41 protein-coding genes and 2 tRNA genes are annotated in these 43,412 nt (G+C 71.6%); 32 read left to right on the forward strand and 11 right to left on the reverse strand.

The genetic code is table 11. The features are described from left to right. The first annotated feature begins 139 nt into the window (after window positions 1-139). The 3 genes from ABZZ04_RS28355 to ABZZ04_RS28365 all read left to right on the forward strand — a co-directional run bounded on the left by ABZZ04_RS28355 (window position 140) and on the right by ABZZ04_RS28365 (window position 2,896). Complete coding sequence (locus tag ABZZ04_RS28355; protein WP_356935093.1) at window positions 140-1,174, forward strand: chorismate-binding protein; 1,035 nt, start codon at window positions 140-142, stop codon at window positions 1,172-1,174. Further along, the gene (locus ABZZ04_RS28360) at window positions 1,174-1,995 is read left to right on the forward strand and encodes an aminodeoxychorismate lyase (RefSeq protein ID WP_356935094.1); all 822 of its coding nucleotides are present in this window, start codon (window positions 1,174-1,176) and stop codon (window positions 1,993-1,995) included. Before ABZZ04_RS28355 ends, ABZZ04_RS28360 begins: the two co-directional genes overlap by 1 nt. A 64-nt stretch (window positions 1,996-2,059) precedes the next feature. Further along, window positions 2,060-2,896, forward strand: a complete 837-nt coding sequence (locus ABZZ04_RS28365) for a GNAT family N-acetyltransferase (protein WP_356935054.1) — start codon at window positions 2,060-2,062, stop codon at window positions 2,894-2,896. Between the two features lie 22 nt (window positions 2,897-2,918). On the opposite strand, the gene ABZZ04_RS28370 is transcribed toward ABZZ04_RS28365, so the two are convergent. Next, a complete protein-coding gene (locus ABZZ04_RS28370; protein WP_356935055.1) occupies window positions 2,919-3,434 on the reverse strand; it encodes a DsbA family protein in 516 nt (171 codons plus the stop codon). 194 nt (window positions 3,435-3,628) lie between these two features. Here ABZZ04_RS28370 and ABZZ04_RS28375 point away from each other — a divergent pair, with 194 nt between their 5' ends. The 3 genes from ABZZ04_RS28375 to ABZZ04_RS28385 all read left to right on the forward strand — a co-directional run bounded on the left by ABZZ04_RS28375 (window position 3,629) and on the right by ABZZ04_RS28385 (window position 5,535). After that, window positions 3,629-4,078, forward strand: a complete 450-nt coding sequence (locus ABZZ04_RS28375) for a hypothetical protein (protein ID WP_356935056.1) — start codon at window positions 3,629-3,631, stop codon at window positions 4,076-4,078. 100 nt (window positions 4,079-4,178) lie between these two features. After that, the gene (locus tag ABZZ04_RS28380) at window positions 4,179-5,267 is read left to right on the forward strand and encodes a LacI family DNA-binding transcriptional regulator (RefSeq protein ID WP_356935057.1); all 1,089 of its coding nucleotides are present in this window, start codon (window positions 4,179-4,181) and stop codon (window positions 5,265-5,267) included. A 112-nt stretch (window positions 5,268-5,379) separates the two neighbouring features. Continuing rightward, window positions 5,380-5,535 carry a hypothetical protein gene (locus ABZZ04_RS28385; RefSeq protein ID WP_187438460.1) on the forward strand — a complete coding sequence of 52 codons (156 nt, stop codon included), beginning with the start codon at window positions 5,380-5,382 and terminating at the stop codon, window positions 5,533-5,535. Window positions 5,536-5,539: 4 nt separating this feature from the next. Here ABZZ04_RS28385 and ABZZ04_RS28390 read toward each other — a convergent pair whose 3' ends face one another. Together ABZZ04_RS28390 and ABZZ04_RS28395 are read right to left on the reverse strand one after the other, a co-directional pair. Beyond that, window positions 5,540-6,130 (reverse strand): CGNR zinc finger domain-containing protein, encoded by a 591-nt coding sequence (locus ABZZ04_RS28390; RefSeq protein WP_356935058.1) that lies wholly within the window; start codon window positions 6,128-6,130, stop codon window positions 5,540-5,542. A gap of 345 nt (window positions 6,131-6,475) precedes the next feature. Then, the gene (locus ABZZ04_RS28395) at window positions 6,476-6,889 is read right to left on the reverse strand and encodes an SsgA family sporulation/cell division regulator (RefSeq protein ID WP_003959770.1); all 414 of its coding nucleotides are present in this window, start codon (window positions 6,887-6,889) and stop codon (window positions 6,476-6,478) included. 190 nt (window positions 6,890-7,079) lie between these two features. Between ABZZ04_RS28395 and ABZZ04_RS28400 the strand changes: the two genes are divergently transcribed. Next, window positions 7,080-7,571 carry a TIGR02611 family protein gene (locus tag ABZZ04_RS28400; RefSeq protein ID WP_356935059.1) on the forward strand — a complete coding sequence of 164 codons (492 nt, stop codon included), beginning with the start codon at window positions 7,080-7,082 and terminating at the stop codon, window positions 7,569-7,571. Between the two features lie 77 nt (window positions 7,572-7,648). Further along, window positions 7,649-7,720: transfer RNA gene (locus ABZZ04_RS28405), tRNA-Val, on the forward strand. Between the two features lie 439 nt (window positions 7,721-8,159). On the opposite strand, the gene ABZZ04_RS28410 is transcribed toward ABZZ04_RS28405, so the two are convergent. Further along, the gene (locus ABZZ04_RS28410; protein WP_356935060.1) at window positions 8,160-10,688 is read right to left on the reverse strand and encodes a hypothetical protein; all 2,529 of its coding nucleotides are present in this window, start codon (window positions 10,686-10,688) and stop codon (window positions 8,160-8,162) included. Window positions 10,689-10,771: 83 nt separating this feature from the next. Between ABZZ04_RS28410 and ABZZ04_RS28415 the strand changes: the two genes are divergently transcribed. Beyond that, a complete protein-coding gene (locus ABZZ04_RS28415) occupies window positions 10,772-11,218 on the forward strand; it encodes an SRPBCC family protein (RefSeq protein ID WP_356935061.1) in 447 nt (148 codons plus the stop codon). Between the two features lie 39 nt (window positions 11,219-11,257). Next, a tRNA-Val gene (locus tag ABZZ04_RS28420) sits at window positions 11,258-11,329 on the forward strand. 119 nt (window positions 11,330-11,448) lie between these two features. On the opposite strand, the gene ABZZ04_RS28425 is transcribed toward ABZZ04_RS28420, so the two are convergent. After that, entirely contained in the window at window positions 11,449-12,174 is a 726-nt protein-coding gene (locus tag ABZZ04_RS28425) for a 3'-5' exonuclease (RefSeq protein WP_356935062.1), read from the reverse strand. Window positions 12,175-12,367: 193 nt separating this feature from the next. Between ABZZ04_RS28425 and ABZZ04_RS28430 the strand changes: the two genes are divergently transcribed. From ABZZ04_RS28430 to thrS, 3 genes are all read left to right on the forward strand, one after another. After that, window positions 12,368-12,934 (forward strand): DUF4365 domain-containing protein, encoded by a 567-nt coding sequence (locus tag ABZZ04_RS28430; RefSeq protein ID WP_356935063.1) that lies wholly within the window; start codon window positions 12,368-12,370, stop codon window positions 12,932-12,934. Then, a complete protein-coding gene (locus tag ABZZ04_RS28435) occupies window positions 12,934-14,208 on the forward strand; it encodes a hypothetical protein (RefSeq protein ID WP_356935064.1) in 1,275 nt (424 codons plus the stop codon). Before ABZZ04_RS28430 ends, ABZZ04_RS28435 begins: the two co-directional genes overlap by 1 nt. 139 nt (window positions 14,209-14,347) lie before the next feature. Beyond that, the gene (gene thrS / locus ABZZ04_RS28440; RefSeq protein ID WP_356935066.1) at window positions 14,348-16,324 is read left to right on the forward strand and encodes a threonine--tRNA ligase; all 1,977 of its coding nucleotides are present in this window, start codon (window positions 14,348-14,350) and stop codon (window positions 16,322-16,324) included. Between the two features lie 29 nt (window positions 16,325-16,353). On the opposite strand, the gene ABZZ04_RS28445 is transcribed toward thrS, so the two are convergent. Beyond that, window positions 16,354-17,031: a potassium channel family protein gene (locus ABZZ04_RS28445; protein ID WP_356935067.1), complete on the reverse strand. Its 678-nt coding sequence runs from the start codon at window positions 17,029-17,031 to the stop codon at window positions 16,354-16,356. A 66-nt stretch (window positions 17,032-17,097) separates the two neighbouring features. Here ABZZ04_RS28445 and ABZZ04_RS28450 point away from each other — a divergent pair, with 66 nt between their 5' ends. Next, entirely contained in the window at window positions 17,098-17,658 is a 561-nt protein-coding gene (locus ABZZ04_RS28450) for an HIT domain-containing protein (RefSeq protein WP_283850680.1), read from the forward strand. Window positions 17,659-17,736: 78 nt separating this feature from the next. Here the strand turns inward: ABZZ04_RS28450 and ABZZ04_RS28455 are convergent, their stop codons facing one another. Beyond that, window positions 17,737-19,407 (reverse strand): hypothetical protein, encoded by a 1,671-nt coding sequence (locus ABZZ04_RS28455; RefSeq protein ID WP_356935068.1) that lies wholly within the window; start codon window positions 19,405-19,407, stop codon window positions 17,737-17,739. A 146-nt stretch (window positions 19,408-19,553) separates the two neighbouring features. After that, window positions 19,554-21,779 (reverse strand): elongation factor G-like protein EF-G2, encoded by a 2,226-nt coding sequence (locus ABZZ04_RS28460; protein ID WP_356935069.1) that lies wholly within the window; start codon window positions 21,777-21,779, stop codon window positions 19,554-19,556. Between the two features lie 251 nt (window positions 21,780-22,030). Between ABZZ04_RS28460 and pgsA the strand changes: the two genes are divergently transcribed. The 16 genes from pgsA (at window position 22,031) to ABZZ04_RS28540 (ending at window position 38,150) form a co-directional block, all read left to right on the forward strand. Next, window positions 22,031-22,702 (forward strand): phosphatidylinositol phosphate synthase, encoded by a 672-nt coding sequence (gene pgsA / locus ABZZ04_RS28465; RefSeq protein WP_356935070.1) that lies wholly within the window; start codon window positions 22,031-22,033, stop codon window positions 22,700-22,702. Continuing rightward, a complete protein-coding gene (locus ABZZ04_RS28470) occupies window positions 22,699-23,634 on the forward strand; it encodes a phosphatidylinositol mannoside acyltransferase (protein WP_356935071.1) in 936 nt (311 codons plus the stop codon). The genes pgsA and ABZZ04_RS28470 overlap by 4 nt, the downstream gene beginning before the upstream one ends. Then, window positions 23,631-24,791 carry a glycosyltransferase family 4 protein gene (locus ABZZ04_RS28475; protein WP_356935072.1) on the forward strand — a complete coding sequence of 387 codons (1,161 nt, stop codon included), beginning with the start codon at window positions 23,631-23,633 and terminating at the stop codon, window positions 24,789-24,791. The genes ABZZ04_RS28470 and ABZZ04_RS28475 overlap by 4 nt, the downstream gene beginning before the upstream one ends. A 253-nt stretch (window positions 24,792-25,044) precedes the next feature. Next, window positions 25,045-25,542: a hypothetical protein gene (locus ABZZ04_RS28480; RefSeq protein WP_148835561.1), complete on the forward strand. Its 498-nt coding sequence runs from the start codon at window positions 25,045-25,047 to the stop codon at window positions 25,540-25,542. A 171-nt stretch (window positions 25,543-25,713) separates the two neighbouring features. Continuing rightward, window positions 25,714-26,634 carry a pyridoxal 5'-phosphate synthase lyase subunit PdxS gene (pdxS, locus tag ABZZ04_RS28485; protein WP_356328062.1) on the forward strand — a complete coding sequence of 307 codons (921 nt, stop codon included), beginning with the start codon at window positions 25,714-25,716 and terminating at the stop codon, window positions 26,632-26,634. 6 nt (window positions 26,635-26,640) lie between these two features. Next, complete coding sequence (pdxT, locus tag ABZZ04_RS28490; protein ID WP_356935073.1) at window positions 26,641-27,234, forward strand: pyridoxal 5'-phosphate synthase glutaminase subunit PdxT; 594 nt, start codon at window positions 26,641-26,643, stop codon at window positions 27,232-27,234. Between the two features lie 60 nt (window positions 27,235-27,294). After that, window positions 27,295-28,047 carry a YebC/PmpR family DNA-binding transcriptional regulator gene (locus ABZZ04_RS28495; protein WP_356935074.1) on the forward strand — a complete coding sequence of 251 codons (753 nt, stop codon included), beginning with the start codon at window positions 27,295-27,297 and terminating at the stop codon, window positions 28,045-28,047. A 129-nt stretch (window positions 28,048-28,176) separates the two neighbouring features. Then, window positions 28,177-28,737, forward strand: coding sequence for a crossover junction endodeoxyribonuclease RuvC (ruvC, locus tag ABZZ04_RS28500; RefSeq protein WP_356935075.1), 561 nt, complete (start codon window positions 28,177-28,179; stop codon window positions 28,735-28,737). After that, window positions 28,734-29,360, forward strand: a complete 627-nt coding sequence (gene ruvA, locus ABZZ04_RS28505) for a Holliday junction branch migration protein RuvA (protein ID WP_356935076.1) — start codon at window positions 28,734-28,736, stop codon at window positions 29,358-29,360. Before ruvC ends, ruvA begins: the two co-directional genes overlap by 4 nt. Before the next feature lie 83 nt (window positions 29,361-29,443). Further along, window positions 29,444-30,517, forward strand: a complete 1,074-nt coding sequence (gene ruvB, locus ABZZ04_RS28510) for a Holliday junction branch migration DNA helicase RuvB (protein WP_356935077.1) — start codon at window positions 29,444-29,446, stop codon at window positions 30,515-30,517. A 166-nt stretch (window positions 30,518-30,683) separates the two neighbouring features. Next, window positions 30,684-31,142, forward strand: coding sequence for a preprotein translocase subunit YajC (gene yajC / locus ABZZ04_RS28515; RefSeq protein WP_356935078.1), 459 nt, complete (start codon window positions 30,684-30,686; stop codon window positions 31,140-31,142). Between the two features lie 147 nt (window positions 31,143-31,289). Next, window positions 31,290-33,068, forward strand: a complete 1,779-nt coding sequence (secD, locus tag ABZZ04_RS28520; protein ID WP_356935079.1) for a protein translocase subunit SecD — start codon at window positions 31,290-31,292, stop codon at window positions 33,066-33,068. Between the two features lies 1 nt (window position 33,069). Continuing rightward, window positions 33,070-34,167, forward strand: coding sequence for a protein translocase subunit SecF (gene secF / locus ABZZ04_RS28525; RefSeq protein WP_356935080.1), 1,098 nt, complete (start codon window positions 33,070-33,072; stop codon window positions 34,165-34,167). A gap of 1 nt (window position 34,168) precedes the next feature. Further along, on the forward strand, window positions 34,169-34,720 hold the full coding sequence (locus tag ABZZ04_RS28530; RefSeq protein WP_356935081.1) for an adenine phosphoribosyltransferase: 552 nt from the start codon (window positions 34,169-34,171) through the stop codon (window positions 34,718-34,720). A 216-nt stretch (window positions 34,721-34,936) separates the two neighbouring features. Next, window positions 34,937-35,302 carry a hypothetical protein gene (locus ABZZ04_RS28535; protein ID WP_356935082.1) on the forward strand — a complete coding sequence of 122 codons (366 nt, stop codon included), beginning with the start codon at window positions 34,937-34,939 and terminating at the stop codon, window positions 35,300-35,302. 280 nt (window positions 35,303-35,582) lie between these two features. Further along, window positions 35,583-38,150, forward strand: a complete 2,568-nt coding sequence (locus ABZZ04_RS28540; protein ID WP_356935083.1) for a bifunctional (p)ppGpp synthetase/guanosine-3',5'-bis(diphosphate) 3'-pyrophosphohydrolase — start codon at window positions 35,583-35,585, stop codon at window positions 38,148-38,150. A 16-nt stretch (window positions 38,151-38,166) separates the two neighbouring features. Here ABZZ04_RS28540 and ABZZ04_RS28545 read toward each other — a convergent pair whose 3' ends face one another. The 3 genes from ABZZ04_RS28545 to ABZZ04_RS28555 form a co-directional block, all read right to left on the reverse strand. Further along, entirely contained in the window at window positions 38,167-38,772 is a 606-nt protein-coding gene (locus tag ABZZ04_RS28545) for an ALF repeat-containing protein (RefSeq protein WP_356935084.1), read from the reverse strand. 211 nt (window positions 38,773-38,983) lie between these two features. Next, a complete protein-coding gene (locus ABZZ04_RS28550; protein WP_356935085.1) occupies window positions 38,984-40,213 on the reverse strand; it encodes a DUF349 domain-containing protein in 1,230 nt (409 codons plus the stop codon). A gap of 199 nt (window positions 40,214-40,412) precedes the next feature. Then, window positions 40,413-41,201, reverse strand: a complete 789-nt coding sequence (locus tag ABZZ04_RS28555; protein WP_356935086.1) for a peptidylprolyl isomerase — start codon at window positions 41,199-41,201, stop codon at window positions 40,413-40,415. Window positions 41,202-41,351: 150 nt separating this feature from the next. On the opposite strand from ABZZ04_RS28555, the gene ABZZ04_RS28560 reads away from it, so the two are divergent. Together ABZZ04_RS28560 and hisS are read left to right on the forward strand one after the other, a co-directional pair. Next, on the forward strand, window positions 41,352-42,038 hold the full coding sequence (locus ABZZ04_RS28560) for an MBL fold metallo-hydrolase (RefSeq protein WP_148833369.1): 687 nt from the start codon (window positions 41,352-41,354) through the stop codon (window positions 42,036-42,038). A gap of 14 nt (window positions 42,039-42,052) precedes the next feature. Further along, window positions 42,053-43,318: a histidine--tRNA ligase gene (gene hisS / locus ABZZ04_RS28565; RefSeq protein ID WP_356935087.1), complete on the forward strand. Its 1,266-nt coding sequence runs from the start codon at window positions 42,053-42,055 to the stop codon at window positions 43,316-43,318. Window positions 43,319-43,412 lie beyond the last annotated feature (94 nt).

Genomic DNA, 43,412 nt, shown 5'->3' on the forward strand with positions numbered 1-43,412 from the left:
GCGGCGGCGGCCAAAAGCCCTGGTGGCCCCGGTGGGGAAGCGCCGGCCGGGGCGCGGCCGCGGACCCGGACGACCCTCCTGCCGGGCGGGTACCGCCGGTCGCGACACTAGACTCGACCGCGTGCACGACCTTGCTCCAATGGCCCGCTTCGACGGCCTCCTCGCGTCCGACCTGCGGGATGTGACCAGTGATCCCGCGGCCCTCGAATCGACCGGGTTCTGGGCCGTGTCCGCCGATTTCGAGGGCCGCCTCGTCTGCGCGCGCTTCGGCTCCGTACACAGACGGCCGGTGCCCGCCCCGGTGCCCGGCGCCTGGCGCGGCCCCGCGGCCGGCGACTGGACCTCGTCCCTGGACCGGGCCATGTACACCACGGGCGTACGACGGATCCGTGAACACATCGCGACGGGCGAGGTCTACCAGGCCAACCTCTGCCGGGTGCTGACCGCGCCCCTGCCCGACCCGGCCGCCGCGGACGTGGACGCGCTGACCGCGCTGCTGGCCCGGGGCAACCCCGCCCCGTACGCAGGAACGATTCGGCTGCCCGCGCACGGCGTCGAGATCGCCACCGCGTCCCCCGAGCTCTTCCTCCGGCGGGACGGCCGGACCATCGAGTCGGGGCCGATCAAGGGCACCGGCCGGACCGAGAGCGACCTGCTGGAGAAGGACCACGCCGAGAACGTGATGATCGTCGACCTGGTCCGCAACGACCTCGGCCGGGTCTGCGCCACCGGCTCGGTCACCGTCCCCGACCTCTGCGTGGTCGAGAAGCACCCCGGCCTGGTCCATCTCGTCTCCACCGTGCGCGGCGAACTCGCCGAGGGCGCCGGCTGGCCCGAACTCCTCGACGCCGCGTTCCCGCCCGGATCGGTCACCGGGGCGCCCAAGTCCAGCGCCCTGCGGATCATCGGGGAACTGGAGACCGCGCCGCGCGGGCCCTACTGCGGAGGCATCGGCTGGGTCGACGCCGACCGCCGCACCGCCTCGCTCGCCGTCGGCATACGCACCTTCTGGATCGACCGGACCGGAACGGTTCCGGTGCTCCGCTTCGGCACCGGGGCCGGCATCACCTGGGGCTCGGATCCCGAACGCGAATGGGACGAGACCGAACTCAAGGCGTCCCGACTGCTCGCGGTGGCGTCGGGCGAACACGGAACAACAGGAAGGACCGCATGATGAGGATGTGGGTGAACGGCGGCCTGCGGGACGCCGACGACGCCAGGGTGTCCGTGCTCGACCACGGGCTCACCGTGGGGGACGGCGTCTTCGAGACGATCAGGACCACCGACGGCAGGCCCTTCGCCCTCACCCGCCACCTCGACCGGCTGGCCCGGTCGGCCCGCGGTCTCGGCCTTCCCGAGCCCGACCTGGACGAGATACGCCGGGGCTGCGCCGCCGTCATCGACGCCAACCCGATGCCGCTCGGCCGGCTGCGCATCACCTACACCGGCGGACTCTCCCCGCTCGGCTCCGACCGCGGCGACGCGGGCCCCGGGCTCGTCATCGCCCTCGGCGGGGCCGCCCGCCGCCCCGACACCACCGCCGTGATCACCGTCCCCTGGACGCGCAACGAACGCGGTGCGCTCGTCGGACTCAAGACCACGTCGTACGCCGAGAACGTCGTCGCCCTCGCCCGCGCCCACGAGCACGGCGCGTCGGAGGCGCTCTTCGCCAACACGGTCGGACAGCTCTGCGAGGGCACCGGCTCCAACGTCTTCGTCGTGCTCGACGGACAGCTCCACACCCCGCCCGTCGCCTCCGGCTGTCTCGCCGGGATCACCCGCGCGCTGGCCGTGGAATGGACGGGGGCGCAGGAGACCGAGCTGCCGTTCGACGTCCTGGAACGGGCCGAGGAGATCTTCCTGACCTCCACGCTGCGCGATGTGCAGGCCGTCCACCGGGTGGACGACCGGGAGCTGCCCGGCGGACCGGGGCCGGTGACCACGAAGGCGATGCGGATCTTCGAGGAGCGGGCCGGGAACGACCTCGACCCGTAGGACCGGCATCCCGGATCCGTAAAACCGGGTGACGCGGCGGGATCCGGCGGATAGAACAGCACGGATGACCACCACCCTCCGGCCGACCGGGCCGATCCAGCAAGGCGCCGACGGCGCGAAGACCCGCGCGTACGACGTGTGCGACAACGGACGGCCCGTCGGTTCCGTCGAGATCGGCACCGACACGGGCTTCGGCGCGGCGGCCGGCGTGCTGCGCTCCGTGCGCATCGACGAACCGGCCCGGCGGCGCGGGCGCGGCACCATCGCCGCGCTCGCCGCCGAGGAGGTGCTGCGCGGCTGGGGCTGCGCCCAGGTCCGCCTGGAGGCGCCGGCGGACGACGAGGCCGCCCGGGGCCTGGCGGCCGCGCTCGGCTACACCGAGCGCAGCCGCAACATGCTCAAGGAACTCGGCCCCGAGGCCCCCGCGCTCCCGGACGGGGTCGTCGCCAGGCCGATGTCCGCCGAGGAGTTCGACACCTGGCTGAGCACCAGCGTCGAGGGGTACGCGAAGTCCTGGACCGACCGGGGAGTGCCGGCCGAGCAGGCCATGCGCAAGTCCGTGTCCGACCACGAGCGCAACCTGCCGGACGGCCGGGACACCGAGGGCATGCTCATCCACGTGCTGGTGGACCGGGACGCGGTAGTCGGCCACGTGTGGGTGTCGGTGCGCGAGGAGATCGAGGGCGTGGGCGCCGGATTCGTCTTCGACGTCGAGGTGGCCGAGGAGCACCGGGGCCACGGCCACGGGCGCACCCTGATGCTGCAGGCGGAGCGCCTCGTCCTGGCCGCGGGCCCCCGTCGGCTCGGGCTGCACGTGTTCGCCTCCAACACGCCCGCCCTGCGGCTGTACGAGTCGCTCGGCTACCGAACGGTCCAGTACAACCTGGCCAAGACGCTCTGACTCACCCGCCCGGCCTGTCCGCTCAGCCCCGTTCGGCGAGCAGCCGGTCGGCGATCTCCACGATGCGCTCGCGCAGCCCGTCCTGGCTCCTGCCGCCGTCCAGCCGCTCGTCGCCGATCACGTAGGTCGGGGTGCCGGTGACCCCGATCGCCTTGCCCTCGGCCTGGTCGGCGTCGACGATCAGCATGTGCCGTCCGTCGATCAGGGCGGTGTCCATCTCCTCGGTGTCCAGGCCGAGTTCCCGCGCCACCTCGATCAGCAGCGGCTCGCCGACGCGGCCGAGGTCGCCGGTGCGGGCGAGGAGGGCCTCGACGTACGCCCGGTCCTCGCCCTGGGCCGCGGCCTCCTCGGCGGCCTGCGCGGCGGCGTAGGCGTGCTTGTTCTTCTCCAGCGGGAAGTGCCGCAGCCGTACCTCGAGCCGGTCGCCGTACTGGGCCCGCAGGGCCCGCAGGTCGTCGAGGGCCCGGTGGCAGTCGGGGCACTGGAGGTCGCACCAGACGTCGAGGACGACGGGCGCGGCAGGGGTGGAATCGCTCATGGGACCAGTCTCCCAGGGGCCGCCCGCACCTCCCAACCCGCACCCCGCCCCGGTGGCGGCCCCGGCGGGCCCGGTCGGCACCTGGGGAGGATCCCGGCCCTGAAAAGTCCCTGATGTGGTCCCCGATCGTGGCCGCACGCCCGGTCGCCGGTGCAGGATGGAAGGGACGTTTCCCCGTGCGCCTGGAGGCACCGATGCTTGCCGAGACCATCTGCGCCGCGGTGTCCGCCGCGGGCCTGGGCATCGCCGCCGTCACCGCGTACCGCAAGCGCTTCCTCGCCGCCGCCCGGATCGCCGCCTACTCGCTGGTCCCGATCGGGCTGGCGCTGACCGGGATCGTGGACTGGGTGGCCGGGATCGCCTTCAAGCCGAGCATCTGGGCCGGCTTCGGGCTGCTCGCACTGGCCTGGGTGCTGTTCACGACCACGCGCGCGGTCGAACGCCGCAGCGGCGGCACCCGCAAGGAACGCAGGGCCGCGGCCCGGGCGGCGCGGGCGGACGCCGTCGCCCCCGGGGCGTCGGCACCCTCCCTGGGAGCCGGGGCCCAGGCGGCCCCGAAGGCGAAGCCCCGGCAGCAGCAGCCCGCCTCGTCCGCCGACGACTTCAGCGACATCGAGGCCATTTTGAAGAAGCACGGCATCTGACCCCCGCCGCCGGGGACGGCGGGCCGCCCCGGGGCGCCGTCCGTACGATGGGACGACGCCGCGGACGGGCGCGGCCGAGGGCATCGGTGGGGCAGGACGAGTGGCGCGTGTGGCAGGGATCAAGGACGTGGCCCGACGGGCCGAAGTCTCCGTGGGCACGGTCTCCAATGTGATCAACAGGCCCGAGGCGGTGCTGCCGGAGACCCGCGCCCGGGTGCTGGCGGCCATCGAGGAACTCGGTTACGTGCGCAGCGAGTCGGCGCGCCAGCTCAGGGCGGGCCGGAGCCGGATCATGGCACTGCTCGTCCTCGACATGGGCAACCCGTTCTTCGTGGACGTGGCCCGCGGCGCCGAGCGCGCCGCCCGGAAGGCCGGCCTCGGCGTCATGGTCTGCAACAGCGACCAGGACCCGGCGGAGGAGGCCGAGTACCTGGGGCTCTTCGCCGAGCAGCGGGTGTGCGGCGTCCTGGTCACCCCCGCCGACGCGACCGGCCGGAACCTGGCGGCGTTCCACCGCCACCGCATCCCCTTCGTCCTGGTGGACCGGGTGGCGTCCGGCGGGGGGACCTGCTCGGTCTCCGTCGACGACGTCCGCGGCGGCGCCCTGGCCGTCGGCCACCTGGTATCGGCCGGGCATCGCTCGGTGGCGTACGTCAGCGGCCCCGGCGACCTCCAGCAGATCAGGGACCGGCGCGAAGGCGCCCTGGCGGCGCTGGCCGAGGGCGGACTGCCGCCCGGGGCGCTCGTCGAGATTTCCTCCGAGCGCCTGGACGTGGCGGCCGGCCGCGACGCCGGGGCCCGGCTGCTCGGCCTCGTGCCCCGGCCGACCGCGGTGTTCTGCGCCAACGACCTGCTCGCCCTCGGCGTGCTGCAGGCGCTGTACGCGGCGGGCGTCCGGGTGCCGCACGACATGGCCATCGTCGGGTACGACGACATCGAGTTCGCCGCCGCCGCGGCCGTGCCGCTCACCTCGGTCCGCCGGCCCGCGGCCGTGATGGGGCGGATGGCGGCGGAGCTGCTGCTGGAGGAGTCGGACGACGAGGACGGCACCCACGAACACCGCGACGTGGTGCTCCGGCCGGAACTCGTGGTGCGGGCCTCCAGCACGATGCCGGATGGAGGGCGCGCGGGCGGGGCGGCGTCGGCCCCGGCGGGTCCCGGGGCCCCGGGAGCACTGCCGAACACGTGACGGCGGATCGGCCGCCGGAGCGAATCACGGACGACCCGGTACGAGTGAACTCCCGTCGTGATGAGGGCTATTGGCGTTCGGCGGGTCCGGAGTGCGTCATGATCGTCCCGAGATGGTGGACACCTCCCGGGGCGATGCCCCCGCACCCCCTGCCGAAGAGCCGCGCGGCTGCCTCTTCGCGCTTTCCCAGCCCCCGTTGATGATCTTCCTCGGGGTGATCGGCAGCCTGCTGCTGATGGCCGCGCTGCACGATCTGTTCATGCTGTGAACGGTCAGCCGGCCGCTTCCTTGCGGCGTGCCCGGTACGCGGCCACGTGCAGACGGTTGCCGCACGTGCGGCTGGAGCAGTAGCGGCGGGAGCGGTTGCGGGACAGGTCGACGAAGGCGTGCCGGCAGTCCGGCGCCTCGCACCTGCGCAGCCGTTCGAGCTCGCCCGCCACCACGATGAAGGCCAGCGCCATGCCGCAGTCGGCCGCGAGATGGTCGGCGATCGAGGCGTCCGGCGCGAAGTAGTGCACATGCCAGTCGTAGCCGTCGTGATTGCTGAGCTGCGGCGTCGTGCCGGCGGCCGCGACGAGCGTGTTGACGAGCGAGGCGGCGAGCTGGAGGTCGTCCGTCGCGAAGATCTCCGCGAAACGGGTCCGTACGTCCCGCACCGCCCGCAGGTCCTTCTCGTCGAGCGTGCCGACGCCGCTGATGCGATGGCGTCGCGCGAAGTCGTACAGCGTCTCGACGCCGGCGAGACCGTCGCCCAGTCCGTCCCCCGGCCGCGCCCCGCCCGACGGCGGTTCGCTCTCCGGTGCGGTGTTGAGCAGATCGACCACTGTGTCGAGGGCGATCCGGGTGTCGTGTGGGATCAGCACGCTTTCGCTCCCTGCCTCCGGCGGGCGGGTGCCCGCCGATGCCGGCTGACTCTACTGGCTCGGCGGCGGGGCGCAGAGGGCCGAGAGGGCCCGTGCGGGGTGCGGTGAGCGCATACCGGCCACGGGCCGGTCCCGGAGGGGCCGGTGGGCGGTCGCGGGCCCCGTACGGGCGCGTTCCGGCCCGGCGCGGGGGCGGGCTGGCCGGGCGGGGCCGTACGGCGGACGCGTACCGGCGCCGTGACCACGGTGGATCGTGTGGTCACGGCGCCGGTACCGGCCGTATGAGGTTGTCCGCGCGACGCCGTCTCCCCGAGTCGGACGGCGCCGCGCGGCTCTCCGCCTGGCTCAGCTCTCGGCCAGGATGTGAGAGAGCTCCGTATCGAGGTCGAAGTGGCGATGCTCGGTGCCTGGTGGGACCGCGGCGTCGGTCCGCTTCAGGAACGACTCCAGGGCCCGCGCCGGGGCTTCGAGCAGGGCCTCGCCCTCCGGGGAGCTCAGCGCGATGCAGACGACGCCCTGGCCGTGACTACGGGATGGCCAGACGCGGACGTCTCCGGTGCCGGTGGGGCGGTGCAGCCCCTCGGCGAGGAGGTCGCGGGCGAATACCCATTCGACCGTCTCCTCCGCTCCGGTGTGGAAGGTGGCGTGCACGGCATACGGATCGGCCGTGTCATACCGCAGGCCCGCGGGGACAGGCAGTGAGGACTCGCTCGACACAACGAGGCGCAGGTGCAGCTCGCAGCTGACCGTGGTGTTCATAAGCGCCAGGGCCTTTCGCTCAGTGTGCGCTCGGGGATTCGCACGTCGGCGAAATCGACATGCCACCTACGGTGGCGTTGTAAACCCCTCTGACCTTTTTGTGTTCCTTCGGATAGCTCGTACGGCGGTGTGTAACTTTCGGTTATGCGGCCATTCCGGTGACGAAGACCGTTCCGGTAGGTTGTCTTCCATGAATGCGGAGCGTGACGAGCGGGGCGGGAGCGCCGGACGGGCAGCCCCCGGGCCCGCCGCGGGGGATGGGGCGGACGGCGTGACGGGGGAGGTCGCCCAGGAGGTGGCGAAGGAGGACCGGGAGCTCGGATCCAGGGCGCCCGGCTTCATCAAGGCGTCCAGGACGCTGCACCTGAGCTGGCAGGTCGGCGTCTTCGTGGTCGGTCTGGCCGTGGTCGTGGCGGGGATCATCATGCTGCCGCTGCCCGGCCCCGGCTGGTTGGTGATCTTCGGCGGCATGGCGATCTGGGCGACCGAGTTCGTCTGGGCCCAGCTGGTGCTCCGCTGGACGAGGCGGAAGGTCACCGAGGCCGCCCAGCGGGCGCTCGACCCCAAGGTCCGGCGGCGCAACATCATCCTCACCGTGACCGGGCTGGTGATCGTCGCGGTGCTGGTGGGGATCTACGTCTGGAAGTTCGGCATCGTCATGCCGTGGAAGATCAACGAGTGACCCCGGGGCGGGTGCGGGGCTGATCCGGGGGTGGTCACGGGGCACCGCTGACATGGGGTAATGTTTGGTCCGCACCCGGGCGATTAGCTCAGTGGGAGAGCGCTTCGTTCACACCGAAGAGGTCACTGGTTCGAACCCAGTATCGCCCACCCCGGACGGAGGGCCCGTGAGACGCAGAGTCTCACGGGCCCTCCGTGTTTCCCGTTCCGCGTTCCTCCGGATCCGGTGCGCGGCCTTCCGGTACGGGACGTGAGCGCTTTCGTGAATGATTCGGTCCGGGCGGCGGAGGCCGGAGCGTGATCCGCTAATCGACAAGCCGTATCCGGATATCGCGTACGGGCAGGCCGCCGGGGCCGGCTGGAATTCCCGGAAAGAGTTCGCCGTGCCGCTCCGTGGGCAATGCCGCAGGCCATTCGAGAACTGCGTCGCAATTGCATTGCGCCGGTGGAGGGTGCGAACTGCTCCATTTCACGGGCGAGTTCGCGGCACTCGCTTCCCCGCCCGGCGGGCGACCGTCGCCGGACGGACGGCCGACGGCCGGTCCGGAGCCCCCGCGAAGGCACCCCGGACCGGCCGTGCGACGCCCCGTCAGCGCATCCTGCCCAGGGTCTCCTTCAACCGCCGCGCGTCGCGCAGCCGCTGCTCGTACGTCGCCCCGACGACCACCAGGAGCAGCCCGGCCAGCGCGGGCGGCAGCCAGCGCGGCAGCGCGCCGACGACCTGGACCACGTACGGCGCCAGTTCGTGCAGGGCGTCCAGCGCGAGCACCGCACCGCCGAGCAGCAGCAGCGCCTGCAGCCGCAGCCGCGCACCGGCCAGCGTGATCACGAGCGCCGCCGCGCCGAGCAACAGGGGCCGCAGCCAGTGCGGATCGACCCAGGCCGCGAAGAGGCTCGGCACCAGCGTCGCCGCGAGCCCCGGCCCGTAGGCCGTCCACGACGACGCCTCCGGGTCCCGGCGCCGGCGCAGCGCGCCGACCACCAGGGCGGGCACCGTCACCGGCAGCGTGTACGCCTCCGGGTCCGACACCCCCGAGGCCGACAGCCGAACCCAGGCGGCCAGGACGAACAGCGCCACCGCCAGGTACCCGGCGACCGGCCGCCGTTCGGCCCGTACGGCCGTACCCGCCGCCAGTACGCCGCACAGCGCCAGCACCAGGGCCAGGAACGGCCGGTCCGGCAGGGCCATGCAGATCGCCACCGCCGCGGCCGAGGCCCCGGCCAGTTCCACCGGGAGCGCGCTCGGACGGCTCCCCAGCCGGGCCCCGAGCAGCACCGTCGCCACGGGGACGACCAGCAGGACCGGCGCCGCCTGATGGACGGGCAGCCCCCACGACGCCCCGAGCGCACGGGCGAGCACCGTCGCACAGAGCACGGCCCCGCACGCGGTCACCGTCTGCGCGATCCACGGCAACCGGACGGAGGGCACCGCCGGGGCGGCGGGGGACTGCGCCACCGGTCCCGCGGCACCGTCGAGCAGTACGGCGGCCGCCGCGCACACCACCAGCAGGACCGCGAACACCGCGTACGTCGCACCCTGCGCGGCGAGCGAGAGGAGCCCCGTGCTCACCGCACCGGCCAGGGCGCACACCAGCGCGGTCGTCCCCAAAACGCCCGCGCCCCGGCGCAACCCCGCCACCGCCACCGCGAACGCCCCTGCGGTCAGCACCGACTGCACCGCCACCGCCGCCGGGTACGGGAACCCCAGCACCGCGGGCGACACGACGAGCCCCGCCCAGCCGAGCCCCAGCGCCACGGCCCCCGACGCACCCCGCCAGGAAGCGCCCGGCGACACCACCGGCCCCGCCACCCGGACCAGCCGGTCCCACGACCGGTGCGCCAGTGCCGCCGGACCGGCCACCGCCAGCAGCACCACCGGAGTCGCGGTCATGTGGGACCACGCCGGACCACCGGCCCCCAGCGCGCCCCGCACACCGTCGTCGGGCACCCCGGACCACACCTCTCCCAGCCGCGACACCGGCCCCAGCAACGACACCCCGACCGCGGGCAGCGCGTCCAGCACGGCGGCCACGACCACCGCGGCCGAGGCCCACAGCACTCCCTGCCCGACCGGTCGCGGCAACGGGGCGCGCACGGCCACCAGCAGCACCACCCCGCACAGCAGGTACACCGGGACCGACCAGTCCCAGTCCATCCCGGCCCGCAGCACACCGCCCACCGCGGCCACCCCGCAGAGCCCCGCCAGCAGGCCGCCGGCCACCGCGAACCCCGTCGGCGCACGCCACGCCCCGGCCAGCGCGATCGCCGCACCCGTGAGCAGCAGCGCGGCCGGAGCCAGCGCGGCCGGGGCGGACCCGGCCGAGACGGACTGCCCCAGGGCCACCAGCAGCCCCAGCAGCCCCGTCGTCCAGCAGCCGACACAGGCGGTCACCCGCACCGGAAGCCGCGTGACCCGCACGGCGATCGCGCAGTCCAGCGCGGCCGTCAGCAGCAGTGCCCAGCCGAACACCGTGGCACCGGCCCCCGCCGACCACGCCCACAGCAGCAGCGGCAACTGCGCGCTCACCACCGCCAGGGGCAGCGGCAGCCGCAGCCGGTCCAGCAGCAGCCCGTACGCGCACCACAGCACCGCGAGCACCGCCGAGGCGGCCGCGGCGAAGCCGGCCCCGCCGGCCTCCGGAACCGCCACCCGGTGCAGGGCGTACGCGTCCAGGACCATCAGCACCGACGCCAGGGCGGCGAGCGACTCGGCCGTCGAGGACAGTCCGCGGCGCAGCAGCACGGCGGGGGCGGCGAGCGCGGCGAGCGTCACCACGGCGAGCACCGCCGAACGGCCGCCGATCCCCATGTGGCCCCAACTGACCAGGGTGAAGGCGATCGCGGCGATCGCCAGCAGCAGACCGCCCAGGGTGAGCAGCACGTTCTGCGCGCTGCGCTGCTCGGCCCGCGCGGCCGGGGGAGGCCCGAACGCGGCCGGGCCGGCCGGGGGAGGCCCGAACGAACCGGCGAACTGCGGTGGGGCCGGCGCCGCGGGCGGCGTCAGCACACTCACCAGCCAGGCACGGCGAACCAGCAGCTGGGACCGGCGGGCGTCCAGTCGGGCCAGTTCGCGATCGAGGAGCGCCAATTCCTCGGCGGGCGGCGGCACATGTTCCATGCCACGGAGTGTGGTGCGAGCCACAGGTTCAAACATGCGCTCGGATACTCAGTTCCCCGGCTGAGTACGCGCAGACTGGGAGCATGGACTGGAGTCACTACCGCTTCCTGAGCATCTGGGACCTTCCGGGGCCGCCCGACACCGTCTACGAGATCCTCCTGCGCGCCGAGGACTACCCGCGCTGGTGGCCGCAGTTCCGCGAGGTCGCCTCGCTCGACGCCACCACCGGCACCGCCCGGATCCGCTCCGTCCTCCCGTACGACCTCGTCATGACCGTCCGTGAGAGCCGCCGCGATCCGCGGGCCCGGGTCGTCGAGGCGACGCTCGGCGGCGATCTGGAGGGCTGGGCCCGGTGGACGGTCACCCCGCACGGCGACGGCAGCCGGGCCGTCTACGAGCAGGAGGTCGAGGTGCGCAAGCGGCTGATGCGGCTCCTCGCGGTGCCCGGACGCCCGGTGTTCCGCGCCAACCACGCCCTGATGATGCGCGCCGGACGGCGGGGACTGACGGCCCGGCTGGAAGGAGTTTGAACCCGACCCGCCGAGCCCTGTATGGTTCAACCCGTTCCCGGGCGATTAGCTCAGTGGGAGAGCGCTTCGTTCACACCGAAGAGGTCACTGGTTCGAACCCAGTATCGCCCACCCGGAAGAGGCCGGTCCGTCAGCAGCAACGACGGACCGGTCTTCTGTTTCTCCCCGCGGTCTCCCTCCGCGCCCCTCCGTGTGCGCCGCACCGGTACCGGACCGGGCGGCCGGTCACCTCACGCCACGGCGGGAAGCGCCGGGCGCAGCGGCCACGCCGGATCCACCGCCTCCTCGGTGCCGTTCTTCGCGAACCACGCCTGCAGGCCGCGCGCCTGCGCCGCGTGCCACACGGCCTGCAGGGTGTGCAGCTCCGCCGGGGTCAGCCGCTCCAGACGCGACGAGAACCGCCGCGCCACGGCCCGCACCAGCTCCAGCGCGGCCGACGCGTCGGCCGCGGCGTCGTGCGCGCCGTCGAGCGCCACGCCGTACAGCTCGCAGAGGTCGGTGAGGGTGCGCCGTCCCTTGCGGTAGCGGTCCAGATGCTTGTCGAGCACACGTGGATCCAGCACGCACAGCGGCGCGTGCTGGAGGTAGTGGGAGAGCGACGAGGCCCGGTGCCGCTTCAGCTCCCGGTCCAGCAGCGTCAGGTCGAACGGCGCGTTCATCACGACCAGCGGACGTCCGGCCGCGGACTGCTCGGCCAGCGCCCGGCCTATCTCCTCCACCACCGGAGCCGGCCAACGGCCGTTGCGCTGCAGGTGGTCATCGGTCAGACCATGGATCTCGATCGCCCCGGGGGGCACCGGAATGCCCGGATTCACCAGCCAGCGGGTGACACGCATCCGCCCGCCCGTCACGTCCTGGACGACCAGGGCGGCCGAAACGATCCGGTCCCCCTCGACGTCGACTCCTGTTGTCTCGGTGTCAAAAGCGGCCAGCGGCCCCTCGTACCAATGAGTCATCCCCGAACTCCTCGTGTCCGGACGGCAGGCGGTGCGATTCCCCTGCCCGGTTCGGTGATACCCGCGCGCTTTGCCTGGTACGCCGTTTGCGGGCCGCTCCGTGCGGTGACAACACAGGTGACGGGTAAGGAAGTTGTCCGCCGCCCCGCACCGAAGAACCCCGATCGGCACAGCCCGGGAGGCACTCGCAGCCATGGCGCTCGCGCAGCCCGAACCGAGCGGACTGCTGCCTCAGCGGATCGTCCCGCTGCGCGGCACACTCGCCACCACCGCCTGTATGGAGACCCTCCAGGTGGGCTATCTGCATGCGGTCGCGGCCGCGGCCGGATGCTCCCTGTCCCAGCCCTTCCCCGACAACGGCATCGACTGGCACGTCAGCCACGGCGCCCCCGGCCACACCGTGGACGACGAGGTGACCATCAAGGTGCAGCTCAAGTGCACCTACCAGCTGCCGCCCCGGCCGCCGGGACCGGCGTTCTCCTTCACGCTGGACAACGCCCACCTCGTGAAGCTGGCCCGGACCCCGGTGTCGGTGCACAAGATCCTCGTCGTGATGATCGTGCCGCGCAGCCAGGACGACTGGCTGCGCGCCGGGCACGACCGGCTCGACCTGCGGCACTGCTGCTACTGGACCAACCTGGCCGGACACCCGGTGACGGGCCGGCACAGGACCACCGTACGGATCCCCACCTCGCGCATCTTCGACGACCGGGCACTCTGCGAGATCATGACCCGCGTGGGGGCCGGAGGGAGACCCTGATGCACCGGCCGATGGACGAACCCGCCGACGGAGCGATCCCGTCGGCCACCCGCCCGCGCCCCGGCGAGCCCGCCGGGCCGTGGGCCGGCCCCTCCGGGCCGCCGGGGGACATCCCCGACCCGGCCCGCGTAGATCCCGCGGTCCTCGGTGCCCTCCTCGCCCGGCACGGCTGGCGGCGCAGGGGCGGTGCGGCCGGGCGCTACAGCCGCTGGACCCCGCCGGGCCCGCCCGCCCCGCACGGCGGCGTCACCAGCCTGCTCGTCCCCGACACCACCGCCTTCCCCGACAGCGAGGACCTCCTCGGCGAGGCGCTGACCGCGCTCGCCCGCAGTGCCGTGCCCTCCGCCCGCGACGTACTGGTCTCCCTCGCCGTGCCCAGCGACGCGATCCGCTGGTGGCGCGAGGTCCCCGAACCGGCCGCGGGCACGGCGGGAGCGGCCGGCTGGGCCCAGGCCGAGCGGCTGCACACCGCCGCCCGGCAGATCCTGCTGGCCGGAGCCCTCGCCGTACGGGAGCGCACCGGCTACCACGGCGCACGGCACCGCCGGAGGGCCGGGGCGGCGCTGGACGACATCCTCGTCGGGCCCGAGCCCGGCGGCCGGGAGCTGACCGCCTACCTCCCGGTCGAGGCGGGCCGAGCCGTCGTCGTACGGCTCCACCACGCCCTGCACGCCGCCCGCGAGGCGGTGGACTACCAGCGGGCCACCGGCGGCTTCGACGCCTTCGACACGGCGGTCGGGGCGGGCGTCAGCCGGGAGCTCACCGAGGCCCTCGTCGCTCTGGTCCGGGGCTCGGAAGGGGCCGGGATCGCTCTGGAGTGGGCGCCCGCCGCCGGGACCCCCGGGGGCTGCCCGCCCCGGCCCGAGCCGGTGGAGTTCTCCCCGGGCGACCTGCCCGCCCTGCGCCGGGCGGGCGCCCGCTATCTCAGGAACGAACCCGCCGTGACGGTCCGGATCACCGGGACCGTGGTCAGGATGCGCCGCTCGGCACCGTGCGGACCGGGCATCGTGCGACTGCGGGTGCTGGCGGGCGCCGAGGTGCCGCACGTACGGCTGGAGCTGGACGAGGAGGCGTACCGGATCGCCGGACAGGCCCATCTGGTGGGGCTGCCGGTCAGGGTGGAGGGCCGGCTGGAGAGCCGCGGCGGCTTCCGGCGGCTGACCCGCACCACCCAGGTGGTGCCCGTGCAGGTCGACGAGGCGGAGCGGGACCGGCTGATGAAGTCGCTCCAGGAGAACGTCGACCATTTCGAGGAGGCGTGCACCGGCGAATAGGGCCGCGGGGAAGGGAGCGCGGGGGCGGCGGCGGGGCCCGGCGCCCGAACCGTTTCGCAGAGGGGGCCCGCGGCTCGGTACGATTCGTATCGCACGCGCACAGCGAACGCGTGCGTTCCCCCTGAGTCAGGAGAGACCGGTGTCAGACGTCCGTGTGACCATCCAACGCGATTCCGAGCGGGAAGAGCGCGTGGTGACGACGGGCACTACGGCGGCCGAGCTCTTCCCCGGCGAGCGCACCGTCGTCGCGGCCCGGGTCGCCGGCGAGCTGAAGGACCTCGCGTACGTCGTCGCCGACGGCGAGGTCGTCGAGCCCGTCGAGATCTCCTCCGAGGACGGCCTGAACATCCTGCGGCACTCCACCGCGCACGTCATGGCCCAGGCCGTGCAGCAGCTCTTCCCCGAGGCCAAGCTGGGCATCGGCCCGCCGGTCAAGGACGGCTTCTACTACGACTTCGACGTCGAGAAGCCGTTCACCCCCGAGGACCTCAAGGCCATCGAGAAGAAGATGCAGGAGATCCAGAAGCGGGGCCAGCGGTTCTCCCGCCGGGTCGTGACGGACGAGGACGCCCGCGAGGAGCTGTCCGACGAGCCGTACAAGCTGGAGCTCATCGGCATCAAGGGCTCCGCGTCCTCGGACGACGGCGCGGACGTCGAGGTGGGCGGCGGCGAGCTGACCATCTACGACAACCTCGACCCGAAGACCGGCGAGCTGTGCTGGAAGGACCTCTGCCGGGGTCCCCACCTGCCGACCACCCGGTTCATCCCGGCCTTCAAGCTGATGCGCAACGCCGCGGCGTACTGGCGCGGCAGCGAGAAGAACCCGATGCTCCAGCGCATCTACGGCACCGCCTGGCCCACCAAGGACGAGCTCAAGGCGCACCTGGAGTTCCTGGAGGAGGCCGCCAAGCGCGACCACCGCAAGCTCGGCAACGAGCTGGACCTCTTCTCCTTCCCGGACGAGATCGGCCCCGGCCTCGCGGTCTTCCACCCCAAGGGCGGCATCATCCGCCGCGCCATGGAGGACTACTCGCGCCGCCGGCACGAGGAGGAGGGCTACGAGTTCGTCTACTCCCCGCACGCCACCAAGGGCAAGCTCTTCGAGAAGTCCGGCCACCTGGACTGGTACGCCGACGGCATGTACCCGCCCATGCAGCTCGACGACGGGGTGGACTACTACCTCAAGCCGATGAACTGCCCGATGCACAACCTGATCTTCGACGCGCGCGGCCGTTCGTACCGTGAACTCCCGCTGCGCCTCTTCGAGTTCGGCACGGTGTACCGGTACGAGAAGTCCGGCGTGGTGCACGGCCTGACCCGCTCGCGCGGCTTCACGCAGGACGACGCGCACATCTACTGCACCAAGGAGCAGATGGCCGAGGAGCTCGACCGGACGCTCACCTTCGTCCTGAACCTGCTCCGCGACTACGGCCTGACCGACTTCTACCTGGAGCTCTCCACCAAGGACCCGGAGAAGTTCGTCGGCTCGGACGAGATCTGGGAAGAGGCCACCGAGACGCTGCGCCAGGTCGCCGAGAAGCAGGGCCTGCCGCTGGTCCCGGACCCGGGCGGCGCCGCGTTCTACGGCCCGAAGATCTCGGTCCAGTGCAAGGACGCCATCGGCCGCACCTGGCAGATGTCGACCGTGCAGCTCGACTTCAACCTGCCGGAGCGCTTCGACCTGGAGTACACCGGCCCGGACGGCACCAAGCAGCGCCCGGTCATGATCCACCGCGCCCTGTTCGGTTCCATCGAGCGCTTCTTCGCGGTGCTGCTGGAGCACTACGCGGGTGCGTTCCCGGTGTGGCTGGCCCCGGTCCAGGCGGTCGGCATCCCGATCGGCGACGCGCACATCCCCTACCTCCAGGAGTTCGCCGCCAAGGCGCGGAAGAAGGGGCTGCGGGTCGACGTGGACGCCTCGTCCGACCGGATGCAGAAGAAGATCCGCAACCAGCAGAAGGCCAAGGTGCCCTTCATGATCATCGCGGGCGACGAGGACATGGCCAACGGCGCCGTCTCCTTCCGCTACCGCGACGGGTCGCAGGAGAACGGCATCCCCGTCGAGGACGCCATCGCCAAGATCCAGAAGGCCGTCGAGGACCGCGTCCAGGTCTGACGCGCACGGCGTGAGAGGCCCCCGGAGAGCTACCCGCCCTCCGGGGGCCTCTTCTCGTCCTCGCGCCGGAACACCTGCAGCATCCACGACGAGAACGAGCCCGTTACCGCCCCCAGCAGCGCCAGCCCGCAGGCCATCAGGCCCGACGCGACGAACCGGCCGCTCGGCGTGATGGGGACCGCGTCCCCGTACCCCACCGTCGTGAGCGTCTCGCACGCCCACCACACCGAGTCCCCGAAGGTGCGGATCGAGGCCCCCGGCACCGTGTGCTCCTGGTGGTAGACGGCCAGCGCGGCGGAGAAGCCGAGCAGCAGCGCGCTCACCCCGGCATAGGCCATCACACGGGCGTACAGGCTCAGCCGCGGTTGCTGCCGGTGCCGCTGCACCGCGGTGTAGAAGCGGATCAGACGCAGCGGCCGCAGCAGCGGGAGCAGCAGGACCACCGTGTCCAGCCAGTGCACCCGGACGAAACGGAGGCCCAGGCCGCTGAGCCGGAGCCGTACGGCGTAGTCCCCGACGAAGACCAGCCAGGTGGCACAGACCAGGGCGAGGGCGAGGTCGCGCCAGACCCCGGCGTCGTCGGGGGCCAGGACGCGCACCGCGTAGCCGAGCAGGAAGACCAGTGAGACGACGAGGAGTGGTACTTCCGTGCGCTGCTCCCAGCGCCGGAAGGAAGGAGGTGCCGAGTCGGCGGGCCGGTCGCTCATCGCCTCAGCATCGCCGTCCGCGCACGGGGGCGGCCCCGGCGACACGCTCCGCGGGGGTGAAGCAATATGCTGATCGCCATGACGAGTGAGCCGGAGCAGCAGATCGGAGTGGGAACGCCCGACGCGTTCCAGCGCCTGTGGACGCCCCACCGGATGGCGTACATCCAGGGCGAGAACAAGCCGACCGGCCCGGAGGCCGGCGACGGCTGCCCGTTCTGCGGCATCCCGTCGAAATCGGACGAGGACGGACTCGTCATCGCGCGCGGCCGGAACGTCTACGCCGTGCTGAACCTGTACCCGTACAACGGCGGCCATCTGATGGTGGTGCCGTACCGGCACGTCGCGGACTACACGGAGCTGGACGGCCCGGAGACCATGGAGCTGGCCGACTTCACCAAGCGGGCGATGGTGGCCCTGCGGTCGGCGTCGGGCGCGCACGGCTTCAACATCGGCATGAACCAGGGGGCGGTGGCCGGGGCCGGCATCGCGGCCCATCTGCACCAGCACCTGGTGCCGCGCTGGGGCGGTGACACCAACTTCATGCCGGTCGTCGGGCACACGAAGGTGCTGCCGCAGCTGCTCGCCGACACGCGCAAGATGCTGGCCGACGCCTGGCCGGTCGACTGACCGGACCGCCGCCCCGCGCGAAGGCCGCCCCCGCCTCCCGGCCGGGGCGGCCTTCGCCGCATCCGCAGGGGACGGCCCCTACGCGTCGTACAGGTCGGCCTTGCGCGGGGACGGGTCCTGCACCTGACCGCTCAGCGCCATCGAGCGGCTGTCGAAGCGCTCGGTGTCGACGCCGTTCTCCTCCAGGACGCGCAGGGCGGCGCTGTGCACGGCGCGCAGCACGGGGGTCGCGGCACGCATCGCGTCGTCCGCCATGAAGCGGTGCCGCCACGGCTTCTCCGCCCAGGCGTGCCGCAGACCGAACGGCTCGGGCAGGGCGATCTTGCCGCCCAGGTAGTCCAGGATCGGCGGGTACCAGGTGAAGGGCGCGCGCAGGGCGAGGCGGACGACCTCCTCGGGCTCGACCAGGGCGAGGGTGATGTCGCGGGTCTCCCAGAACCGCACGGTCTTGTTGACCGTCTTGGTCTTGGCCGAGGGCTTGCTGGTGAACAGGGAGTGGACCGGGCCGAGCGCATGCCCGGTGACCTCGATGCGCAGGGTCTCGTAGAGGACCGTGACCGTGATCATCATGGTGATGACCAACTGGCCGTCCCAGAGGGTGAACTGGACGCCCAGGTAGTGCCGGTCGCCGCCGCCGAACTGCTGGTGGTTGCAGATCCGCTGTATCTCGTGCGGCTTGACCTGGAAGGTGGCGACGTCCTCGCCCTCGGGCCGGGAGACCGATCCGGCGTTCTCCCCGACGGGGGACACGATCCAGTGGGTGACCGACGGGGTGGGGAACCCTCCGGTGTTCAACGGGCCGCGCTCCAGCAGCTTGAGCTGGTCGTGGATGGCCCGGATCACGTCCCAGCTGCGGAACTGGTGGAACTCCTTGCTGGGCTCCTTGGGGACGAGCTCCTCGGCGAGCTGCCAGCTGCCCCAGCGGGTACCCATGCCGAGGATCCCCTTGGGGCCCGCGTAGAAGACCGAGTTGGACTGCTGCTCGGCGGAGAGCTTCTCCAGCCCCTGGCGCAGCGCCTCGCGGGAGGTCTCGTTGGGGTTCTTCGGCGCGGCCTCGGGGATCCTGGCGGTGACGCCGCCGCCGGACAGGAGCCCCTCCCAACGGGCCCGCATGTCCTTGGCGGAGGACTCGGCGATCCGCTTGGCGATGTACCAGCCGATGACGGGGGCGACGATCACCGCCCGTACGTAGATCGCCGCGAACCCGGTGAGCGGCAGCTTGACCAGGAAGAACAGAGCCACGATGCCGATGATCGGGAGCAGGGCGTTGCCCAGGGCGGAGAGGGCCTTGTCCTTGGTGCCGCTCAGCCAGTCGCGCAGCCGGAACGCGATGATCCACATGAGCATGCCGGGCAGGAAGAGGAAGCCGAACAGGGCGGTGACGGCGGTCAGTTTGGCATCCCGGGACCTGCGCAGGCGGGACGCGGACAGGCAGTGCTCGACGACGGTCTGAGGATCGGTCCCGAAGGACTGGATGAGGGCCTTGCGGGCGCCGCCCAGCATCCGTTCCTGGACGGCGCGGGAGAACGCCTCACCGAGATTCGGCTTGAAATAGTCGGCCTTGATGAACTTGGAACGGCCCGCTTTCACTTCGGACTTGTGCCACTCGCTGTTGGCTTCAAGGATCTTCTCCACCGGGCTGTCGCGGTACGCGGCGGAGGCGAGGGCATTCGTCGCCACCGCCTGACCGCCCGAGCCCTGGAGCGGGATCTGCGCTCCAGGAGAGAAATCGAATCCGTCGTTGGCCACTGTCGCCCCCACTCGCCGCCAAGAACCGCTCCTGCGGCTGTTTCCCAACTGCCGTGTCCGGCACACCTTCTGAGCTGGGACCAAAGCGTATCGTCCGGATCGGTACGCCGCTGGCGCCTGTGGACAAAGACGGCCGACAGTCCTGCTCAGGCGTCGTCCGGACGGTTCTCCCGCCGTTCCCCGAGGCGTTCCGCGAGCTGCGGGGGCATCGCTTCGTGCCGGGCGTACGCCCGGTCGAAGCGACCGGCGCCATGGGAGAGGGACCGCAGGTCGACGGCGTACCGGTCGATCTCCAGCTCCGGCACCTCGGCCCGTACGAGGGTGCGTCCGGAGCCGGACTGCTCGGTGCCGATCACCCTGCCGCGGCGCCCGGACAGATCGCTCATCACCGGCCCGACGTAGTCGTCGGGGATCACCACCCGCACCTCGTCGACCGGTTCCAGGAACCGGATGCGGGTGTCCGCGGCGGCCTCGCGCAGGGCCAGCGCGCCCGCGGTCTGGAACGCGGCGTCGGAGGAGTCCACCGAATGGGACTTGCCGTCCCGCAGCGTGACGCGCACGTCGACGAGCGGATGCCCGGCCACGACCCCGCGGGCCGCCTGGGCGCGCACTCCCTTCTCCACGGAGGAGATGAACTGCCGGGGCACCGATCCGCCGACCACCTTGTCGACGAACTCGACGCCCGACCCGGCGGGCAGCGGTTCCACGTCGATCTCGCAGATGGCGTACTGGCCGTGGCCGCCGGACTGCTTCACGTGCCGGCCGCGCCCGGTCGACGGTGCGGCGAAGGTCTCGCGGAGCGCCACCTCGTGCGGCACGGCGTCCACCTGGACGCCGTAGCGGTTGCGCAGCCGGTCCAGCGCCACGTCCTGGTGGGCCTCGCCCAGGCACCACAGCACCACCTGGTGGGTGTCCTGGTTCTGTTCGAGGCGCATGGTCGGGTCCTCGGCGACCAGCCGGGCGAGCCCCTGGGAGAGCTTGTCCTCGTCCGCCTTGCTGTGCGCCTCGATGGCGAGCGGCAGCAGCGGGTCGGGAGTGGTCCAGGGATCCAGCAGCAGGGGCAGGTCCGGGTCGGAGAGGGTGTCCCCGGTCTCGGCGGTGCCCAGCTTGGCGACGCAGGCCAGGTCCCCGGCGGCGCACGCGGTCAGCGGACGCTGCTGTTTGCCGAAGGGGGTGGAGAGCGCGCCGACGCGCACCTCCGCCTCGTGGAAGGGGCGGGCCTCGCGGGCGGGGTCGGTGAGGCCGTGGCCGAACACGTGGACGGTCTCGTCGGGGCGCAGGGTGCCGGAGAAGACGCGCACGAGCGAGACCCGGCCGACGTACGGGTCGGAGGACGTCTTGACCACCTCGGCCACCAGCGGCCCGTCCGGATCGCAGGACAGAACCGGGCGCGACGCCCCGTGCAGCGGGGTGACGCCGGGGATCGGGCGCTCCGACGGGGTCGGGAAGCCACCGGTGACCAGGTCCAGGATCTCGACGGTGCCGACGCCCTGCCGGGCGCCCTCGGCCGCGGGGGCGGCGGCGAGGACGGGATGGAAGGTGCCCCGGGCGACGGCGCGCTCCAGGTCCTCGACGAGGCTCGCGGCATCGATCTCGGCCCCGCCCAGGTAGCGGTCCATCAGGGTCTCGTCCTCGCTCTCGGCGATGATCCCCTCGATGAGCCGGTCGCGGGCCGCCCGGAGCGGTTCCCGCCGGGTGTCGTCGGGCGGCTTCTCCCGCCGCTCGCCCGAGGAGTAGTCGAGGACCTGCCGGGTGAGCAGGCAGGTCAGTCCGGTGAGTGGTGCGTGCCCGTCGGGGCCCTCGGGGCCGTGCACGGGCAGGTGGAGCGGGAGCACGGCGTCGGGGTCGTCACCGCCGAGGACCTCGCCGCAGACCCGGACCATCTCGTCGAACGGGGTGCGCGCCGTGTCGAGGTGCGTGACGACGATCGCGCGCGGCATGCCGACGGCCGCGCACTCCTCCCACACGGCACGGGTGGCACCGGCCACCGCGTCCGCCTCCTGGGCCGCGGAGACGACGAACAGGGCCGCGTCCGCCGCCCGCAGACCGGCCCTGAGCTCCCCGACGAAATCGGCGTAGCCGGGCGTGTCCAGCAGGTTGATCCGGCACCCGGCCCACTCCACGGGGACCAGGGAGAGCTGCACGGAACGCTGCTGCCGGTGTTCGATCCCGTCGTAGTCGGAGAGGGTGGTGCCGTCCTCGACCCGGCCGGCCCGGTTGACCGCCCCCGCGGTCTGCGCCAGGGCCTCGACGAGCGTGGTCTTCCCGGAACCGCTGTGGCCGACGAGCACCACGTTCCGTACGGACGAGGGCCGGCCGGCCGTCGTCGCCCCGCCGGCGGCCCCGGTGTGCGCGTGTGTCCTGTCACCCATGATGTGCCTCCCGGATGGTGGCGCCGGACGCAGGGGCCGGCGCGGGGTGGGGGAGAGAAGTCACGGGCACGGGGAGCCGCCGCGGCGGCCACGACGACACCCGCGGTAATTCGAGCTTTCCACTCGGGCCGGGATGCGTCCATACAACGCCCCCGCCCCGGTGCCCGGACGGTGGAGCCGGGCGGGCGTGACTACGATGGGCCAGCCGGTGGCCGATGGGGCCGCTCGGCCCACCGACCCTCGGGAAGGCCATGCTGAACAAGTACGCGCGTGCATTTTTTACGCGTGTCCTCACACCGTTCGCCGCACTGCTCCTCCGTCTCGGCGTGAGCCCTGACGCGGTCACGCTGATCGGTACGGCCGGAGTGGTGGCGGGTGCGCTGGTCTTCTTCCCGATGGGGGAGTTCTTCTGGGGCACGATCGTCATCACGGTCTTCGTCTTCTCCGACCTCGTCGACGGGAACATGGCCCGCCAGGCCGGCATCTCCAGCCGCTGGGGCGCGTTCCTGGACTCGACGCTGGACCGGGTCGCCGACGGGGCGATCTTCGGCGGTTTCGCGCTCTGGTACGCGGGCCGGGGCGACGACAACGTGCTCTGCGCGGTCGCGATCTTCTGCCTGGCCAGCGGCCAGGTGGTCTCGTACACGAAGGCGCGCGGCGAGTCGATCGGGCTGCCGGTCGCCGTCAACGGGCTCGTGGAGCGCGCCGAGCGACTGGTGGTCTCGCTGGTCGCGGCCGGGCTCGCCGGGCTGCACGAGTTCGGGGTCCCCGGCATCCAGGTGCTGCTGCCGATCGCGCTGTGGATCGTCGCCGTGGGCAGCCTGGTGACGCTCGTGCAGCGGGTCGTCACCGTGCGCCGCGAGTCCGCCGAGGCCGACGCCGCCGAGGCGGCCGCCGCGCGGGGCAGCGGGGCCGCCCAGTGAGCGACGCACCGGGGAGCGGCCGGACCGGTCCGCGCGACCGGCTGACGGACGGGCTGTACGGACTCGGCTGGGCCGCCGTCAAGAAGCTTCCCGAGCCGGTCGCCCGGTCCCTCTTCCGGACCATCGCCGACCAGGCGTGGAAGCGGCGGGGCAAGAGCGTGCTGCGACTGGAGTCGAACCTGGCCCGGGTCGTGCCCGGGGCGTCACCGGCCCGGCTGGCCGAGCTCTCCAGGGCCGGTATGCGCTCGTACATGCGCTACTGGATGGAGTCGTTCCGGCTGCCCACCTGGAGCCCGGAGCGGATCAAGGCGTCCATAGAGGTGGCCGACGCGCACCGGCTGACCGACGGACTGGACGCCGGCCGCGGCGTCGTTCTCGCCCTGCCGCACCTGGCGAACTGGGACCTGGCGGGCGCCTGGGTCACCACCGATCTCAAGGTGCCCTTCACCACGGTCGCCGAGCGGCTGAAACCGGAGACCCTGTACGACCGGTTCGTCGCCTACCGCGAGGGACTCGGCATGGAGGTCCTGCCGCACAGCGGCGGCGCCGCCTTCGGCACCCTGGCCCGGCGGCTGCGCTCGGGCGGACTGGTCTGCCTGGTGGCCGACCGCGACCTGTCGGCCTCCGGGGTCGAGGTGTCCTTCTTCGGCGACACCGCGCGCATGCCCGCGGGCCCGGCGCTGCTCGCCCAGCAGACCGGAGCGCTGCTGCTGCCGGTGACGCTCGGCTACGACGACACACCCGTGATGAAGGCGCGCATCCACCCGCCGGTCGAGGTGCCCGCCACGGGCGACCGCACGGAGCGGACGTCCGCGATGACCCAGGCGCTGGCCGACGCCTTCGCCGCCGGGATCGCCGAGCACCCGGAGGACTGGCACATGCTGCAACGGCTCTGGCTCGCCGACCTGGAGCCCCGGGAGGACCGGCCGTGAAGATCGGCATCGTCTGCCCGTACTCCTGGGACGTGCCCGGGGGCGTGCAGTTCCACATCCGCGACCTGGCCGAGCATCTGATCCGGCTGGGGCACCAGGTGTCGGTGCTGGCGCCCGCGGACGACGAGACCCCGCTGCCGCCGTACGTGGTGTCGGCCGGCCGGGCCGTGCCCGTCCCGTACAACGGCTCCGTGGCCCGGCTGAACTTCGGTTTCCTCTCCGCAGCCCGGGTCCGTCGCTGGCTGCACGACGGCACCTTCGACGTGATCCACATCCACGAACCGACCTCGCCGTCGCTCGGGCTGCTCGCCTGCTGGGCCGCGCAGGGGCCGATCGTCGCCACGTTCCACACCTCCAACCCGCGCTCCCGGGCCATGATCGCGGCGTACCCGATCCTGCAGCCGGCCCTGGAGAAGATCAGCGCGCGGATCGCGGTGAGCGAGTACGCGCGCCGCACCCTGGTCGAGCACCTGGGCGGCGACGCGGTCGTCATCCCGAACGGCGTCGACGTCGACTTCTTCGCCGCGGCCGAGCCCCGGACCGAGTGGCAGGGGGGAACGATCGGCTTCATCGGACGCATCGACGAGCCCCGCAAGGGCCTGCCCGTCCTGATGCGGGCCCTGCCCGCGATCCTCGAGGCGCGCCCGGACGCCAGGCTCCTGGTGGCGGGCCGCGGCGACGAGGAGGAGGCCGTCGCCTCGCTGCCCGCGAAGATGCGCGAGCGCGTCGAGTTCCTGGGCATGGTGAGCGACGAGGACAAGGCCCGGCTGCTGCGCAGCGTCGACGTGTACGTCGCCCCCAACACGGGCGGCGAGAGCTTCGGGATCATCCTGGTCGAGGCCATGTCGGCCGGCGCCCCGGTCCTCGCCAGCGACCTGGACGCGTTCGCGCAGGTCCTGGACCAGGGCGCGGCGGGCGAGCTCTTCGCCAACGAGGACGCGGACGCGCTGGCCGGAGCCGCGATCCGGCTGCTCGGCGACCCGGACCGCCGCACGGAACTGCGCGAGCGGGGAACCGCCCACGTGCGGCGGTTCGACTGGTCGACGGTCGGGGCGGACATCCTCGCGGTGTACGAGACGGTGACGGACGGCGCGGCCTCGGTGGCGGCCGACGAACGCCCGGGACTGCGCGCCCGGCTCGGCCTGGCCCGGGACTAGGCACTTCCGGACCGGCCCGCCGCCGTGCTGTCGTCCGGATCGTGCCGGGCCCGAGCGGTGTGCCTCCGGGCCTCCGTGCCGCGCCGTCCGGACGGGGTTTCGGGGCCTGCCCGGGCCCGGGGCGGCGGTTCCCCGGAGGCAGGTGCCGTCCGCGGCGGCCGGTGGGCGTCACGCCGTGTGCGCACCGGCGGTAGCCTTGCCGCCCGTGATCGAAACCCTCATCTGGATCGCCGTCGCGGTCGTCGCGATCGGCATGTACCTCAGCTGGACCGCCGGACGGCTGGACCGGCTGCACACCCGTATCGATGCCGCCCGCGCCGCCCTCGACGCGCAGCTCCTGCGCCGGGCATCGGTCACCCAGGAACTGGCCACGTCCGGTGTCCTCGACCCGGCCGCGTCCATCGTGCTGTACGAGGCCGCGCACGCCGCCCGCCAGGCGGAGGAGGAGAACCGCGAGGTCGCCGAGAGCGAGCTGAGCACCGCGCTGCGCGCGGTCTTCGGCGAGGCGGCGCAGGTGGAGGCGGTGAAGGAGATCCCCGGCGGCGAGGAGGCCGCACTCGAACTGGCCGCCGCCGTGCGCCGTGTGCCGATGGCCCGGCGGTTCCACAACGACGCGGTGCGCGCGGCGCGCGCGCTGCGCCGCCACCGCAAGGTGCGGTGGTTCCGGCTGGCCGGCCACGCCCCGTTCCCGCTCGCCTTCGAGATGGACGACGAACCGCCGGTGGCCCTCGCGGACCGCCCCGTCGGCTGAGCCGGAACCGGCCTTTCCGCGCGTGACCGGGGCCACATCCCGGCCCGTACGCGTGCAAAACGATCCACCGGCCTCCTATTGGCCCTTGTCGTGGACTGTTCCCGGAGAGTTTGCTCAGCTCTGCGCCAACCAGCGCTTTTCGGCAACTTTTTCTCCGAGTGAGGTCGATCCATGTCCACGCTTCCCTCCACCCCGCAGTCCACGGACTCCCCGGCCACCGGAACCGCGCGCGTCAAGCGCGGCATGGCCGAGCAGCTCAAGGGCGGCGTGATCATGGACGTCGTCAACGCCGAGCAGGCCAAGATCGCCGAGGACGCGGGCGCCGTGGCCGTCATGGCCCTGGAGCGGGTTCCGGCCGACATCCGCAAGGACGGCGGCGTGGCCCGGATGTCCGACCCGAACATGATCGAGGAGATCATCGAGGCCGTCTCCATCCCGGTGATGGCCAAGTCGCGCATCGGCCACTTCGTCGAGGCCCAGGTCCTGCAGTCCCTGGGGGTCGACTACATCGACGAGTCCGAGGTCCTCACCCCGGCCGACGAGGTCAACCACAGCGACAAGTTCGCCTTCACCACGCCGTTCGTCTGCGGCGCCACCAACCTGGGCGAGGCCCTGCGCCGCATCGCCGAGGGCGCGGCCATGATCCGCTCGAAGGGCGAGGCCGGCACCGGGAACGTCGTCGAGGCGGTCCGCCACCTGCGTCAGATCAAGAACGAGATCGCCCGGCTGCGCGGCTACGACAACAACGAGCTGTACGCCGCGGCCAAGGAGCTCCGCGCCCCGTACGAGCTGGTCAAGGAGGTCGCCGAGCTCGGCAAGCTGCCCGTGGTGCTGTTCTCCGCCGGTGGTGTCGCCACCCCGGCCGACGCCGCGCTCATGCGCCAGCTCGGCGCCGAGGGCGTCTTCGTCGGCTCCGGCATCTTCAAGTCCGGCGACCCGGCCAAGCGCGCCGCCGCGATCGTGAAGGCCACCACCTTCTACGACGACCCGAAGATCATCGCGGACGCCTCCCGGAACCTGGGCGAGGCCATGGTCGGCATCAACTGCGACACCCTGCCCGAGACCGAGCGCTACGCCAACCGCGGCTGGTAAGCAGCGATGAGCGAAACCCCTGTGATCGGAGTCCTGGCACTCCAGGGCGACGTACGGGAGCACCTGATCGCCCTGGCCTCGGCGGACGCCCTGGCCAGGCCGGTCCGGCGGCCCGAGGAACTCGCCGAGGTCGACGGCCTGGTCCTGCCCGGCGGCGAGTCCACCACGATGTCCAAGCTGGCCTCCCTGTTCGGCATGCTGGACCCCCTGCGTGAACGGGTGCGGGACGGCATGCCCGTCTACGGGACCTGCGCCGGAATGATCCTGCTCGCCGACAAGATCCTCGACCCGCGCGCGGGCCAGGAGACGATCGGCGGGATCGACATGATCGTGCGCCGCAACGCCTTCGGGCGGCAGAACGAGTCCTTCGAGGCCGCCGTCGAGGTCGCCGGCGTCGAGGGCGGCCCGGTGGAGGGCGTCTTCATCCGCGCCCCCTGGGTGGAGTCGGTCGGCGCGCGCGCCGAGGTGGTGGCGGAGCACGACGGCCACATCGTCGCCGTACGTCAGGGAAACGCCCTGGCCACGTCATTCCATCCGGAATTGACCGGGGACCACCGTGTTCACGCGTTGTTCGTGGACATGGTGCGCGCAGTCGGCTGACTCGATCCCGGTAGGATCTCCCGGGTTCGAATCGTTTTTGGTGACGCGAAGGAGAAGGCAGTGTCCGGCCACTCTAAATGGGCTACGACGAAGCACAAGAAGGCCGTGATTGACGCCAAGCGCGGCAAACTCTTCGCGAAGCTGATCAAGAACATCGAGGTCGCCGCCCGTACCGGCGGCGCGGACCCCGATGGGAACCCGACCCTTGTGGACGCGATCCAGAAGGCGAAGAAGAGCTCCGTCCCGAACAAGAACATCGACTCCGCGGTCAAGCGCGGCGCCGGTCTCGAGGCGGGCGGCGTCGACTACCAGACGATCATGTACGAGGGCTACGGCCCGAACGGCGTCGCGGTGCTCATCGAGTGCCTCACCGACAACCGCAACCGTGCCGCGTCCGACGTGCGCGTCGCGATGACCCGCAACGGCGGCTCGATGGCCGACCCGGGCTCGGTGTCGTACCTCTTCAACCGCAAGGGCGTCGTAATCGTCCCCAAGGGCGGGCTGACCGAGGACGACGTCCTGGGCGCCGTGCTCGACGCGGGTGCCGAGGAGGTCAACGACCTCGGCGAGAGCTACGAGGTCGTCAGCGAGGCCACCGACCTGGTCGCGGTCCGCACCGCGCTCCAGGACGCCGGGATCGACTACGACTCCGCCGACGCCAACTTCCTGCCCACCATGCAGGTCGAGCTGGACGAGGAGGGCGCGCGCAAGATCTTCAAGCTGATCGACGCGCTGGAGGACAGCGACGACGTGCAGAACGTCTTCGCCAACTTCGACGTCTCGGACGAGGTCATGGAGAAGGTCGAGGCCTGAGCCCGGCTCAGCGGCACGGCCTCCACGGACGGGCCGACGGGGAACACACCCCGTCGGCCCGTCGCATTGTCAGTGCGAGCGGATAGCCTGCGGGAACAGTTGAACGATCGGCACGGAAGGGGGCGCCCCATGCGGGTACTCGGCGTCGACCCGGGGCTGACCCGGTGCGGTGTCGGCGTCGTCGAGGGCGTCGCGGGCCGACCCCTGACGATGCTCGGCGTCGGAGTGGTGCGCACCCCCGCCGACGCGGAACTCGGCCACCGGCTGGTCGCCATCGAGCGCGGCATCGAGGAATGGCTCGACGAGCACCGGCCGGAGTTCGTCGCCGTGGAGCGGGTCTTCAGCCAGCACAACGTGCGTACGGTGATGGGCACCGCCCAGGCCAGCGCCGTCGCCATGCTCTGCGCGTCCCGGCGCGGCATACCGGTCGCCCTGCACACCCCCAGCGAGGTCAAGGCGGCCGTGACCGGCAGCGGCCGCGCCGACAAGGCACAGGTCGGCGCGATGGTCACCCGGCTGCTGCGGCTCGACGCCCCGCCGAAACCCGCCGACGCGGCCGACGCCCTCGCCCTCGCCATCTGCCACATCTGGCGCGCCCCCGCCGTCAACCGCCTCCAGCAGGCCCACGCGGCCGCCGCCCGGCGCGCCCCCCGTACCCCCGCGGTCCCCGTCCGGAAGGTCCCCCGATGATCGCCTTCGTCAGCGGCCCCGTGGCCGCACTCGCCCCGACCACGGCCGTGATCGAGGTCGGCGGCATCGGCATGGCCGTCCAGTGCACGCCGAACACCCTCGCCGGCCTCCGGGTCGGCACGGAGGCCAGGCTCGCCACCTCCCTCGTCGTGCGGGAGGACTCGCTCACTCTCTACGGCTTCGCCGACGACGACGAGCGGCAGGTCTTCGAACTGCTCCAGACCGCCAGCGGGGTGGGCCCCCGGCTGGCCCAGGCCATGCTCGCCACCCACAGCCCCGACGCCCTGCGCACCGCGGTCGCCACCGGCGACGAGAAGGCGCTCACCGCCGTCTCCGGCATCGGCAAGAAGGGTGCGCAGAAGCTCCTCCTCGAACTGAAGGACAGGCTCGGCGAGCCCGTCGGGTCCCACAGCGGCCGGCAGGGCATCGGCACCGCCGTCACCTCCTCCTGGAGCGACCAGCTCCAGGCCGCCCTGATCGGCCTCGGCTACGCCACCCGCGAGGCCGACGAGGCGGTCGCCGCCGTCACCCCGCAGGCCGAGGCCGCCCTCGCCGAGGGCGGCCGGCCCCCCGTGCCGCAGCTGCTGCGCGCCGCGCTGCAGACCCTCAACCGCGCGCGCTGACCGGAGCACAACACCCCGGGGACACCCCCGACGCCGGGCCGGGCACCGCACGGCACCGAACCACCCGAGGCGGGACAGACCACATGAACTGGGACGAGACCGGACCCGACACCGACGAGCGGCTCGACGAGCGCCTCGTCCGGGCCGACGCGGACGGCGAGGACACCGCGGTCGAAGCGGCCCTGCGGCCGAAGGACCTCGACGAATTCGTCGGCCAGGAGAAGGTGCGCGAACAGCTCGACCTGGTCCTCAAGGCGGCCAGGGCCCGCGGCGCCACCGCCGACCACGTCCTGCTCTCCGGCGCCCCCGGCCTCGGCAAGACCACCCTCTCCATGATCATCGCGGCCGAGATGGGCGCACCGATCCGGATCACCTCCGGCCCCGCCATCCAGCACGCCGGAGACCTCGCCGCGATCCTCTCCTCCCTCCAGGAGGGCGAGGTCCTCTTCCTCGACGAGATCCACCGGATGTCGCGCCCCGCCGAGGAGATGCTCTACATGGCGATGGAGGACTTCCGGGTCGACGTCATCGTCGGCAAGGGCCCCGGCGCCACCGCCATCCCGCTGGAACTGCCGCCCTTCACCCTGGTCGGCGCGACCACCAGGGCCGGACTGCTGCCGCCGCCGCTGCGCGACCGCTTCGGCTTCACCGGTCACATGGAGTTCTACACCCCCGCCGAACTGGAACGCGTCATCCACCGCTCCGCCCGCCTGCTCGACGTGGAGACGGACGCGGACGGCGCTGCCGAGATCGCCGGCCGTTCCCGTGGCACGCCCCGCATCGCCAACCGGCTGTTGCGCCGCGTCCGCGACTACGCCCAGGTCAAGGCCGACGGACGGATCGACCGCCCGGTCGCCGCAGCGGCCCTCGGGGTGTACGAGGTCGACGCCCGGGGCCTGGACCGGCTGGACCGGGCGGTACTCGAGGCCCTGCTCAAGCTCTTCGGCGGCGGCCCCGTCGGGCTGTCCACCCTCGCGGTCGCGGTGGGGGAGGAGCGCGAAACGGTCGAGGAGGTCGCGGAGCCCTTCCTGGTTCGGGAGGGGCTGCTGGCCAGGACCCCGCGCGGACGGATCGCGACGCCCGCGGCCTGGGCACACCTCGGCCTCGTGCCCCCGCAGCACGGCGGAAAGGGACAACAGGGCCTGTTCGGGGCGTGAAGTGTCACAGCTTGGCCGAAGCAGGAACCACAGCACGGCGTCGGGCGTTGTTCCATCGATGCGGACTCGCTTAGACTCCGCCGATGCCGCCCTTAGCAGGTCGGTGTGCCCACCCCCGTAGATACAGGCCGCCCTCCAGCGCGGTCGTGCGAAGGAAACTCGTCCCGTGAATCCCGTGACTCTCCTCCCCTTCATCGTGCTCATCGGGGCCATGTTCCTGATGACGCGGTCCGCCAAGAAGAAGCAGGCGGCCGCAGTCCAGATGCGCAACGAGATGCAGCCCGGCACCGGCATCCGGACGATCGGGGGGATGTACGCCACCGTCAAGGAGGTTCACGACGACACCGTCCTCCTCGAGGTCGCGCCCGGCGTGCACGCCGTCTACGCCAAGAACGCCGTCGGTGCCGTCCTCGACGACGAGGAGTACAACCGCATCGTCCACGGCGACGACGCCCTCGACGGCGCGATCGTCCCGGACGACGCCTCCTCGCTGACCGAGGACGCCTCGGACGACGCCGCGATCGACCTGGAGAAGAAGGCCGGGGCCGATGACGCCGAGCCGACGGACACCAAGTCCGACAAGAAGTCCGAGGGCAAGGCCGACGGCGAGGCCGACTCGAAGTAGTTCACGACCCGGGGAGTGTCGTGGGCCCACCGGCGCCCGGCACTCCCCGGACCGTGCGATCTTCTGCGGGGGCGGGTCCCCACTACACTTCGTGGCCGCTCGGGCGCGTACCCGGCGCGGGGCGGTTGGACAGGGAGAAACGAGAAGGTGGCAGCACCGAAGAAGAGCCGGGGAGCGTCCGGCGGTCAGGGCAAGCCGGGGCGTTCCCTGGCTCTGATCCTGATCGCCATGGTCGCGCTCGTCGGCGGGATGTTCCTGGTTGATCAGCCGACTCCGCGACTCGGCATCGACCTGGCGGGTGGCACGTCCATCACGCTGGAGGCGAAGAGCGAGCCGGGCCAGGAATCGGCGATCAACAAGACCAACATGGACACGGCGGTCCAGATCATGGAGCGCCGTGTCAATGGTCTCGGTGTCTCCGAGGCCGAGGTCCAGACCCAGGGCAAAAGCAACATCATCGTCAACATCCCCAAGGGCACGAACTCCGCCCAGGCCCGTGAGCAGGTCGGTACCACCGCCAAGCTCTACTTCCGGCCGGTGCTGACCGTCGCCCAGGGCATGCCCACCCCGGAGCCCAGCGCCTCGTCGTCCGGCAAGCCCTCTTCGTCCACCAGCCCGAGCGCCTCGGCGTCGGAAGGTGCCACCGCGACGGACAAGGACAAGGGCAAGTCCTCGACGACCCCGAGCGCGACCGCCACCACCCAGGGCCGCGCGGTCACCGGAGCCCTCAAGGCCGACTCCACGCCGAGCCCGGGCGCGAGCGACAAGCCGAAGGCCGACACCTCGCCGTCGACCTCCGCGTCCGCCCCCTCCGCCGCCGAGCAGGCCGCCGCGACCAAGCTGCAGAAGCAGTTCGCGGAGCTCGACTGCTCCAGCAAGGAACTCCGCTCCAAGGCCGCGCGGGGCGTCAAGCCCACCGACAGCACGGTCGCGTGCAGCTCCGACGGTGCGGAGAAGTACATCCTCGGCCCGTCCGAGGTGTCCGGCACCGAGGTCGACAGCGCCAAGGCCAACTTCGACCAGCAGCGCGGCATGTGGATCGTCCAGATGGAGTTCACCGGCAAGGGCTCCAAGCAGTTCCAGAAGATCACCAGCAAGCTCTCCCAGCTGCAGCAGCCGCAGAACCAGTTCGCCATCGCGCTCGACGGCGAAGTCGTCTCGGCTCCCTCCGTCCGCACGACGCTCAGCGGCAGCGCGGAGATCTCCGGCAGCTTCACCCAGCAGTCCGCCGAGGACCTGGCCAACGTGCTCTCCTACGGTGCGCTCCCGCTCTCGTTCAGCGAGCAGAGCGTCACCACCGTCACCGCCGCGCTCGGCGGCGAGCAGCTGCGGGCCGGTCTGATCGCCGGCGCCATCGGGCTCGCCCTGGTGGTCATCTACCTGGTGATCTACTACCGCGGCCTCTCGTTCATCGCCCTGCTGAGCCTGCTGACCTCCGGCATTCTGACCTACACGCTGATGTCGCTGCTCGGCCCGGCCATCGGCTTCGCGCTGAACCTCCCGGCGGTCTGTGGCGCCATCGTCGCCATCGGTATCACCGCCGACTCCTTCATCGTGTACTTCGAACGGATCCGGGACGAGATCCGCGAGGGCCGCACGCTCCGCCCGGCCGTCGAACGGGCCTGGCCGCGCGCCCGCCGCACGATCCTGGTCTCCGACTTCGTCTCGTTCCTCGCCGCGGCGGTGCTCTTCGTCGTCACCGTCGGCAAGGTCCAGGGCTTCGCCTTCACACTGGGTCTCACCACCCTGCTCGACGTGGTCGTGGTGTTCTTCTTCACCAAGCCCCTCATGACGCTGATGGCCCGCACGAAGTTCTTCTCCAGCGGCCACCCGTGGTCCGGCCTGGACCCGAAGCGGCTCGGCGCCAAGCCGCCGCTGCGCCGCTCGCGCCGTGTCACCGCCCCCACTGACCCGAAGGAGGCGTGAGATGTCGCGACTCGGCACCATCGGCGCCCGTCTCTACCGCGGCGAGGTCGGTTACGACTTCATCGGCAAGCGCAAGATCTGGTACGGCGTCTCGATCCTGATCACCATCACGGCCATCGTCGGCCTGGTGGTCAGCGGTCTCAACATGGGCATCGAGTTCAAGGGCGGCGCGGTCTTCACCACCCCGAAGACCAGCGCCACGGTCTCCGAGGCGGAGGACCTGGCGACGGAGGCCTCCGGCCACCAGGCGATCGTCCAGAAGCTCGGCAACGGCGGCCTGCGCATCCAGATCACCGAGGTCGACACCGCCAAGTCGGACCAGATCAAGGAACAGCTCTCCAAGGACCTCGACGTCCCCGCGGAGAAGATCGCCGCCGACCTGGTCGGCCCCAGCTGGGGTGAGCAGATCGCCAACAAGGCCTGGACCGGCCTCGGCATCTTCATGGTCCTCGTGGTGATCTACCTGGCCATCGCCTTCGAGTGGCGCATGGCCGTCGCGGCCCTGGTCGCGCTGATCCACGACATCACCATCACGGTCGGCATCTACGCACTGGTCGGCTTCGAGGTCACCCCGGGCACCGTGATCGGTCTGCTGACGATCCTCGGTTACTCCCTGTACGACACCGTCGTGGTCTTCGACAGCCTCAAGGAGAGCACGGTCGACATCACCAAGCAGACCCGCTGGACTTACAGCGAGATCGCCAACCGTTCCATCAACGGCACGCTGGTGCGTTCCATCAACACCACCGTCGTGGCGCTGCTGCCGGTCGCCGGCCTGCTCTTCATCGGTGGCGGCGTACTCGGCGCCGGCATGCTGAACGACATCTCGCTGTCGCTCTTCGTCGGCCTCGCCGCCGGTGCGTACTCCTCGATCTTCATCGCCACGCCGCTCGTCGCCGACCTCAAGGAACGCGACCCGCAGATGAAGGCCCTGAAGAAGCGGATCCTCGCCAAGCGCGCGGCGGCCGCCGCCAAGGGCGAGTCCGCCGAGGGCGACCCGTCGGAGGACTCCGTCCAGGACGCCGCCCCCGCCGCCGCGGTCGTCGGCCAGCGCCAGCAGCCCCCCAGGGGCCACGGCCGGACCCCGGGAAAGCGTTGAGATGACCAGCACCACCGAAAGCACCCGCGAGCTCCTGCTCAGCCGGATCCGCGACGTGCCGGACTACCCGAAGCCGGGCGTGATGTTCAAGGACATCACCCCGCTGCTCGCGGATCCGACGGCGTTCACGGCGCTCACCGACACCCTCGCGGAGCTGTGCGTGCGGCACGGCGCCACGAAGGTCGTCGGTCTGGAGGCCCGCGGCTTCATCCTGGCCGCCCCGGTCGCGGTCCGGGCCGGGCTCGGCTTCGTCCCCGTCCGCAAGGCGGGCAAGCTGCCCGGAGCCACGCTCAGCCAGGCGTACGAGCTGGAGTACGGCACCGCCGAGGTCGAGATCCACGCGGAGGACCTGTCCGCCGACGACCGCATCATGGTCATCGACGACATCCTCGCGACCGGCGGCACCGCCGAGGCCTCGCTGGAGCTGATCCGCCGGGCCGGCGCCGAGGTAGCGGGTGTCGCGGTCCTCATGGAACTCGGCTTCCTGGCGGGTCGTGCTCGCTTGGAAGCAAGTCTGGGCGTCGCCCCGTTGACCTCATTGATCGTAGTTTGAGTCTGCCAAGGGGTGGGTTTGCAGGTTTCCCTGCAAACCCACCCCTTCGCATTAATGGACATTCCTCTTTTCGGTTGTCCTCTGTGGTGAATTAATTCCTGCCGCTTTCTTCACTTTTTGAGTGAAGGATGAGACGATCTGGCCGTTGTGTATTTTCCACACAAAAGGGGAGCGGTGACGAGAGTGACTACTCGGAGAATCGCGAAGTCTGTCGGTGTGCTGATGGGGGCGGTTGGTTTGGCGGTGGTTTCCACTGCGGCCTACGCCGGCACCAATACTTACGCGGTCACCACTGATGACAATCCGGGAGGACACGTCAGTTTTGACCATGACGGTCCGGGGGCGGAGCAGGAGTGGATCAACGTGTGTGACGATGACTCGGATGGTTATCGCGCCACTGTTCAAGCATCTTGGTCCGGTGGAAGCATTCGCCTTGATGCGGCGGGAGGCAAGGGGACGTGCAAGTCTACGGGGTCAAGCTTCAATATCCCGGAAGGCAAAAAAGTCACCCTCACCGTGTGTCTGCGTAACGGCTATTCGGGCAGCCCGAAGTTCTGTGCTACGACTTCGGGTACTGCCTAGCGGTTGCAAGGCGTGAACTCTGCTTTCCGTGGCCTGTGCGTGATTCGACTGCACTGAGGTCAAAATCTGCTCGAGGCGGGCCATGGCGGTGCATGACTGATTGCCGTTTCGGTGGCGTGCCGTCGGCATGTCGGCAATGCTTCACGGCGCGGGACGGCCCCCGGGAACAACCTGGGGGCCGTTCCGTGTTGTGGTGGGTCTCACGGTCCCCGGGGGAGGACCGGCCACCGGGTCGATACGATGGCCTTTCCGGGTATCCGGATCCGCACGAGGAGCGCTCTTGCCAGACGAGGCCCAGCCAGTCGCCGCCCCGCAGCCCGACAAGCCCGCGGCGGCCCCCGTCACGCCCGGGAAGAAGCAGCCCGCGGACAAGCCGAAGCCCCCGGCTCCCGAGCCCGGAGCGGGCCCGGACCGGACGGGCTCGTCGGCGTCCGGGGCCGCGTCCCCCGCGCAGCCGGTCGCGCCGGCACCCCCGGCCGCTTCCGCCCCGAAGCCCCCGGCGAAGCCCGCGGCCAAACCGGTCGCGCCGAGCGCGCCCACGACCCGCTCCGGCGGCTCGTCCAACCGGGTACGGGCCAGGCTCGCCCGGCTCGGCGTGCAGCGTTCCAGCCCGTACAACCCGGTGCTCGAACCGCTGCTGCGCATCGTCCGCGGCAACGACCCCAAGATCGAGACCGCCACGCTGCGCCAGATCGAGCGCGCCTACCAGGTCGCCGAGCGCTGGCACCGCGGTCAGAAGCGCAAGAGCGGCGACCCGTACATCACGCACCCGCTCGCCGTCACCACCATCCTCGCCGAGCTGGGCATGGACCCGGCGACGCTGATGGCCGGACTGCTGCACGACACGGTCGAGGACACCGAGTACGGCCTGGACACCCTGCGCCGCGACTTCGGCGACCAGGTCGCCCTGCTGGTCGACGGCGTCACCAAGCTGGACAAGGTCAAGTTCGGCGAGGCCGCCCAGGCCGAGACCGTGCGCAAGATGGTCGTCGCGATGGCCAAGGACCCCCGGGTCCTGGTCATCAAGCTCGCCGACCGCCTGCACAACATGCGCACCATGCGCTATCTCAAGCGGGAGAAGCAGGAGAAGAAGGCCCGCGAGACCCTGGAGATCTACGCCCCGCTGGCGCACCGGCTGGGCATGAACACCATCAAGTGGGAGCTGGAGGACCTCGCCTTCGCGATCCTCTACCCCAAGATGTACGACGAGATCGTCCGGCTCGTCGCCGAGCGGGCCCCCAAGCGCGACGAGTACCTCGCCATAGTGACCGACGAGGTCCAGGCCGACCTGCGGGCCGCCCGGATCAAGGCCACCGTCACGGGACGGCCGAAGCACTACTACAGCGTCTACCAGAAGATGATCGTGCGGGGCCGGGACTTCGCCGAGATCTACGACCTGGTGGGCATCCGTGTCCTCGTCGACACCGTCCGCGACTGCTACGCGGCGCTCGGCACCGTCCACGCGCGATGGAACCCGGTGCCCGGCCGGTTCAAGGACTACATCGCGATGCCCAAGTTCAACATGTACCAGTCGCTGCACACCACGGTGATCGGTCCCAGCGGCAAGCCCGTCGAGCTCCAGATCCGCACCTTCGACATGCATCGCCGCGCCGAGTACGGCATCGCCGCGCACTGGAAGTACAAGCAGGAGGCCGTCGCCGGTGCCTCCAAGGTGCGCACCGACGTCCCCAAGAACACCGGCCGCAGCCAGGACACCGTCAACGACATGGCATGGCTGCGCCAGCTCCTGGACTGGCAGAAGGAGACCGAGGACCCCAGCGAGTTCCTGGAGTCGCTGCGCTTCGACCTCTCCCGCAACGAGGTCTTCGTCTTCACGCCCAAGGGAGACGTCATAGCGCTCCCCGCGGGCGCGACGCCGGTCGACTTCGCGTACGCCGTGCACACGGAGGTCGGCCACCGGACCATAGGGGCCCGGGTCAACGGACGGCTCGTACCGCTCGAATCGACCCTGGACAACGGCGACCTGGTGGAGGTCTTCACCTCCAAGGCCTCCGGCGCCGGGCCCTCCCGGGACTGGCTGGGCTTCGTCAAGTCGCCCCGCGCCCGCAACAAGATCCGGGCCTGGTTCTCCAAGGAGCGCCGAGACGAGGCGATCGAGCAGGGCAAGGACGCCATCGCGCGGGCCATGCGCAAGCAGAACCTGCCGATCCAGCGCATCCTGACGGGCGACTCCCTGGTCACCCTCGCCCACGAGATGCGCTACCCCGACATCTCGTCCCTGTACGCGGCGATCGGCGAGGGCCACGTCGCGGCCGCCGGGGTCGTGCAGAAGCTGGTCCAGGCGCTCGGCGGCGAGGACGCCGCCAACGAGGACATCGCCGAGAGCGCGCCGCCCTCCCGCGGCCGCGCCAAGCGCCGTTCCAACGCCGACCCGGGCGTGGTCGTCAAGGGCGTCGAGGACGTCTGGGTGAAGCTGGCCCGCTGCTGCACCCCCGTCCCCGGCGACCCGATCATCGGCTTCGTCACCCGGGGCAGCGGGGTCTCCGTGCACCGCGCCGACTGCGTCAACGTCGACTCGCTGTCGCAGCAGCCGGAGCGGATCCTGGACGTCGAGTGGGCGCCGACCCAGTCCTCGGTCTTCCTGGTCGCCATCCAGGTCGAGGCGCTGGACCGGTCGCGGCTGCTGTCCGACGTCACCCGCGTCCTGTCCGACCAGCACGTCAACATCCTGTCGGCGGCCGTGCAGACTTCCCGGGACCGGGTGGCCACCTCGCGCTTCACCTTCGAGATGGGCGACCCAAAGCACCTCGGCCACGTACTGAAGGCGGTACGCGGAGTGGAGGGCGTCTACGACGTCTACCGGGTGACCTCGGCCCGCCGGCCGTAGCGGCGGGCCGGGCGGTCTACGCGTCGACCTCGTACTGGCCGTACTCCAGGAAGTACCGCATCTCCTCGGGAGTACCGTCGATGACCTCGATGACCGCCGCGCGCATCGCGTCGCTGATGTCCGGGCGGGCGAGGATGCGGAAGAGGGCGACCTGGTCGTCCTCGGCCTGGGCGAGGCGGTAGCCGGTCTCCAGCCACTGGCGGATCTCCGGCGCGGTGCCGGTTTCGAGGAGCGCGTTGACCTCCTTGACGACCCGCTTCCCGGAGTCCGGATCGCCGAGGATGCGGAAGAGGGCGACCTGGTCGTCCTCGGCCTGGGCCAGCGGGTAACCGGTCTTCAGGAAGGCCCGCATGGCTTCCGTCGTGCCGTTGTCCAGGGCCTCGTTGGCCTCCCGCACGACCCGCTTGCCGCTGTCCTCGTCCGCCAGGATGCGCAGGATCGCGATCCTCAGCTCTTCGTCGGACATCTCGTCCACCGGGATGTCCGAACCGCCGCCCGCCTGCACCGCGGTGACGGCGGAGGACGGGGACGCCGGTCCGGCGGCGAAGGCCGGACCGGACAGGAGGAGGACCGGGGCGAGTACGGCGGCTGCGGCGGTCAGGGCGACACTGGTGGGTCTCATCGGTGAACCTGCCTCATGTGCGTGGGTGAACGCGTCGGGTCCGGCGCGGGAAGCGTGCCGGTGCGAAGATCATCCCTTCTCGACCCGCCTCGATTCACTGCCGGGTTCCGGCAGTTGTCATGGCCTCATCGTTGCCGTCCACGCCGTCCGGACATGGAAAAGGGCCTTCCCGCGCGAACGCGGGAAGGCCCCTCGGGAGTGTGCCGGGGCGTCAGCCGCCGAACTCCTCCAGGCCCTTCAGCGCCTGGTCGAGCAGTGCCTGCCGGCCCTCCAGCTCCTTGGCCAGCTTGTCGGCACGGGCGTTGTTGCCCGAGGCGCGGGCCGTGTCGATCTGCGCACGCAGCTTGTCCACGGCGGCCTGCAGCTGACCGGTCAGACCCGCGGCACGCGCACGCGCCTCCGGGTTCGTCCGCCGCCACTCCGACTCCTCGGCCTCCTGGAGCGCCCGCTCCACCGCGTGCATCCGCCCCTCGACCTTCGGGCGGGCGTCGCGCGGCACGTGGCCGATGGCCTCCCAGCGCTCGTTGATGGCCCGGAACGCGGCCCTGGCCGCCTTCAGGTCCTGCACCGGCACCAGCCGCTCGGCCTCGACCGCGAGCTCCTCCTTGAGCTTGAGGTTCTCGCCCTGCTCCGCGTCCCGCTCGGCGAAGACCTCGCCGCGGGCGGCGAAGAAGACGTCCTGGGCGCCGCGGAAACGGTTCCACAGGTCGTCCTCGGCCTCGCGCTGGGCGCGGCCCGCCGCCTTCCACTGCGTCATGAGATCGCGGTAACGGGCGGCCGTGGCTCCCCAGTCCGTGGAGCCGGAGAGCGACTCGGCCTCGGCGACCAGCTTCTCCTTGGCCTTGCGGGCCTCCTCGCGCTGGGCGTCCAGCGATGCGAAGTGGGCCTTGCGGCGCTTGGAGAACGCCGAGCGGGCATGCGAGAAGCGGTGCCACAGCTCGTCGTCGGACTTGCGGTCGAGCCTCGGCAGGCCCTTCCACGTGTCGACGAGCGCCCGGAGCCGCTCGCCCGCGGAGCGCCACTGCTCGCTCTGCGCCAGCTCCTCGGCCTCGGCGACCAGCTCCTCCTTGGCACGCTTCGCCTCGTCGGTCTGCTTGGCCTTCTGGACCTTGCGCTCCTCGCGCCGCGAGTCGACCGCCGCGACGAGCGCGTCGAGCCGCTTGCGCAGCGCGTCGAGGTCGCCGACGGCATGGTGCTCGTCCACCTGCGTGCGCAGGTGCTCGATGGCGGTCGTGGCGTCCTTGGCCGACAGGTCGGTGGTCTTCACCCGCCGTTCGAGGAGGCCGATCTCGACCACAATGCCCTCGTACTTGCGCTCGAAGTAGGCCAGAGCCTCCTCGGGGGAACCCGCCTGCCACGATCCGACGACCTGCTCGCCGTCGGCTGTCCGCACGTACACGGTGCCGGTCTCATCGACACGGCCCCACGGGTCGCTGCTCACAGCGCCTCCTCCACCTGATGCCCGCGAGGGGGTTCGCCCCCCTGGCATCGTCCACAGTTTCCTGGGGCGGGCAGCGCCCGCCCTGCACAACGCCAATCTAGGCGACCGGCCGCCCGGCTGTCCGCACTCAGCGCGGCCGAAAAAAATCCGCCCCGCGCTCGTCGTCACCGACCGGCCCGGTCCGGCCGCCCCGACCGGATCACGACTTGTCGACGGCGGCCTTCGAGATGTCCACGGCCTTCTTCGGCGCACCGTCGGCGGCACCGCCCGCCACGCCCGCCGCACCGATGTCCTTGACGGCCTTCAGCGAGGCGTCGTCCATCGTGCCGAACGGGGTGTAGGTGGGCGGCAGCTTGCTGTCCTTGTACACCAGGAAGAACTGGCTGCCGCCGGTGTGCGGCTGGCCGGTGTTCGCCATCGCCACCGTGCCCGCCGGGTAGGTCACCGTGCCGTCCGCGCCCGCCTTGCCCAGCGCGGTCAGGTTCTCGTCCGGGATCGTGTAGCCGGGGCCGCCGGTGCCGTCGCCCTTGGGGTCACCGCACTGCAGGACGAAGATGCCCTGCGTGGTCAGCCGGTGGCACTTCGTGCCGTCGAAGAAGCCCTTGTCGGCCAGAGCCTTGAAGGAGTTCGTGGTGTGCGGGGTCTTCCCCGCCTTCATGGTGAACGCGAGGTCGCCCTGGCTCGTCTTGAGCGACATCGTGTACTCGGCCTTCTTGTCGACCTTCATCGCAGGCTCGGGCGCACTGCTCTCGCTCGGCGACGCGGAGGCCGACGGGCTCGAGCTCGCGGACGCGTCGGACTTGTCCTTCTTGTCGTCGTCGCCCATGGCGAGGTAGGTACCCCCCGCGATGACCGCCACCACGGCCACCGAGGAGGCGATGATGACCGACAGCCGCCGGGTCCTGCGGCGGGCCTCCTCCCGGCGCTGCTGCTGCCGCTCGAACTTCTCCCTGGCGAGCTGCCGCCGCCGCTGATCGCTGCTGACCACCGGGTGTTCTCCTTGTAGGTCGTCCGTATGGGGCCTGGGCTGCCCGTACCGTATATGGGTTGGCTGTGTAATGAGGAGCGCCGGTAGGCTCTGGTACTGCCGCGACCCTCTCGGTCGCCATCCGTTGTCGGACGACCATTAAGGACGATCGTGCTCATTGCCGGGTTCCCCGCAGGGGCCTGGGGGACCAACTGTTACCTGGTCGCCCCGGCCGCCGGTGAGGAATGCGTGATCATCGATCCGGGCCACCAGGCCGCGGCCGGGGTCGAGGAAGCGCTGAAGAAGCATCGGCTGAAGCCCGTCGCCGTCGTACTGACCCACGGCCACATCGACCACGTCGCGTCGGTCGTCCCGGTGTGCGGCGCGCACGACGTCCCCGCCTGGATCCACCCGGCGGACCGCTACATGATGAGCGACCCGGAGAAGGCCATCGGCCGTTCCATCGGGATGCCGCTCATGGGCGAGCTGACGGTGGGGGAGCCGGACGACGTCCAGGAACTGAGCGACGGCGCGCTCCTGAAGCTGGCCGGTCTGGAATTCGGTGTCTCGCATGCGCCCGGCCATACCAAGGGGTCGGTGACGTTCAGGATGCCCGAGGTCGCGGATGTTCCGCAGATCCTCTTCTCGGGCGACCTGCTCTTCGCCGGCTCCGTCGGACGCACCGACCTGCCCGGCGGCGACCACGCCGAGCTGCTCGAGTCGCTGGCCCGCGTGTGCCTGCCGCTCGACGACTCGACCGTGGTGCTGTCCGGCCATGGCCCCCAGACGACCATCGGCCGCGAGCGCGTCTCCAACCCGTTCCTGAACGGGATGGACGCGCCCCGACGAGGAATGTAGACGAGAGAAAAATCGTGAGCACCTTCAAGGCCCCCAAGGGCACGTACGACCTGACCCCGCCCGATTCCGCCAAGTACCTCGCGGTGCGCGAGGCGCTCGCCGCCCCCCTGAAGAACTCCGGCTACGGCTACATCGAGACGCCCGGCTTCGAGGACGTCGCCCTCTTCTCCCGTGGTGTCGGCGAGTCCACCGACATCGTGACCAAGGAGATGTACACCCTCACCACCAAGGGCGGCTCCCAGCTCGCGCTGCGCCCCGAGGGCACCGCCTCCGTGCTGCGCGCCGCGCTGGAGGCCAACCTCCACAAGCTCGGCAACCTGCCGGTGAAGCTCTGGTACTCCGGCTCGTACTACCGCTACGAGCGCCCGCAGAAGGGCCGCTACCGGCACTTCTCGCAGGTCGGTGCCGAGGCGATCGGCGCCGAGGACCCGGCGCTGGACGCCGAGCTGATCATCCTGGCCGACCAGGCGTACCGCACGCTCGGCCTGCGGAACTTCCGCATCCTGCTCAACTCGCTGGGCGACAAGGAGTGCCGCCCCGTCTACCGGGACGCGCTCCAGGGCTTCCTGCGCGAGCTCGACCTGGACGAGGAGACCCGCCGCCGCATCGAGATCAACCCGCTCCGGGTCCTCGACGACAAGCGGTCCGAGGTGCAGAAGCAGCTGGTCGGCGCCCCGGTGCTGCGCGACTACCTCTGCGACGCCTGCAAGGCGTACCACGAGCAGGTGCGCGACCTGCTCTCCGCGGCGGGCGTGGCCTACGAGGACGACGAGAAGCTGGTCCGCGGCCTCGACTACTACACCCGCACCACCTTCGAGTTCGTGCACGACGGACTCGGCTCGCAGTCCGCGGTGGGCGGCGGCGGCCGTTACGACGGGCTGTCCGAGATGATCGGCGGCCCGGCGCTCCCGTCGGTCGGCTGGGCGCTCGGCGTGGACCGCACGGTGCTCGCGCTGGAGGCGGAGGGCGTCGAGCTCGAACTGCCCGCGACCACCAGCGTGTTCGCCGTACCGCTCGGCGAGGAGGCCCGCCGGGTGCTCTTCGGCGTCGTCACGCAGCTGCGCCGCGATGGTGTGGCGGCGGACTTCGCGTACGGGAACCGCGGCCTCAAGGGCGCGATGAAGAGCGCGAACCGGTCGGGCGCGCGGTTCACGATCGTCGCGGGCGAGCGCGATCTGGCCGAGGGCGTCGTCCAGCTCAAGGACATGGAGTCCGGCGAGCAGACGGCGGTGCCCCTGCCGGAGATCGCCGGGACGATCCGCGGGCGCCTGGCCCGGTAGCACCCGGCGCGAACATCATGACCGGCCGGGGGGGGGGCGGTACGCCCCCGCCCCGGTGTGAAGGGGGGTCCCGGTCGGGTAGAGCGCCGGGGGC

This window comes from Streptomyces sp. NPDC006435, from assembly GCF_040612315.1.
Taxonomy (GTDB): Bacteria; Actinomycetota; Actinomycetes; order Streptomycetales; family Streptomycetaceae; genus Streptomyces.

What these genes read in the sequence shown, in the direction of transcription:
- ABZZ04_RS28355 (WP_356935093.1), top strand. Translation starts at nt 140, where the DNA reads ATGGCCCGCTTCGACGGCCTCCTCGCGTCCGACCTGCGGGATGTGACC.
- ABZZ04_RS28360 (WP_356935094.1), top strand. Translation starts at nt 1,174, where the DNA reads ATGAGGATGTGGGTGAACGGCGGCCTGCGGGACGCCGACGACGCCAGG.
- ABZZ04_RS28365 (WP_356935054.1), top strand. Translation starts at nt 2,060, where the DNA reads ATGACCACCACCCTCCGGCCGACCGGGCCGATCCAGCAAGGCGCCGAC.
- ABZZ04_RS28370 (WP_356935055.1), bottom strand. Translation starts at nt 3,434, where the DNA reads ATGAGCGATTCCACCCCTGCCGCGCCCGTCGTCCTCGACGTCTGGTGC.
- ABZZ04_RS28375 (WP_356935056.1), top strand. Translation starts at nt 3,629, where the DNA reads ATGCTTGCCGAGACCATCTGCGCCGCGGTGTCCGCCGCGGGCCTGGGC.
- ABZZ04_RS28385 (WP_187438460.1), top strand. Translation starts at nt 5,380, where the DNA reads ATGGTGGACACCTCCCGGGGCGATGCCCCCGCACCCCCTGCCGAAGAG.
- ABZZ04_RS28395 (WP_003959770.1), bottom strand. Translation starts at nt 6,889, where the DNA reads ATGAACACCACGGTCAGCTGCGAGCTGCACCTGCGCCTCGTTGTGTCG.
- ABZZ04_RS28400 (WP_356935059.1), top strand. Translation starts at nt 7,080, where the DNA reads ATGAATGCGGAGCGTGACGAGCGGGGCGGGAGCGCCGGACGGGCAGCC.
- ABZZ04_RS28410 (WP_356935060.1), bottom strand. Translation starts at nt 10,688, where the DNA reads ATGGAACATGTGCCGCCGCCCGCCGAGGAATTGGCGCTCCTCGATCGC.
- ABZZ04_RS28415 (WP_356935061.1), top strand. Translation starts at nt 10,772, where the DNA reads ATGGACTGGAGTCACTACCGCTTCCTGAGCATCTGGGACCTTCCGGGG.
- ABZZ04_RS28425 (WP_356935062.1), bottom strand. Translation starts at nt 12,174, where the DNA reads ATGACTCATTGGTACGAGGGGCCGCTGGCCGCTTTTGACACCGAGACA.
- ABZZ04_RS28430 (WP_356935063.1), top strand. Translation starts at nt 12,368, where the DNA reads ATGGCGCTCGCGCAGCCCGAACCGAGCGGACTGCTGCCTCAGCGGATC.
- ABZZ04_RS28435 (WP_356935064.1), top strand. Translation starts at nt 12,934, where the DNA reads ATGCACCGGCCGATGGACGAACCCGCCGACGGAGCGATCCCGTCGGCC.
- ABZZ04_RS28445 (WP_356935067.1), bottom strand. Translation starts at nt 17,031, where the DNA reads ATGAGCGACCGGCCCGCCGACTCGGCACCTCCTTCCTTCCGGCGCTGG.
- ABZZ04_RS28450 (WP_283850680.1), top strand. Translation starts at nt 17,098, where the DNA reads ATGCTGATCGCCATGACGAGTGAGCCGGAGCAGCAGATCGGAGTGGGA.
- ABZZ04_RS28460 (WP_356935069.1), bottom strand. Translation starts at nt 21,779, where the DNA reads ATGGGTGACAGGACACACGCGCACACCGGGGCCGCCGGCGGGGCGACG.
- pgsA (WP_356935070.1), top strand. Translation starts at nt 22,031, where the DNA reads ATGCTGAACAAGTACGCGCGTGCATTTTTTACGCGTGTCCTCACACCG.
- ABZZ04_RS28480 (WP_148835561.1), top strand. Translation starts at nt 25,045, where the DNA reads ATGTACCTCAGCTGGACCGCCGGACGGCTGGACCGGCTGCACACCCGT.
- pdxS (WP_356328062.1), top strand. Translation starts at nt 25,714, where the DNA reads ATGTCCACGCTTCCCTCCACCCCGCAGTCCACGGACTCCCCGGCCACC.
- pdxT (WP_356935073.1), top strand. Translation starts at nt 26,641, where the DNA reads ATGAGCGAAACCCCTGTGATCGGAGTCCTGGCACTCCAGGGCGACGTA.
- ruvC (WP_356935075.1), top strand. Translation starts at nt 28,177, where the DNA reads ATGCGGGTACTCGGCGTCGACCCGGGGCTGACCCGGTGCGGTGTCGGC.
- ruvA (WP_356935076.1), top strand. Translation starts at nt 28,734, where the DNA reads ATGATCGCCTTCGTCAGCGGCCCCGTGGCCGCACTCGCCCCGACCACG.
- ruvB (WP_356935077.1), top strand. Translation starts at nt 29,444, where the DNA reads ATGAACTGGGACGAGACCGGACCCGACACCGACGAGCGGCTCGACGAG.
- secF (WP_356935080.1), top strand. Translation starts at nt 33,070, where the DNA reads ATGTCGCGACTCGGCACCATCGGCGCCCGTCTCTACCGCGGCGAGGTC.
- ABZZ04_RS28530 (WP_356935081.1), top strand. Translation starts at nt 34,169, where the DNA reads ATGACCAGCACCACCGAAAGCACCCGCGAGCTCCTGCTCAGCCGGATC.
- ABZZ04_RS28545 (WP_356935084.1), bottom strand. Translation starts at nt 38,772, where the DNA reads ATGAGACCCACCAGTGTCGCCCTGACCGCCGCAGCCGCCGTACTCGCC.